This window comes from Veillonella sp. CHU110 (assembly GCF_003992255.1).
Taxonomy (GTDB): domain Bacteria; phylum Bacillota; class Negativicutes; order Veillonellales; family Veillonellaceae; genus F0422.
Genome location: NZ_RQVA01000001.1, coordinates 115343 through 171881, shown reverse-complemented (window position 1 = coordinate 171881; position 56539 = coordinate 115343). Strand labels below are relative to the sequence as shown.

Here is a 56539-nt window from a genome sequence, read left to right as displayed (position 1 = left end):
AGTAAAATTAGCATAATTGAATAATAATGCTAATGAATTATATCAATATAGAAAATACTTGAAAATAAAGTTAAAATTTGATTGACACCATACATTTATAGTGATAACATGAAAGCAAGATTTAGATAATCTAAATCGCTTGCAGTATTAAAGGTAGGAGGAATTATCATGCTTGGGAAAGTAAAATGGTTCAGTGCAGAAAAAGGTTATGGCTTTATTGAAAGAGAAGATGGTAGCGACGTATTCGTACATTTTTCTGCAATCCAAGAAGATGGCTTTAAGTCCTTATCTGAAGGACAACAAGTAGAATTTGAAATTGTAGATGGCAACCGTGGTCTTCAAGCGGCTAACGTATATAAAGCATAATATCAAGAAAAGGCTTAGGAATATTCCTAAGTCTTTTTTTGTTGCTAGTGTTACTATTAACAAAAATATATAACCTAAATTAAAGGAGTTTTTCATCTTACGGCGAATACTATAAATACAACCATAATATATGCAATATAAGAAAGGGTGAGTACTATGAAATTATCGGTACGAGGAAAAAATCTTGAAGTAACAGTAGCGTTACGTGAATATATTGAAAAACGGTTGGAAAAGTTATCTCGTTATTTCGAAACACCAGTAACAGTTCAAGTGTTATTGTCCTTAGAAAAAGAAGAGCGCAAAGTAGAAGTAACTTGTTTTGTAGAAAGTGTAGTGTTGCGAGGCGTTGAAAGCAATCTTGATATGTATGCAGCCATCGACCTAGTAGTAGATAAAATTATTCGTCAAATACATAAACACAAAACTCGATTGGCAAAACGATTCCGCAAGGAAACTGGATTCCATATTGATATAGCACCTGTAGAACCTGTACAAGAAGAAAAAGAATTAGAAGTGGTAAAACGGAAACATTTTACAGTACGTCCTATGAGTGTGGAAGAGGCTATTTTACAAATGAATTTATTAGGACATGATTTCTTTATGTTCTTCAATGATGATACTGAAACCATGAATGTAGTCTATCGACGTCATGATGGAAAATATGGTTTGCTAGAGCCAGAAGTGGGTTAACTGATTTCATATAGTTATAATTCCATAGGCATAGCAAAAAAAGGGCTGATATTATTGTTAATATCAGTTCTTTTTTTGACTATTACTCTCTAGTAGGCTATAATAATCTAGATACATAGTATTGAAAAGAAATTCGTTCCACTAATATAAGGAGTTGATATAGTTGTTTGGTTTTATACAAAAACTACTAGGAAATAAAAATGCTAAAGAAATTAAACGAATTCGATTGATCGTAGATGAAATTAACGAATTAGAACCGTCCATGTTAGCATTAAGTGATGCATCATTGAAAGCAAAAACAGAAGAGTTCAAAACAAGATTGGCAGAAGGTGAAACATTAGATGATATTTTGCCAGAAGCTTTTGCAGTTGTTCGCGAAGCTTCTAAACGTGTTTTGGGGATGCGTCATTTTGATGTGCAAATGATTGGTGGTGTAGTGTTGCATCGCGGTAATATTGCTGAAATGCGTACAGGTGAAGGTAAAACATTAGTAGCTACATTACCAGTGTACTTAAATGCATTATCAGGAAAAGGTGCTCATGTTGTTACTGTCAATGATTATTTAGCGCGTCGTGATAGCGAATGGATGGGTCGACTGTATAATTTCTTGGGCTTATCAACGGGTCTTATTGTGGCTGGTTTAGATTATGACCAACGTAAACAAGCTTATGCTTCTGATATTACATATGGTACAAATAATGAATTTGGCTTTGACTATTTACGTGACAACATGGTAGTGCATGCTGATCAAATGGTGCAACGACCTTTAAACTATGCAATTGTGGATGAAGTGGACTCTATTTTGATTGATGAAGCCCGTACACCGTTGATTATTTCTGGTCCAGGTGAACGCTCTACAGAACGTTATTATGAGTTAGCTAAAATTGTGCCGCATCTTGTAAAAGATGAAGACTATACAATTGATGAAAAACAAAAAACAATAGCTCCTACAGAAGAGGGGATTACTAAAGTTGAGAAAATGCTACACATTGAAAACTTATATGATTCCTCTAACTTGGAGTTGAATCATTTGCTGAGCGCATCTCTTCGTGCCTATGCTATGATGGAGCGAGATAAAGATTATGTGGTGAAAGATGGCGAAGTTGTTATCGTCGATGAGTTCACTGGACGTCTTATGTTTGGTCGTCGTTATTCTGACGGATTGCATCAAGCTATTGAAGCAAAAGAAGGTTTAAAAGTAGAACGTGAAAGCCAAACATTGGCATCTATTACGTTCCAAAACTATTTCCGTATGTATGAAAAATTATCTGGCATGACTGGTACAGCGAAGACGGAAGAACAAGAGTTCAATAATATTTATGGATTGGAAGTATATGAAATTCCACCAAATAAAGTATTGGCTCGTATTGATATGCCAGATCTTATTTTCAAAACTAAAGCAGCAAAATATCGTGCTGTTGTACGCGATGTAGTAGAACGCCATAAAACAGGTCAGCCTATCTTGGTGGGGACTACGTCGATTACACAATCTGAAATGCTGAGTGATATGCTGACAAAAGCGGGCATTCCACATAACGTATTGAATGCGAAACATCATGAACAAGAAGCCGAAATCGTTGCCAATGCTGGTCAGTATGGCATGGTAACCATTGCTACCAATATGGCGGGTCGTGGTACAGATATTTCCTTAGGAGAAGGAGTGGCTGAACTAGGTGGCTTGCACATTTTAGGTACAGAACGACATGAAAGTCGTCGTATCGATAATCAGCTTCGAGGCCGTTCCGGTCGTCAAGGAGATAACGGATCTTCTCAATTCTTCTTGTCCTTGGAAGATGATTTAATGCGTATTTTCGGAGCCGATAACATTGCTGGTATGATGGATAAATTAGGAATGGAAGAAGATGAACCAATCGAACATTCCTTGATTACGAAATCTATTGAACGAGCACAGAAAAAAGTAGAAAATCATAACTTTAATATTCGTAAGTATATCTTGGAATATGATGATGTTATGAATCAACAACGGGAAGTATTATACGAACAACGTCGCTTGATTTTGAATAATCAATCCTTGCGAGACACAATTTTGCATATGGTAGATAACCTCATTATCAGTTCTATGAACCAGTATGCAGACGAAAAACTATATCCAGAAGAATGGAATTACGAAGGCTTATTGAAACACCTAGAAATTTATTTCTTAGAGCCAGGTATGTTAACAGTAGAACAAATGGAAGAATTTGGTCGCGCTGAATTACAAGAACATCTAATTGATATTGCACATCGTGAGTATGAACAACGAGAAGCCATGATTGGTGAAGCGAATATGCGAGAACTAGAAAAAGCAATTATGCTAAAAGTTGTGGATAGCAAATGGATGGAACATTTAGATTCTATGGATATGTTAAAAGAAGGCATTGGATTGCGTGCTTATGGACAAAAAAATCCATTAGTAGAGTATAAATTTGAAGCCTTTGACATGTTTGAACGTATGAAAGAAGCTATTACGGATGATACGATTATGTATTTATACCGAATCCAAATTAATGTGGAAACAATAGCAGAAGAAGAACCGGTTGATCATCTAGCTGATGCTAAGACCCACCATGAAGACGTGTTGGAACCACAAAACGTAGACTAGACTTTCATGGCCCACAGCGAGGTGATACCATCTCCTGTGTGGCCATTTTTATTGTACTATAGAAAGAGGTGAAAGAATTGTTAGAAGACTTAAAAGGTCCTATTGACAATTTAGAGGAGCGTATTTTTGGAATGAGGGATTCACTTTAACATCGCTCAAAAAGAAGAACGTATCCTCACACTAGATATAAAAATGAGCGATCCAGAATTTTGGAATGATCCAGATTCTGCTCGTGATATTTCGCAAGAAGCAACACAGTTGAAAGATGCCGTAGAAGGCTATAAAAAGCTAGTCACGGACATTGAAGATGCGAAATTGATGTTAGAGATGGCTATAGAAGAGGAAGATACTTCTATGGAGAGTGAACTGGAAACCATCGTAAAGCAATTGACCGAAGAAGTAGAGCATCGCGAAGTTTTGTTGTTACTAAGTGGTGAATATGATAAAAATAATGCCATTTTAACATTTCATGCTGGTGCAGGTGGTACAGAAGCGCAAGACTGGTGCTCTATGTTGATTCGCATGTATTTGCGGTGGGCAGAGAAACAAGGATATAGTATTTCCCTTATGGATGAACAAGTAGGTGATGAAGCAGGCATTAAAAGTGCTACATTCCTGATCAAGGGTGAAAATGCTTTTGGCTACATGAAATCAGAAAAAGGGGTACATCGATTGGTTCGTATCTCTCCATTTGATTCAGCAGCGCGCCGACATACATCATTCTGTGCTGTAGATGTGATGCCTGAAATTGATGAAACTGTGGAGATTAATTTGGACATGAAGGATGTACAGGTAGATACGTACCGTGCCAGTGGTGCAGGTGGACAGCACATTAATAAAACGGACTCCGCTGTTCGTATGACTCATATTCCTACAGGTATCGTTGTGCAGTGTCAAAGTGAGCGGTCTCAAATTCAGAATCGTGAGCAATGTTTAAAATTATTGCGAGCTAAGTTGTTTGAATTAGAGCTTGAAAAACAAGCAGAACTAAAGGAACAATTAGGTGGTACATACCAAGCGATTGAGTGGGGCAGTCAAATTCGTTCCTATGTATTCCACCCATATAATATGGTAAAAGACCATCGTACAAGCGTGGAAACAGGTAATGTACAAGCTGTCATGGATGGTAATTTAGATCAATTTATGGAAGGCTTTTTAAAGAAAGAAGCGAATTTATCAATATAATGGAGTGACAGTGAGAAATTTCTTTTTTAAAACAATTGTTGTATGTTTGGCTATTATTGGTATCGTGATAGGCGGATCTTCATTGTTGTTACCAAGATTGGCTAGTGAACAGTTAGAATCACATTTGCAAGACAGATTACATCCGGAAGGACAATCATTGCGAGTGGAATCATCTCCAGGAATCAAACTTGCCTTTGGTGACATTGACACGTTTAGAGGTGATTTAGATGGTGTTGCTTTAGGTCAACTACGTGTACAGCGATTGCATTTTGATTTACGCCAAATGAAAGTATCGCCTACCGACTTGTATATGAACCAAAGGTTACAGTTTACAAATCTAGGAAAAGGTCATATAGAAGCTGTGATTCATCAGGATGATTTAAAGCAGGTTATTGAACAACGTTTGTCTGATAAAAATGCTAACGCATTAACAATTGAAACAGTAGAAGTTACAAATCGAGGCGTGATTATGGAAGGTCACATCAATGTAGGTGGGTTTTTAAGTGGTAAATTGATCTTACAAGGTCAACTGGAGATTGAAGGGAATACCTTACAATTTGCTACAGAAAAGCTTTCAATCGGAGGCTCTAGTTTACATGGATTATCTAATGGAGCTGTAAAATCGATTCCGGTGTATAACTTTAATGATTTTCCAATTCCAGTCGTTTTGGATCGGGTAGAAACGGGGCGTGAAGAAATTCATGTGTATGTACATCCTGTCGAACCATAGGAGGAATAATGAAACCACATAAAAAACTATCCATATATACATGGATTCTCCTTGCCTTCCTAGCGATTGGTATAGTGAGTGGACTTATATTAGTGCGTGAACGGCACCTAATAGAGGTAGAACAAGAACGAGTTGAGAACATCATTGATTATGATGGGTTGATTCGATCTAATTCGTATGAAAAACGGTCTTTCACGGATGCTGTGAAAGCTGCTAAAGAGTCTGGAATCACCGCATTGGCTATTTATGATAGAACGCTGCAGAAAGAAAAAGATGCAGGCCATATTCGTATCTATGATGTGAATGATTTAGAGCAAATGCAGGTTGTAGGTGGACAGCCAGGGATGACCTATATAGGAGCTATCACTGGAAAAGAAGCATACTTTAAAGAAGTACAAGAAGACTTGGTGCGTCGTTTAGGGGCGGATAAAGTTAATGTCATAGAAACATCTATAGGACCTATGATAGGATTAGCTGTACCAAGTGATTCTTTGAAAGATATGAATTTGGGAATTTCGCGATTGCAGGCACAAGAAGTATCTGATTTAGGTTTCCATGTAATCGTACGTCCTACTAATTACAAAGGTGTGACTGTGGAAGATGTGGATCATGTATTCCGACGTATTGATGGGATACAAGGTGTGACGGGAATGGTCTTTGTAGGTAAGGAAGCCTTAGGATACCCCCTTCATGCAGATCGTACATTAGAACAACTGGAACAACGTAATATTCCACTTGTGGGGATAGAAGCGATAAATCAGTTGCAATACTTTCCACAAGCAGGCTTTTTAGAGATGGCAAATGCTAACCATTATAAGGTGGGAAGGCTATATTCTGTATCTAAAGAAGAAGTTAGGAAATTAACTCCAGGTGAGCTTATACAATGGTTTTATATTAGCGATATTGAACGCAACATTCGATATAATCTTTTCCCACTTTATGAACAAGGTGTTGATAATCGAACAGCTTTGGAAACTACTTTATTTGTCGCAAAGAGTGTGACGGAACGATTAGAGGAACGGGGCTTTACTATTGGAGAAGCTTCTATATATCCAGTATATACACCAAATACACTACTACGAGTGTTGACTATGACGGGAGTTATTAGTTTAGGCATGTTAACATTAGGGCAATTTATACGTTTGCGTAGATCCTACCTATTCGGTATATTCGTAGTAGGTGTATTGCTATCAGTAGGAATCTACTTGATGACAACGGGAACGAAAATTGTTACGGCTTGGGCATTGGTTGCGGCTATTGCAGCACCTGTATTGGCGATGACGCTAGTGTTGGACTGTTGGTCAAAACGTAGTCATGAAGGATTATCTCCCTGGAGAAGTACTATAGAAGCTATTGTGTACCTACTCGTAGCAGCTGCTATTGCTGCCATTGGAGGCATAAGTATTGCTGCATTATTGGGAAGTACACAGTTCTTTATGGAGTTTGCTTTATTCCATGGTGTAAAACTAACGTTTGTGGCACCTGTGATATTAACGGCTATTGCCTATTTACAGCGTTTTCCAATTTGGAAAGGAAGAACGATTTCTTCCGTTAGGGATGTAAAAACATTCATTACAGAGTTTGTTCAAATTGATATTAAAGTCTATAGTTTATTAATTGTTGGTGCTTTGGCTGTGGTAGCCTATGTCTTTGTAGGTCGTAGTGGTCATACAGCGGGTGTACCAGTGCCATCTTGGGAACTTGCATTGCGACGTTTCTTAGAAAATACTATGTATGCTCGACCGCGTGAAAAAGAGTTTTTAATTGGACATCCAGCATTTATGTTGGCAGCCTATGCTGTAGGAAAACGCATTCCTATGGTCTTGCATTTTGTCTTATCTGTGGCGGCAGTGATTGGTATTGCTTCCATGGTAGAAACATTCTGCCATTTACGAACTCCTGTCTATATGTCAATTGCACGTGGATATGATGGAATCTTATTAGGTATTGCTATAGGTGTGTTAGCCATTATTGCATTCCGCTTTTTAGGATATGGTATTCGATGGTACCAGTCCAGAGGTGATCATCATGTGTAAGATACTCATTTCCGGCTATTATGGATTCGGTAATGCCGGAGATGAAGCGTTATTAAGTGCTATCTTACAAGCATTATTGGAACTAGAACCACAAGCTGATATTACCGTAATCTCTGGAAACCCAGTAGAAACTATGAATACTCACAAAGTGAAAGCCATTGGCCGCTTCGATATGTGGAAGATATACCAAGCTGTGTATTCTTGCGATATGCTCATCAGTGGTGGGGGGAGCTTGTTACAAGATGTAACGAGCACTCGGAGCCTTTACTACTATTTAAGTATTATTAGCTTAGCCAATATGTTGGGAAAGCGAGTGATGATTTATGCACAAGGTATTGGACCTCTGCGAAAATCGTTAGCTCGTACTACAGTTGGACGTGTACTGAATCAAGTGTCTATGATTACTGTACGTGACTATGCATCGAAAGAAGAGTTGATTTCACTAGGTCTTCATAATGTACCGATTACTGTAACGGCTGATGCGGTGCTAGGAATGCATCCAGTGGATACCACGTCAGGTCGTGAAATATTAGCGGCCTATGGTGTCGACTTTGACCGACCTATTGTGGGGGTGTCTGTACGTGCTTGGAAAGATTGTACAGAGTATCAAACTATATTGGCTGAAGCTCTCGATAAAATTCAGATAGCCAAGGATGCCCAAATTGTATTCATTCCGATGCAACATAGAGAGGATACGATAGAGGCTGAAGCCATTGCCAAACGTATGACAGTTACTTCGACGGTTTTGGCTGATTCCTATACTACGACAGAGTTATTGTCGTTGAGTAGTTGTGCGGATGTCATGATAGGCGTACGACTCCATGCATTAGTATTTAGTGCGTTAATGGAAACACCTTGTTTAGGGATCTCTTATGACCCTAAAATTTTAAACTTTCTTCATATGATTGGTGAAGATCCAATAGGTGATTTACATACATTAGAAGTAGAACCTATTGTGGCGCGTACAGTGGAAGCGTTGGACCGAAAAACTTTCACAGAAACTGTATTAGAAAATATCCATGAATTACGAAGAACTGCCTTAGAGAATGCTCGCATTGCAATTGGCATGCTGCATGATAAATAATTTACCTTAAAATTGTGTATAACACGGGAGGGTATAGTATGTTAACACTTGAACAAAAACAATTGATACAAGAAAAAGCAAAAGCGATTCGTGTAAACATCGTGAAAGCTGTAACAGCAGCAAAATCTGGTCATCCAGGTGGGTCCTTATCCATTGCTGATGTGATGAGTCTGTTATACTTTCAAGAGATGAATGTGAATCCTAATGAGCCAAAAGATCCAAATCGTGATCGTTTTGTTTTATCGAAAGGACATGCTGCACCAGCTTTGTATGCAACATTGGCGGAAAAAGGATTTTTTCCAACAGAAGAATTATTAAACTTGCGTAAAATTGACCATATTTTACAAGGTCATCCAGATATGAAATATATTCCAGGTGTAGATATGTCTACAGGTTCTTTGGGACAAGGGATTTCTGCAGCTTGTGGTATGGCATTAGCAGGGAAAATTGATGGTGCATCGTACCGTGTATATTCCGTTTTAGGAGATGGAGAAATAGAAGAAGGGCAAGTATGGGAAGCAGCTATGTTTGCAGCTCATTACAAATTGTCTAACTTAACGGCGTTCGTAGATTTTAATGGATTGCAAATCGATGGAGACATTACGAAAGTTATGAGTCCATTGCCAATTGATGAAAAGTTCAAAGCCTTCGGTTGGCATGTCATTGTTGTAGATGGACATGATGTAGAGGCATTGCATGCGGCTATTACAGAAGCAAAAGCAACGACAGATAAACCAACTATGGTGATTATGAATACTATAAAAGGCAAAGGTGTACAAGCTATGGAAGGCCAAGCAGGTTGGCATGGTAAAGCACCATCACAAGAAGAATGTGATCAATTTGTTGCTGAATTGTTGGAGGTGTAATCATGGGAAAAGCGACTCGTGAAGCATATGGTACAGCGTTAGTTAAAGTAGGCGCTACGAACAAAGATGTTGTTGTATTAGATGCAGATTTATCAAAATCTACAAAAACTGATGAATTTAAAAAAGTATACCCTGAGCGATTCTTTAATGTAGGGATTGCAGAGCAAAATTTAATTTCTGTGGGTGCTGGTTTAGCCGCAGCAGGAAAAGTGCCTTTCGTATCTTCCTTTGCTATGTTTGCTACAGGGCGTGCTTTTGAACAAGTGCGTAATGCTGTATGCTACCCTAAATTAAATGTAAAGGTATGTGCAACTCATGCTGGTATTACAGTGGGTGAAGACGGTGCGACCCATCAAAGTTTAGAAGATATTTCTTGTATGCGTACAGTGCCTAATATGACGGTAGTAGTACCGGCTGATGCAGCAGAAACAGAAGCAGTTATTACATGGGCAGCTGAGTATAAAGGTCCTGTATATGTACGATTAGGCCGTGCGAGTGTAGAAGATGTAACGCCAGAGGGATACACATTTGTACCAGGTAAATCACAGAAATTACGGGACGGTAAGGAAGCTACCATTATTGCATGTGGTGCCTTAGTAGGTCCAGCTGTAGAAGCAGCGCAGCAACTAGAAGCAGAAGGTATTTCTGCACGAGTTATCAACATGGCTTCTATTAAGCCAGTTGATACAAATGCAATTGTAGCAGCAGCGAAAGAAACGGGATTAATTATTACAGCTGAAGAACATAATATTATCGGTGGCTTAGGCAGTGCTGTGGCAGAAGTGGTAGTAAAAGAAGCTCCAGTACCTATGGAATTTGTAGGTGTAAAAGATACCTTTGGTGAATCTGGTACGCCAAAAGAGTTGATGGCTAAATATGGATTAACGGCTGCGGACATTGTGGCTGCTACCAAACGCGGTATAGGGAGAAAATAGAAGGGAAGGATAGAATGATTGAATTTAGAAATGTTCATAAGGTGTATGATAATGGTTCAGTCGCTTTAGAGGACGTATCCATTCATATTGAAAAAGGGGAATTTGTACTAGTTTGTGGACACTCTGGTGCGGGTAAATCCACATTTATTAAACTTCTTTCACATGAGGTAAAACCTGATTCGGGAACGGTTTTTGTAAATGATGTAGATGTAACGCGTATCAAGTCGAGCAAAGTACCATACTTGCGTAGAAAACTAGGTATTGTTTTCCAAGATTTCCGCTTATTGCCATCTAAAACAGTATTTGAAAATGTTGCATTTGCCTTGGAAGTTATTGAAGAAAAACCAAAAGTTATTAAAGATAAAGTGTTGAATGTTCTTGATTTAGTTGGACTTAGTGATAAAGCTAACGATTTACCACAAGATCTAAGTGGTGGTGAGCAACAACGTGTAGCTATTGCTAGAGCTATTGTCAACAAACCATTAGTACTCATTGCGGATGAGCCTACAGGAAACTTAGATCCTCAAACGAGTCGTGATATTTCTGACTTATTCAAAGCGATTAATAATTCTGGCACAACGGTTGTCATGGTGACTCATGATATGGATATGGTGTCATATTTGAATAAACGCGTAATTGCCTTAGAAAATGGCCGTGTAGTGAGTGATCAAATGAGAGGTGCCGAATTCCATGAAAATTAGAACATTTATCTATTTTATAAAAGAAGCCATTAAGTCTATGCGACGTAATGGATTGATGTCATTGGCATCTATTTCCACAGTGGCATTGTCATTGTTTATTTTAGGTGTATTTGCTTGTGGGGTAGTGAATTTAAATAATTTAGCATCCCATTTAGAAAGCCAAGTACAAATTAGTATCTATTTGAAAGATAATTTAACAACACCACAAGTGATGGAATTAGGCAAAAAACTAAAAGCTTTGCCAGACTTAAAGGAGATTGAATTTGTTACCAAAGATGAAGCTATGAAGCGCTTTAAAGAACGTTTGGGAGAACAACAACAATTAGTGGACTCTCTAGATGGACATAATCCACTACCTACATCATATGTGTTGACGTTCAATACTCCAGATCAAGTTAAATCTACAGCAGAATTAGTTTCTAAATATCCTGAAGTAGAGAGTGCTCATTATGGACAAGATGTAATTGAGCAAATTTTTGAAGTGACAAAGATTATTCGTATCGGTGGAATTATCTTGATTGGATTCTTAGCGGGTGCAACATTATTTATTATTTCCAATACAATTCGTTTGACTGTGTTTGCGCGTCGTAAAGAAATTGGAATCATGAAATATGTGGGTGCTACGAATGGATTTATCCGTTGGCCATTCTTATTAGAAGGTATGTTCTTAGGTGCTATTGGTGGTATCATTGCAGGTCTTGCTACATGGCAGTTCTATCAATATGTGACGGCTCAAGTAGTTGCTAACTTTGCATTTATGCCATTGGTACCATTAATGCCATTTATTTATCAGCTATCTGGTGGATTAGTAGGTGTTGGTATTATTGTGGGTGCTATCGGTAGTACTATTTCGTTAAAACAATATATGAAAGTGTAGGAACTCATGGATAGAAAAACAGTTAAACTAGTGGCTGGTTTACTATGCGGTTCTCTTATGATGGCTACACCGTATTGGTATCATGCAGAAGACGAAGACTTGACGAATCAATTGTCAAATATTCAACAACAGATGACAGATGAAGCGAATAAAAAGTCGGAAGCAGAAAAAACCATTGGTACCGTATATGAACAGTTACATGCTATACAAATTGAATTAGATACAGCCACAGCTGAATTAAAACAAGTTCAAGCTGACCGTATTAAATTGGACCAAGAGATCACAAAAACGGAAGCAGAATTAAAAGCGGCGCAAGATAAACTTCAAGCTCGAGAAAAAGTATTCTATAAACGAGTGCGTGACATTTATATTAATGGTCGACTTAGTTATCTAGATGTGGTGATTGGTTCTAAAGACTTTAGTGATTTTGCAAATCGTATGGAGATGTTAAAACGCATTCTTCATTCCGATACAGAATTAATTAATACAATTAAGGTAGAGCGAGAAGAAATTGCTAGTAAAAAAGCAAAGCTTGAAGAAGATCGTGCCAAAGTATTGGAACTTGAAAAAGTAAAACAAGAAAAAGAAGATCTTATCAATAAGAAAAAAGCAGAACGTCAAGCTGTATTAGAAAAAGCTATGAATGACCGCGACACAGCAGAACGGGCGTATAATGAATTGATGGCTTCTTCTGCAAGTATTACAGCGATGTTACAACAACGTGCGGCAGAACGTGCGGCAGCGGCTAATGCAGCAGGCAGTTCTGGCGGTGGTGGCAGCTCATCAGAAGCTACCACGTGGGTACAAGGTACTGGTCAATTGGCTGCACCAGTTAACGCTCCAATTACCTCTGATTTTGGTTGGCGTATTCATCCAATCTATGGTACAAGTCGTTTACATGCGGGCACTGATTTTGGTGTTGACGAAGGTACGCCAGTACATGCTGCTGATGGTGGTGTTGTAGTAGAAGCAGGTTGGATTAGTGGGTATGGTTACACAGTTATCATTGACCATGGTAATGGTATGTCTACTTTATATGCTCATAATAGTGAAGTCGCAGTCAGTGCAGGTCAAACCGTTTCTAAAGGTCAAGTAGTATCATACTCCGGTAATACTGGTGGTTCTACAGGTCCACATCTTCATTTTGAAGTGCGTATCAATGGTGAACCTCATGATCCAATGGGATACTTATAGAGGCTGCCATGAAAGAACAAGAGACAAATTCATCTTGGAACGATGTAAATGAATATACGGGGGCACCTATGCCTCCGTATCCTCATACTAATGAGGGAATGGGACTAGCAAACAAGGTATCACAATGGAGTAAGGTAAAGCTTATTGCACTTGGTATTGTTATAGCAATTGCGTCTTCATTCATGGTTCTAACAGCTTTTTTCTGGTATATTTCAGGATCTCCCTTAGGATTTGCAAAATTTTCCTATACATACTTTTTAACTACACGAATGGCTATGGATGAGCCACCAAAGGAAGAGCTCTTTTTAGGCATGTTAAAAGGGTTAGTAAAAGGTACGAATGATAAGCATACCTCCTATTTGGATCAAGAAGAAATGAAAGAATTGGAGATGCATACTTCTTCTACCTATAGTGGAATTGGTCTACTTCTAGATGTATCGGAAGAGAACAAGCTCAAAGTTGGCGCTACGATGGAAGGCCAACCAGCGGAGGCTGCTGGGTTGCAAAAGGGTGATGAAATCATTGCCATCGACGGAGTGCCAGTCTCAGAAATTAAACGAGAAGAGGCAGCAACGCATATTCGAGGTGAGGCTGGTACATTTGTGGTGCTTCGTATTGTACGTGACGGTGAAACTCAAGATGTTAAGATTGAGCGAAAAACGATTGTTATGCCTACTGTTAAAAGTCGTATGGTAGAACCAGGTGTTGGGTATATTCGCATATCTCAGTTTGCAGAAAAAACAGTAGGAGAGTTTCAAACTGCCTACGAAGAGTTACTTTCACAAGGTATGGAACGGTTAATTCTTGATCTCAGAGATAACCCAGGTGGTTTATTAACAACGGCACAAGGGATCGGTCAATATGTGGTTCCGAAGGGGCCAATTGTGACAGTAAAAACACGACATAGTACGCCAAAAATGTATATGTCTGATGGAGAGCACAAGCAGTTACCATTAGTTGTGCTGATTAATGGCAATTCTGCGAGCGCTTCTGAAATTATTGCTGGTGCTGTACAAGATACGAAATCAGGTACTATTGTTGGTACTAAGAGTTATGGAAAAGGTACAGTACAAAGTGTTATACAAGGTTTAAATGGAGAAGGTTTAAAGATTACTATTGCTCGCTATCACACACCAAATGATAGAGTGATTGATGGTATTGGTATTGAACCAGACGAATTAGTAGAGCCGTCCAAAATAAATCCGAAACAAGATGTGCAATTGGATCGAGCTTTAGAAATTGTAAAAACTCTATGATATAGCGGCTTCGGCCGCTCTATCTATAGGGCTAGAGGATAAAAATATGTTTATAGATCGTGCCCGTATATTAGTGAAAGCGGGAGATGGCGGTAACGGCATGAGTAGTTTCCGTCGAGAAAAATATGTACCACAAGGGGGACCGAATGGTGGCGATGGCGGCAAAGGTGCTGACATCATTTTAAAAGCTGACAGAAATATCAATACACTTGTTGATTTTAGATACAAACGTCAATTCAAAGGCGATACTGGTGGTGCTGGACAAAGTGCCAACAAACATGGCCGTGGCGCTGAAAATTTAATTGTCTCTGTTCCTTTGGGAACAACGGTAACAGATGAAGAATCTGGTAAATTAATGGCGGATTTAGTGGAAGATGGACAAACTTACATGGTTGCCAAAGGTGGTCGAGGAGGTCGTGGCAATGCTCGGTTCCAAAACAGTTCCAATCGTGTACCAACTTTTGCTGAAAAAGGTGAACCAGGTGAAGAACGTTGGTTAAACCTTGAATTAAAAGTGTTAGCTGATGTGGGATTATTGGGATACCCAAGCGTGGGTAAATCTTCAATCATCCGTAAAGTGTCATCTGCAAAACCAGAAGTGGCTGCGTACCACTTTACTACCTTAACACCAGTATTAGGGGTAGTATCTGTAGCACCAGGTAAAAGCTTCGTTATGGCAGATATTCCAGGTTTGATTGAAGGGGCTAGTGAAGGCATTGGTTTAGGACATTCCTTCTTGCGCCATGTAGAACGTAGTAATATTCTGTTACACGTGTTGGATGTATCTGGATTAGAAGGTCGTGACCCTATCGAAGATTTCCATAAAATTAACGAAGAATTAGCCAAATATAGCGAAAAATTAAGCAAGAAAAAACAATTAATTGTATTGAACAAAACAGACTTGTTACAAGATGAAGAAACGTTGTCAAGAGTGACAAAATACTTTGTAGATCAAGACTACGAAGTATTTGCGGTGAATGCATTGACTGGAGAAAGATTGCCAGCTTTAGTAGAACGTGCGTGGTACTATGTGGAAAATTATGTACCAGAGCCAGAAGTAGTGGATGACACTGTATACTATGAAGCAAAACCTGACACAGACTTCGTTATCACTCGTGGCGATGATGCATCCTACATTATTAGTGGCTCCCGTATTGAAAAATTGGTGGCTATGACAAATCTTGATGATGAGCAAGCTCTACGAAGATTCCAAAAAATTTGGCGATACATGGATTTAGATGCGGAATTGAAAAAACGTGGCATCCAAGATGGTGATGAAGTAGTCATCGGGGAACAGCGATTTACATTCCATGATTAGGAGATAGAATGACAGGAAAGCAAAAACGATATTTGCGTGCTTTGGCCAGTACTATGCCAGCAGTGGTTATGATTGGTAAAGGAGGATTGGAAAATCCAGTTATCGATAGTGCAAGAGCAGCCATTACAAAGCGTGAATTAATTAAAGTAAAAGTATTAAATAACTGCTTAGAAGACCCAAAAGAAATTTTGCCAGACTTAGCAGATATGTTAGGCGCAGAATTAGTACAAATTATAGGACATAATGGTGTGTTGTACAAAAAAGCAAAAGATCCAAAAATTGAATTGCCAAGATAATCAATTTAGATGAGGTGAAGCGATGAGAGAAGAGTTACGACAGGCGAAACGTGTGATTGTTAAAGTAGGGACAAGTTCACTAACGCATGCAAATGGACGAATTAATATTGATAAAATGGAAGTGTTAGTCCGCCAAATTTGTAATTTAGCCAATGCAGGGAAAGAAATGATTTTAGTTTCTTCTGGGGCTACTGCCGCAGGTCTTCCCTCATTGGGGTTTACATCTAGGCCTGATGATATTGCCTTGAAACAAGCAGCTGCTTCTGTGGGACAAGGGATTTTACTACATATGTATGAAAAACTATTTGCTGAGTATGGACATACAGTAGGACAAATTTTGGTAACACGGGAAGATACGGTGAAACGCAGTCATTATCTAAATTTAAGGAATACATTGACGGCCCTCATTGGGTTAGGTGTGATTCCTATTATTAATGAAAATGATGTGGTGGCTATTGATGAATTTAAAATTGGTGATAATGATACATTATCTGCTAACATTGCCAGTATTATTGATGCAGATGCATTGATTATTTTATCTGATATCGAAGGGTTATATACGGCTAATCCATCTACAGATCCAAATGCTACATTAATCCACGAAGTAGAGGCATTAACACCCTATATTTATGAAATTTCAGGTGGAGCTGGTTCCTCTTTAGGTACAGGTGGTATGTATACAAAGATACAAGCTGCTCATATTGCGACAAATTCTGGTGTTCATATGGTTATTGCCTCTGGGGATCATTCAGATAGCATTAAAGCTATTATGAATGGAGAAGAACGAGGCACGCACTTCTGGCCTCATCGTGATGTACCGCAAATTAAAAAGCGGTGGATGGCATTTGGCACACGTTTGCAAGGTACCATTCATGTAGATAAGGGATGTCGTGATGCATTACTCACTAATGGATCTAGTATTTTACCAGTAGGTATTTTATCTGCTGAAGGACAATTTGAAGAAGGGGATACCATATCTATCGTTCACGATGGAGAAGAAATTGCCCGTGGTATTGTAAACTTTAATCTTTCTGATTTACTAAAGATTAAAGGACATAAGTCACAGGATATTCCTACTATACTAGGTGTTCGTGATACCTATCATGTAGTGGTACATCGAGATAACTTAGTTGTCTTGCGACAGGAGTAAATTATGAATCCATATACTGCATATTTTGAAAATTTAGGTAAAGCAGCACGGTCAGCTTCTATGGCAGGACAAGTGCTAAGTTCAGAGGATAAAAATCGTATCTTAGAACAGATTGCTCGTGATTTAGAAACGGCAATCCCAACTATTTTGGAAGCGAACACTATGGATTGTTCCCAAGCTAAAGAGAATGGAGTTCCATCTGTGATGATGGATCGTCTTCGTTTGACGAAGGAACGCATCGAAGGAATTTGTGAAGGAGTTCGTCAGGTAGCTACCTTACGAGATCCAATTGGTACTGTGTTAGAAACTCGAACTTTAGACAATGGATTGCGTATAGAAAAACGCCAAATCCCTATCGGTGTTATTGGCATGATTTATGAAGCACGCCCCAATGTGACAGTGGATGCAGCTGCCTTAGCCATTAAGACAGGCAATGCCATCATTCTTCGTGGTGGTAAAGAAGCATACCACACAAGTGAAGCGATGGTAGGCATTATGCAAGGTTCCTTAGAACGCTGTGGGGCGCCTAAAGAGCTGGTTCAATTAGTGTCTATTCTTGAGCGAGAAGCTGTAGGTGAATTCTTAGCACAACGTAAATGGATTGATGTAATGATTCCACGTGGTGGAGCAGGATTGATTCAATTTGTAGTGAACAACAGCAAAATTCCTGTTATAGAAACAGGTAGTGGTGTTGTTCATGGCTATGTAGATGCTTCTGCTGATGAATCAATGGCTCTAAAAGTGCTAGAAAATGCAAAATTATCAAGACCATCTGTATGTAATGCGATGGAAACAATTCTATTACATGAAGCGAGATTCCAAGATTTAGGACCTAAGATTGTATCTATGTTAGAAGAAAAAGGCGTTACCATATATGGAGATACAAAAGTGCAAAGTTTGTCTTCGCAAGTGAAGACAGCCACAGAAGATAACTGGTCTACAGAATATAATGACTATATTGTGAACTTCAAAGTAGTATCTTCCATTGATGATGCTATTGCTCATATTAATACATTTGGTACAAAACACTCTGAAATGATCATTACAGAAAAACCAATAGAGGCAGAGAGATTTATGAACTTAGTGGATGCTTCTACAGTCTATGTGAATGCATCTACGCGATTTACAGATGGATTTGAATTTGGCTTAGGAGCTGAAATTGGCATTAGTACACAAAAACTGCATGCTCGTGGACCCATGGGGTTAGATGCCTTAACAAGCTATAAATATTTTGTCTATGGCCATGGGCAGGTACGATGAAACTAGTGCATATAAAAGCATACTTTCAGTATATGAAATCGCCTAAAGGCGCTTATGAATGGAAGTACTATGGCCTTGTATTAGCTATAATTTTCATGGTATGTCTAGTGTGTGTAGGGGCGTGGTTATATGGTAGATAAGGAAAAGAGAATCGGCATTTTGGGGGGCACCTTTAACCCTATTCATTTAGGTCATCTGATGATTGCAGAAATGGCGTTAGAAGCATTTTATTTAAATAGAGTTATTTTTGTGCCAGCAAAAGAACCTCCGCATAAGGATACTGATGTAATTGATGCAAAGCATCGATTGGACATGGTACAAGTAGCAGTATTGGATAATCCTAACTTTGTGGTGTCTGATGTGGAGATGAAACGTGACGGTAAGTCCTATACTATTGATACGCTGCGTTATTTTCGTGAGGTATATGGAGCGAATACGAAATTTTTCTTTATTGCGGGTACTGATACAATACAGAGCTTACCCTCTTGGAAATATATTGAAGACCTATTGGATATATGCGAGTTTATTGGTGCTATTCGGCCTGGTGCTACTGATGATATAGGTGAGACTATTGAATGGTTTGGTCAACGTGGCAGTCGAATTCATATCTTAGAAGTACCTGAAATGAAATTATCGGCTACAGATCTTCGCTATCGTTTGCGACATGGATTATCCACAAGATATATGCTACCACGATTGGTATATCAATATATTAAGGACCATAAGATGTATGGTGTATAAATTTGATTCTCTGTAGTATATGCCCTAGTGGTAGTTAATAGTGGGGCATATGTATTTAGATCATGAAGTTAATGCAAAGCTTTAGGTAAATAGAAAGGTATAGATTTGTGATACAAACTATAACAATAGAAAAAGCAACAGAACATGTAAAAGGAAAATTGTCACCTAAACGTTTTACACATACATTAGGTGTAGTGGAAATGGCGAAAAAGTTAGCAAGAACGTATCATATCGATGAAACCCAAGCGCACATGGCTGCATTATTACATGATGTGATGAAAGAATCATCATTACAAGAGATGCAAGACATAGTGAAAGAGGGGCATATAGAAGTAGACCAGGAGATGTTGAACAATGGAGCGCTCTTACATGGTCCAGCAGGAGCTGCCTATGCAAAGTTACGTCTTCAGATCGTGGATGTAGATATTTGTGAAGCCATTCGCGTACATACATTAGGTAGCACGTCTATGAGCATCTTAGATAAGATTATATTTTTAGCTGACTACATTGAGCCTAACCGTAATTTTCCTGGTGTAGACGAATTGAGACAGTTGGCATTTATAAATTTAAATCGAGCAGTTGTATCAGCCTATGATGGGACAATTCGGCACTTGTTAGATCTTGGTCTTACTATACATGCAGATACAATTCAAGGTAGAAATAGTGTACTACTAGAAAGGTCGGAATTATAAATGAAAGAACAAAGACGACGTAAGGTGGGACCAAAGCGCAAATCAATGCGTTGGGGTCGTATACTTATTGCTCTAGTAGTAGCGATCGCTTTGGTAGGAGCGCTAATCATCGGTATACGAAGTTTACTAGGAGTTGCTAGTTCAACAGATACAAGTAGTAATGAAATACAAAATTTACCGGTTGTTAATGCTACGGCCTCTGTAGATTTGAACTCAATTAAAACTTCCTATATGCTTATTGTTGGTGTAGACTCCAGTCAACCGCAACAAGCAGATGCTATCTACTTGGTAGCTTTTAATATGGATGCAAAGACAATGCAGATTATTGGGATTCCTAGTAATAGCAAAATTATAAATCGTCATAATGATGAACCTCAACAGATTAACACTATGTATACGCAGGGAGGATTAGAGTTAACAAAAGCAGTGGTGGAGGATATGTTTCATATTACGATTCCCTACTATGCAGTAGTAGATCGTAATAGCTTTCATTCGATGCTAGATATATTTGGGACGCCTAGCTTGTATGTAGAAAAATCTATGGTTCATCGTGATGATACAACGGGGCAAATTGACATCAATATTCACCAAGGATATCAAGATTTGACCAGTGAAACAGCCTATGGGTATATGCGCTATTTAGATGATGGTACTAATACCTTAACTAGAACAATGCATCAGGAACGATTGCTAAAGGCTATTTTTGAGCGAGAAAGAAATCATGTTAGTCTAGGAACCGCTTTCCGTGTGTGGCGACAATGGAGCCATATGAGTACTAACGTAAGCACTTGGGATGGGATTCGATTGTTAACTAAAGTAGTAGATTTCCCAAAAGAAAAAGTTCGTTGGTATATTCTGCCAGGATCACCGGAGACTATTAAAGGGGTTGACTATTGGAATGTCGATCCTATCGAGTTACAACAATTGGTAGGAATCACAGTAGGAGATATCCCTATTGATGGAGAGGTGACACCTGTTATAGGAGAGTCACCGAAACATGATGATAAGAATGTACAAGATGATATACAACGGAAAAATGAAGATGGTGTGACTACAGAGCCAGGAAGTCCCACAAGTAGATAAGGAGTTAGAATGAAAAAGAAGCAAGAAATTTTAGAGGTAGTAAAAGTTTTAGCCCAAGCAGGATACGATAAAAAAGGTGAAGATATTTCCATTATGGATATGGAAGGACTAACCATGCTAGGAGATTACTTTTTAGTGGTATCCGCCAACAATATCAAACATTCCCAAAGTGTAGCAGATGCTATTGAAGATGCGGGAGCAGAACAGGGGATGACTGTATTACATCGCGAAGGGTATCGCGAGGGAGATTGGATTCTCCTTGATTTTGGGGATATTATCTGCCATGTGTTTTCTGGAGAATATCGTCACTTCTATGGATTAGAAGAATTATGGAAGGATGCACCGAGAGAATCCTTTGAAGGAGTCTAATATGGCAACAAGCTTATCAGAAAATACAATTGCAACCTTAAAAGTGCTTCGCCAAAGTGAGCAAGGATCTTTTTTAGATGGACAAACGGGAAATACGAATGATGATATTCTATTGCATAAAGATCAACAAACTAGTGAAGTAGTAATAGGTGAGGAAGTTACAGTATTTCTATACAAAGATCCAAAGGGGCGTTTAACTGCGAGTATGCGTTTGCCAGCTATGAAAGAAGGGCAAATTGGATATGTAGAGGTCATTAATACAACAAATTTTGGTTGCTTCGTAGAAGTAGGAACAGAACGTGGGATTTTTATGCCTCATGCAGAAATGCGTGGCCGGCCACAAAATGGTGAACGAGTTTGGGTACGACTATATAGTGATAAATCAGGACGCTTAGCGGTATCAATGGATGTAGATGATGCAATGCGTCGTGCTTCTAAACCGGCCACAGAGGCGAAAATTGGTAATTCTGTAAAAGGTGCCATTTATAATATGACATCAGAAGGGGCATTTTTAATTACACCAGAACGTTGGATTGCTTTTATGCATCGTAGTGAAATGACAAGAAGTTTGAAGGTGGGTGAAATGATAGAAGGACGGATTACTTTCAAACGTGACGATGGACGTATTAATATTTCGATGCGCCCTGTCAAAGAAGAAGCGTTGGCTACGGATGGAGCGTACATTATGACCTATTTAGGTGGCCGACATGGTCGTATGCCGTATGGTGATACTACGTCAGCTCCGATTATCAAAGATAAATTTAACATTAGTAAAGCTGCTTTTAAACGAGCCCTAGGACATCTGATGAAAGCGGGATTGATTGTGCAAGAAGATGGTTGGACTGTATTGACTGATAAAGGAAAAGCCATTGTAGCAGAGGCAGATCATATTACATCGGATGCAACTGAATAAGGAGGCTACACGATGAAAATTGTAGTAGTAGGAGCTGGTAAAGTAGGATATTCCTTGGCACAGCGGTTAGTACAAGATGAACATGACGTATATGTAATTGAAAAAAGCCCAGAGCGTATTAAAAATCTGGAAAATAATCTCGATGTGTATCTGGTGCAAGGAAATGGTAGTAGCATCTCTTTGTTGCAAGAAATCGGTGTTGAAGATATTGGGATGTTAATTGCAGTTACTGATTCAGACGAAGTCAATATATTAGCTTGTATGATAGGGAAGGCAGCAGGTATCCCTAAAACAATTGCTCGTGTACGGGATAATGAATATGAAAGTAATATCAATGCATCTATTAGAGAAAGACTTGGTATCGACTTATTTATCAATCCAGAAATGGTAACGGCCCGTGAGATATATAAAATCTTAAAGACACCGGCAGCTCTTGATGTGGAAGATTTTGCCAGCGGTGCTGTGCGACTAGCAGAGTTTAAAATCAGAAATAATCTGGATATTACAGGCATTCCCTTGCATTCTTTAACATTGCCTTCCAACGTTCTTGTTGTGGGGATCATGCGCGGTGGAGAGATGATCATTCCTCATGGGGGAAGTACTCTAGAATATATGGATAATGTATTCTTTTTAGGGGCTAAAGAGAGTATAGATGAGATTGAGGTTTGGCTACATGAGTCAACGAGTCCTACACAACGAGTTATTATTATAGGAGCAGGACTCATAGGTCGCAATCTAACCATATTGTTGGAAAAAGATGGATATGATGTTAAAGTCATCGAGAAAAACATAGATCGATGTGAGAAGTTAGCAGCGCAAGTAGATCGATCCATTGTGATTCATGGAGATGGTACAGATATTGATTTATTACAAGCCGAAGAAATCAGCGATAATGATGTGATTATTTGTTTGACAGATGATGATAAGTTAAACTTGTTAGTGGCTTTATTAGCAAAACATCTAGGCGTTCCTAAAGCCTTTGTACGAGTTGGTCGATTAGAATACATTACCTTGATGGAACAAGTTGGTATTGATGTAGCGTTTTCACCTCGTCTATTAACATCTGGTCAAATTCTAAGGTTGATTCGGGAAGGGGAAAATTTAATTAATATATCTACCTTTGAAGGCTCTAAGGCAGAGGCTGTGGAGATTGAAATTACTGCGACTTCCTCTTTGATGAATCAGTATTTAAAAGATCTAAGATTTCCAGGTAAAGCCTTGGTTGGTGCTGTTGTAAGGGATGAACATACAATAGTGCCTAAAGGCGATACGTTACTATTAGAAGGGGATCACATTGTTATTTTTACATTACCAGAACATGTAAATGCTTTACTTTCCTATGTAAGTGATTAAGGGATTAGGAAGAAGAAAGGAGACTGACTATGCGCATTCAAACTATTATGCGTGTTGTAGGCCAAGTTTTATTTGTTTTAGCTGCATTCATCTTAATTCCTTTTTTCTTTGGTCTTTTAGATGAAAGGGTTCCATATTATTCTTTCCCTGTCACTTCTTTGATGACTGGAGTATTAGGCTTAATATTATATCGATTTGGTACGAAATCGAATACCTATAGTTTGCGGGATGGATTTTTAGTAGTTAGTTCCACATGGATATTAGCATCAATTTTCGCGGCCTTGCCATACTATTTGAGTGGTATCTTTGATAGTTATATTGAAGCTTTATTTGAAGCAGTGTCAGGTATTACTACTACCGGTGGAACTATGATTGATGATGTAAGTGCATTACCAAGAGCGTTTATTCTTTGGCGCGGACTTACTAATTGGATCGGTGGTATGGGGATGATTGTATTAGTTCTCTCCTTCCTTCGTAACTTAGGAACTGGGATGGCATCATTAGTTGAGGCAGAAGCATCTGTTCCACGACCAGGCATTGTACTACCTAGAATACGTTCTGTAGCAGGAAACTTATTGCGTATTTATCTCGTTTTTACTACTGTATGCACTCTATTGTTATGGGTGGCAGGAGTAGGTATATTCGAAGCTATTAATTTAACTTTCTCCACGGTTGCTACTGGTGGATTTGCGCCTATGACTGGAAGTCTTTTCAGGTATGCAGACTCCTATGCGGTCTCTATTATACTTACGGTATTTATGATACTGGCAGGTGGTAATTTTGCGGTGTATCAATCTGTATGGCAACGTGGTATTAAAGAGATTTGGCGCGATTATGAATATCGCATATATTTGATAACTTTAAGTATTGGTTCTACATTGGTGCTAATTTCTTTGGCAGTAGATGAAGGTCGTATAGTGGGAACACATTTTTCAGATGCCATCTTTACCCTTGTTTCTATGCAGACGGGAACTGGATTTTCCATTGTTGACTATAACTTATGGCCAAGTTTAGGTCAGATGGTTTTATTTATGGGGATGTTTTTTGGCGGCTGCAGTGGCTCTACTGCAGGTGGTCTTAAGATTATACGCATCATTATTTTAGCTAAAAGTAGTATTTCTTATTTGCGAAAAGCGATTCATCCTGATATGGTTCAAATGGTACGACTCAACGGATATGTATTGCCTAATAAATGGCTACAGATTACTCAACAATTTTTCTTTTTATATATGCTTGTATTTGGTATTTCTTGCGTTATTATAGCAGCAACAGGTGTATCGGTGGGAGATACATTACCATTGGTAGCAGGTAGTTTAGGAAATGTAGGCCTTGCATTTGGCACATATGGACCTACAGAAACACTTACTATACTTTCTCCAGTGGCAAAATTAGTTTGTATCATAGATATGTTATTAGGTAGATTGGAACTATTTACTTTGCTAGTATTGTTACATCCAGGATTTTGGAGAGGGTATTTTGCCAAGACTGGGAAAGGATATCAACGATTTGATGGACATCGTAAGAACGCCACAAGGACTGTATAAAACGAATTGCTATATTGTAAAAGATAAAGGGCAAGCATTGATTATTGATCCTGGCTTTCATGGGGCGCATATTATGAAAGAAATGGGAGATGCAGAACCGGCAGGAATTATCATAACGCATGGACATGCGGACCATATTTGTGCTGTCGATGCGATTGTAAATGTCTACGATATTCCTGTATATATGCATCCAAAGGATGATGAACTGTTGCGTGTAAAGCGACGTATGCCTTCAGCTTATAAGGAACGATTTGTGACACCGTATCTGCCCCTCCGTGAAGGAAATTTATCAGTAGGCTCTTTTGAACTTATGATCTGGGAAACTCCAGGGCATAGTGCAGGCAGTGTTTGCATTGCCTATAAGAAGGCATTATTTACGGGAGATACACTGTTTAATGGAACTATAGGTAGAGTGAAGACATTCAATGGCAATGCAGAGGATATGCAGAGGACATTAAAGAAATTAGTAGAGTTAGATAGTTCGTATACTATATACCCAGGTCATGGACCGAGTTCCTCCTTAGGAATAGAGCGTATAACAAATCCATTTTTAAAAGACGTATAGTTAGTATACTTTATTATAGGGCTTTGAAGTGATGACGAAATGATTTTATGTATGTAGATAGGTTACAATCCTATTTATAAAGCTTTGTATAAATAGCGCCTTTCTATAGTATTTTAAAAACTTTATAAAAAACATGAAAAAAATATAAAAAAGTGTTGACGAGATATTGGAAATAGGGTATACTAACAAAGTAGTCAATTGGCCCCGTGGTGTAGCGGTTAACATGTCGCCCTGTCACGGCGAAGATCGTCGGTTCAAATCCGATCGGGGTCGCCACTACTTGCCTCGGTAGCTCAGTCGGTAGAGCAACGGACTGAAAATCCGTGTGTCGGCAGTTCGATTCTGCCCTGAGGCACCATTTGCGGAAATAGCTCAGCGGTAGAGCACCGCCTTGCCAAGGCGGGGGTCGCGAGTTCGAATCTCGTTTTCCGCTCCACTTTTTTGGCGGCATAGCCAAGCGGTAAGGCAGAGGTCTGCAAAACCTTTATTCCCCAGTTCGATTCTGGGTGCCGCCTCCACAAAATTCCACCCATGCCGGGGTGGCGGAACAGGCAGACGCAACGGACTTAAAATCCGTCGGTTAGAAATAACCGTACCGGTTCGATTCCGGTCCTCGGCACCACTTAGACCAACTTCGGTTGGTCTATTTTTTTGCAAAAGAGGTTAGTTGAGTGTATCAACTAACCTCTTTTTGGGTTATAGGACAAAATGAGTTGGTTTTAATAGCAATGAGCCTAGTTAAATACTAGGCTCATTGAATTTTAAAGTTGTTTTAAATGACTTTGAGGTAGGACAAAATGTACGGGTTTGAGATGCAGATTATTTCATAGGTTACCTACGTATTTGAATACTTAATCTGTAAAGTAAGAAACTCCAGATGCAAAAATAGGCATATATAGTGTTCCTTCTATATTTTTATAGATTCCAGCCCCAATACGCTCAATATGCGCCATTTTCCCAAAAATTCTACCATCAGGGCTCAGTAAGCCTTCGATACTTTCAATAGATTGATTGGGGTTCCATCGAGGATCATAGGTTGGTTGTCCATAAGGGTCTACATATTGGCTGGCAATTTGATCCTGTGTATATAGATGTGTCAGTTGCTCTTTATTGGCAATGAAACGACCTTCTCCGTGTGAAATAGGCACTGTGTAGATGTCTCCTATCTGACATTGAATTAGCCATGGAGAGGCGGTAGAGACAACTTTTGTATGGACCATACAAGAAATATGACGACCGATGGTATTGTATGTTAAAGTAGGGCTTGTTTCTGTTATAGGCTGAATATGTCCGCTTGGTAATAAGCCTAATTTTAGCAAGGCTTGAAATCCGTTGCAAATACCTAATACTAGTCCATCTCGTTTATAAAGTAAAGTTTCTAATGCTTCTTGTAAATAGGGATTTCTAAAACAAGTGGCAATAAATTTCCCAGAACCGGCTGGTTCATCACCGCCACTAAAGCCTCCTGGGAAACATAGGATTTGGGATTGATCGATAGCCCGTTTTATACGTTCAATAGAATCCTTTAATTCTTGAGAGGAGCGATTGCAAATTACAATCTCTGTTACTTTAGCGCCACAAGCAGTAAAAGCACGGGCTGTTTCATACTCGCAGTTGGTGCCTGGAAAGACAGGAATAACCACCCTAGGAGCTGTTAATTTAGTATGGGAACGATAGTGATGTCTTCGATTCCATATAGTGTTAGAGGGAACATACTTGGAATTTATGTGTTCATAGGAAGAGGAGAAGAGAGGATCTTTTCTTATATCGATAGCATTAGTTGCTTTTTGGTTATCTCTATCATCTGCGTAGATAGGAAATATTGGTTGTAAAGTGCTTTCATAGGAGTTTTCTAAGTTCTGTAAATTCATGATAGTATCCCTATATATAATATGTGGTGTTTGTATAGTGCGAGCTATGTTGTATATATGGGGATTAGAAGTGAGGGTATCGGCTACAGTTGGGGTTACTTCTATGAGTAAAGAACCTCGTAGTGGATAGAATAAGGTATCTTCTCCAGACATTGGTGTAATCAGGGATTGCCCTAGTGCTTCTATAACCTCTGCATCATATAGGCATCCTAAGCGATTACCTAAGCATGATTTTACAGTGGCAGGCCCAATCCCATCTTGCTCGACTACATAGGCACTGTAAATAGAGTGATTCAGATTTAATTGATATAGTTCATGACAGTGAGATTTGAACACATCCCAATTAGGTGTGCCATCTTTCTTCTCTGGTATATGCATTAAAACAATGGCATGATTAGCTTGGTGAAAGTGGGGCGACAAGATATGCTTAATATGTTCTGTTGTAACGGCGAAAGAAATCAGTGTAGGAGGTACAGATAGATCCATAAAAGAACCACTCATAGAATCCTTTCCACCAATAGCAGCTATTTGCAACTGATATTGTGCTTCATAGGCCCCTAATAGAGCAGATACTACCTTACCCCAAGCATTTGGAGTTTTGAGCTTTTCAAAATATTCTTGAAAGGATACATAGGCCTTACGAATATCGCCTCCTAGGGCAGCTAATTTCGCTATGCTCAGTAATACAGCATATTGGGCTCCATGATAAGGGCTCCATTCAGACAAGTAGGGGTCAAAACCATGCGTCATGATGCTAGTAGTAGACGTTGTACCCTGTAAGACAGGTAATTTGGCAACCATGCCTTGTACAGGCGTTTTTCTATAGGCTCCACTGAAAGGAAATAATACTGTATTGCCTCCAACGGTGGAGTCGAACTGTTCTTGAAGACCTTGTTGTGAAGTGGATAGCAAAGATTGGAGTGTTAGATGAAAGCGACTTGCTAAGGGTTGAGGATGAATACAATTCTGATGATGTAAACCGATTTTCTTTGAAATAGACAATCCCTCTATACTGGTAGGAGCCATAATGTGAACGACGGTATGTTGTGTAGCTCCATTAGTGTTTAAAAAATCACGATGGATATTGACGATCTTTGTCCCATTCCATACCATGACAAGCTTACCAGAGTTTGTTACATGTCCAACGATGGTAGCATCTATATTTTCTTGGTTACAGAGGTTTTGGAATGTAAGCCAATCTGTAGGAGATAGAACGCAAGCCATTCGCTCTTGTGATTCAGAAATTGCTAGTTCTGTACCATCCAATCCATGATATTTTGTAGGGATCGTATCTAGATTAATGTATATACTTGGTGCTAGTTCACCAATCGCAACAGCGACGCCACCAGCGCCGAAATCATTGCATCGTTTGATGCAAGCACATACTTGGGGATTCCGAAATAGTCGTTGTAATTTGCGCTCTGTCAGAGGGTTCCCTTTTTGCACTTCCGCACCACAGTGTGTGAGTGATTGAGCTGTATGTGATTTTGAAGAACCTGTAGCTCCGCCACATCCATCACGGCCTGTTTTGCCTCCTACAAGAATGATGATATCACCAGGAGAGGGAGTTTCACGGCGCACTGAATGGCGCGGCGCAGCCCCAATGACAGCGCCTACTTCCATGCGCTTGGCTGCGTAGCCGGGATGGTAATATTCTCGTACTTCACCAGTTGGAACTCCGATTTGATTGCCATAGGAAGAAAAACCACGGGCTGCTGTGGTAGTAATATAAGACTGCGGTAATTTACCAGGTAGCGTAGAGGAATGAGGTGTAAGCGGGTCGGCAGAGCCAGTGATGCGCATCGCTTGGTATACATAGGTACGACCGCTGAGGGGGTCTCGGATACAACCACCAAGGCAAGTAGCGGCGCCACCAAACGGTTCAATTTCGGTGGGATGGTTGTGTGTTTCATTTTTAAAGGACAGCAACCATTCCTCTTCATGTCCATCGACATCTACAGGAACGATAATTGTACAGGCATTGATTTCATCGGAACTATCGAGATTTTTCAGCAATCCTTTTGCGCGTAGCTCTTTCACGCCAATGGTTGCCATGTCCATTAGAGTAGGATCTGTTTGAGATAGGCCTAGTTGTTCTCGAGTGGCTATATACCTTTTATAGGTGTTTTGTATTGGTAAAGTGAAATCCGATGGTTCAAAAGTGATGTTCGTGAGCTTTGTTAGAAATGTGCTATGACGACAGTGATCTGACCAATACGTATCCAAGACTCGAATTTCGGTGATACTAGGAGGTCGTTGTTCCTTTTGAAAGTAAGCCTGTACGAACAGCATGTCATCTATAGTCATGGCTAGTTGTAACTGCTGCATCCAGTGATACAACTCATCTTTTGTCATGGTGAGGAAGGTATCTATATACTCGATATCTTTTGGCGACGGTGATGTGAGTGCTAGCATAGTTGGTAAGGTTAGACTAGCTTGTTGATAGTCAATAGAGGAGAGGAAGAGTTGGGTAATTCTGTTTTTTTCTTCTCTTGAGACTTGGCCTGATAGTACAAAGATACGAGCGGTGCGAACCGTTCCATGAGTATGAGATGTTAACATGGCTAAACATTGTTCTCCAGAATCAGCTCGTTGGTCATATTGACCAGGTACATACTCGATAGCAATAGGTGTATCATCTTTTTGTAATGGTAATGATGTGTAGCATTCTTCTGTTGGAGGATCTGAAAAAATAAGGTTTTGACTCGCTATATATTCTTCTTTGCTGATGCCATATATATCATAGCGTTCATAGATAGTAAGATTCGTAATGGGGATATGTAAATCTTCTTGGATTGTGCGAAGGAGTTGGCGAGACTCACTATGGAAAGGGTAACGTTTTTTGACAAATAGACGATGAACTGACATAGTACCTCCGATGCGATGTAATAGGAGCGATATGTACGCAAAAGCTTCGTATACTTTACAGTATACAAGGAAATAAAAGGTTGGTAAACGAAAATTAAGGGAATCCAAATGAGCTACTTCGAGATTGTAAATATAATTTTATAATTTGAGTAAGAGTTCGTATTGCTGATAGAGATATGTCAAGTTATAATAAAGTTAATAGTTAGAAACTTGCAATTCGTGAAATATTGTACATAGTTTCATGGGTTGTTATGTTGATAGAAGTTCTATATGTGTTCATCATGTATATGAGTATAGGAACTGTCAAACTGACACGGGGAGACACCATGGAAAATGATAGTGTGTTAGATAAGCTTCACGAGGAATGTGGAGTGTTTGGTATATTTGATACAACGTTGTCAATTGGAAAATGTGTATATGAAGGTCTTATAGCATTACAGCATCGTGGCCAAGAAAGTGCGGGGATTGCTGTTTCTAGTGGGGATCTTGTGACTGTCGAAAAAGGGATGGGACTGGTAGAAGATGCCTTGGCTGACTTAGATCATTTACGTGGTCATATAGGTATTGGACATGTGCGATATGCCACAACAGGAGCTAGTGAAGTACAGAATATACAACCATTGCTAGGCTCTTATAAATGTGGAAATATAGGGCTGGCTCACAATGGGAATTTAACCAATACATTAGATCTTCGTAAGGACTTAGAAGATCAAGGTGCTGTGTTTGAAACAACAACAGATTCAGAAATCATACTACATGTGTTGGGCCGATCGAAAGAGAAGAATCTAGAAGAGCGAATTAGAAAGACTTGTCGATGTTTAGAGGGAGCATACTCTTTGGTTATATTCACTGGAGGAACTCTGATCGGGGTGCGAGATCCACAAGGCTATCGGCCCCTTTGCATCGGTAAAAGTAAGCATGGATATATCTTAGCCTCTGAGAGCTGTGCTATTGATGCTGTACATGGTACATTTCTTCGAGATGTAAAGGCGGGAGAAATAGTCATCATTGATAAAAAGGGAATTCATAGCAGTTATATTTCGGAGACAGTAAATAATCAACATACTTGTGTGTTTGAGTATATTTATTTTGCTCGTCCTGATAGTGTCATCGATGGACAAGGAGTCTATGAGTCACGGTTTGAAATGGGCCGACAATTAGCGAGGGAAACACAATATGAAGCGGACATAGTCATGCCTATTCCCAGTTCAGGTACTGCAGCAGCTTTGGGATATGCACAGGAGTCAGGAATTCCTTATATGGAAGGATTAGTGAGACATCACAAAATAGGGAGAACGTTCATCAAGCCCAATCAAGAGGCGCGCGAATTGGCCGTTCGCCAAAAGATGGATGTATTGCCGCATATTGTACAAGGTAAACGTATTATTTTAGTAGATGATTCTATTGTGCGTGGTACAACTAGTAAAATTATCGTCGATATATTGCGCCAAGGAGGAGCGAAAGAAATTTATTTATGTATTAGTTCTGAGCCGATACAGTTTCCTTGTTACTATGGTATCGATACCTCTGTGCAGAGTGAATTGATTGCCTATGGACGCAGTCTAGAAGAGATACGAACATACATTGGTGTGGATAGGTTATATTATATATCCCATGATGGTTTGGCAGCATCTATGAAAGCAGTGCATCCTTCACAGCTCTGTTTGGCTTGTTTTAATGGTCACTATACAAGTAATCTTCCTAGGGGAGTAGAATCAGGAGATACCTATGACTTACAATGAAAAACCAGTAACCTATCTTGATGCAGGAGTCGATGTAGAATCTGGAAATCAACTCATCCAAAAAATAAAGCATCGTGTGGAAAGAACCTATACGCCTGGAGTACTGGGCTCATTAGGGGGCTTTAGTGGACTCTTTTCCTTGGCGAATCACTCCATGAAAGAACCCGTGCTAGTATCGAGTACTGATGGAGTAGGCACAAAGATTCGGTTCGCCGTTTTGATGAATGAACATCATCAGATTGGACAAGATTGTGTAGCAATGAGCGTAAATGATGTAGTGGCACAAGGGGCAAAACCTCTATTTTTTTTAGATTATATTGCTGTAGGCAAGCTCAATCACAATCATATTGAAAGCCTTATTTCGGGCATGAGTGCTGCTTGTGAGGACTGTGGTTGTGCCCTAATTGGTGGAGAAACATCAGAAATGTCAAGCTTTTATGGTGATGGTAATTATGATGTGGCTGGTTTTGCTGTAGGCATTGTGGATAAAGAACAATGCATTACGGGAGAGACTATCGAAGTAGGTGATATTGTATTAGGCTTACCATCATCAGGGTTACATTCTAATGGATTTTCTTTAGTGCGTCATATTATTTTAGAACGAAAACAATTACCATTAGATATGTATATCGATGAATTAGGTCGTACTATTGGTGAAGAAGTGTTAGAGCCGACAAAATTGTATGTAAAACAGATACTACCATTGGTTGAGGCAGGTTATGTGAAAGGCATGGCTCATATTACAGGGGGTTCCTTCTATGATAATATTCCTCGCATCTTACCTAAAGGTATGGCAGTAACGATTAACAGTAATGCGTGGCCAGTATTACCCATCTTTAAACTATTACAAAGATGGGGGAATGTAGAGCCAAAAGAAATGTATCATACTTTTAATATGGGGATTGGTATGGTATTAGTGGTTAAACCGGAAGTAGTAGAGTCTATTGTTGCCTTGCTTCATGAACAAGGAGAAGTAGTATACTCCATCGGTATCGTAACAGAAGGAGATGGTGAGGTTACCATCGTAGGTGAAACATTCCATGCGTAAACGATTAGCTTTGTTTGGGAGTGGAAGAGGCTCCAACGGAGAGGCTATTTATGAAGCCGTACAAAATGGAGAGATTCGAGGAGATATTGTAGTCGTCATTAGTGATATTCCTGAGTCAGGACTATTGCATAAGGCAAAACAGTGGGATATTCCTTGCTATCTTGTAGAAAGAAATAGTTATGAAAGTGCCATTGCTTTTGAAACACAGATACTTAAGCTACTTCAAGGATATGGGGTGGATGCTATTCTTTTGGCAGGATATATGCGTATCGTAGGATCGACGTTACTTGATGCATATCCCCATAAGATATTGAATATACATCCCTCAGTATTACCTGCTTTTAGAGGCCTACAGGCACAACAGCAAGCCTTAGAGGCGGGAGTATCACATACAGGCTGTACAGTTCACTTTGTGGATGAAGGGATCGATACAGGACCTGTGATTATGCAAGCCATAGTACCTGTATATCAAGGAGATACAGTGCATAGCTTGTCAGAACGGATTTTACATGAGGAACATCGTATATATCCGGAAGCGGTGCGTTTATTCTGTAATGATGCTTTGTATATAGAGAATGGAAAAGTGCTAGTGGTTGAAGATGTATAGTATCGAAATACTTAGAGTAATTTACTGTGTACAATAGTAAGGGATAGGGTATTGTAAAACGTTATAATCAATGAATTGCATAAGAGAGGTAACAATGAAAGTTTGTGTCATAGGTAGTGGTGGACGAGAGCATGCTCTCGTATGGAAGCTACATCAAAGTCCCAGTGTACAAACGGTGTATGCAGTCCCAGGTAGCGATGTGATGGCATCCATAGCGACAGTTGTAAAGATTGACTGGAAGGAAACCGCTAGTTTGGTAGAGTGGTTGTTACAACACCATATCAATCTTGTGGTGATAGGACCAGAGGCACCACTTGTAGCGGGACTATCAGATACCATTCGGTCCGCCGGCATACCTGTATTTGGGCCTTCCAGGAGGGCAGCTCAATTAGAAGGGTCAAAATCTTTTGCAAAGCAGTTAATGACACAATATGGGATACCTACTGCTAAGTATGGAATCTGTTCCACTATGAAAGAGGGACAAGTCATCATGAAGCAACTAGGGCTACCTATTGTCATTAAGGCAGATGGACTTTGTGCAGGCAAAGGGGTGACAATTTGTAAGACTTTCACAGAGGGAGAAACAATACTAGAAAAGCTATTAACAGAGACAAATGCGAGTGTATTGATTGAAGAATATATGACAGGGGAAGAGCTGTCATTCCTATCGTTTGTAGATGGCATACATGTGTTACCTATGATTGGAGCGCGAGATCATAAGCGTTTGTGCACTGGTGATATAGGACCTAATACAGGAGGTATGGGTGCCTATAGTCCTACACCTATCTTGACAGAAGATCTACAAAAGGAAATCGTAGAGTCTATTTTGCAGCCCATTGTGCGAGCGATAGCTCAAGAAGGCTATCCCTATGTGGGGTGCTTATACGTCGGTTTGATGATTACCTCGGAAGGACCGAAGGTAGTAGAGTTCAATGTTCGATTTGGAGATCCAGAAACACAAGTAATTCTACCGCTTATGGAAAGCGATTTAGGGGCTATTCTGTATGCCACAGCGACAGGTAATTTAGAAGGTATGTCAGTGTCGTGGAAACCAGAATATGCAGCTACCGTCATGTTAGCTTCAGAGGGATATCCAGTATCACCTATGGTGGGAAGACGTATTAAGGGTGATCTAAGAAGAATGGACGATGATATATTAGTGTTTCATAGTGGGACAAAAGAAGATCACAGGGGCAACTTTGTAACGCAAGGCGGGCGAGTTGTAGGAGTTACGGCTATAGCAACTACATTAGAAGAAGCAACGAGTAAGGCCTATAATATGATAGAGACCATCGATTTTACAGGAAAACAATATCGTACAGATATTGGACGACCAAAGAACGTATGGGAAGGTCAGGAATAGATATAGTATTAGACACTAGTTATAGACGTGTATGTATACAAAGGAAATTTGTAGTGAATTTTGTATACATAGATGATATAGAATATTTTCGATAGATATAGATAGTAATAAGTGCTATAATAGATATCGACATATTTTTAACATGTTTATGTACAATTACATAGTAGAGGGGTAATTTTATGAATCGAATTGTATCTTTTTTTACCTCCCCATCGGCAGGTGGCGTGCTTTTGTTCGTAGCTGCTGTGGTGGGAGTACTATTGGCAAACTCTCCAGTAGAAAGCTTGTATCATTCACTTCTTCATGCTAAATTAGGTCCATTATCTGTTGAACTATGGATCAATGATGTGGCTATGGCCGTGTTTTTTTTATTTGTAGGTTTAGAAGTAAAACGTGAAATGATTGATGGCGAATTGAATACTAACGCAAAACGATTTTTGCCTGGTATTGCAGCCTTTTTTGGATTATTAATGCCTGCATTAATTTATTATTTCATCGTAGGATATCATCCTGAATTTATTCATGGTTGGGGGATTCCAACGGCTACAGATATCGCGTTTGCTATCGGTATCGTATCTTTATTAGGCAGTCGTGTTCCTATTGCGATGAAAGTATTCTTAACAACCTTAGCTGTTATGGATGATTTGATGGCGATCGTGATCATTGCCTTCTTCTATACCACAGAGTTACATACTATGTATCTCTTTGCGGCGGCGGTAATCGTCCTTATCTTGTTCTACATTAATCGCATGAATTACACGCGACCTGTACCATACTTAGTATTAGGTGTGGCGCTATGGTTCTGTGTGTTCCAATCGGGTATACATGCCACATTAGCAGGAGTAACACTTGCAGCATTTATTCCATTTAGTGGTACACGTGATGGACGTCAAGTATCTCCATTATCAGACTGGGAACATGCATTAGGTAATTGGGTTACCTATTTGATCATTCCTGTGTTTGGCTTTGCTAACGCAGGCGTATCTTTCCATGGATTTACAATGGATAGTTTTGCACATCCAGTAGTTCTTGGTGTGGCAGTAGGTCTTGTAGTAGGTAAACAAGTTGGTGTATTTGGTACTTTGTTTGTACTAGTGAAAACAAAACTAGTAGAAATGCCAGCTAAAACTAACTGGTTACAAGTATATGGTATTGCTCTTTGTTGCGGTATCGGCTTTACTATGAGTCTATTTGTCTCCTTATTAGCATTTCCACCTGGAGAAGCACAAGAAATGGCTAAAGTAGGTATCTTTTTGGGATCTATTGTAGCAGGTATCTTAGGATATATTGTGCTTAGCTTAGCAGGGCGTAATCATCAAGAGGAAGCCTCCGAAGATGATATGGTTCGTGGGCAAAATATTTAAATACATAGAGTGTTATCTCTTAGATAGAAAGCTGTAGTGAAAAAAATTTCATTACAGCTTTTTGTTTGCTTATCAGGTTGCTGTGGTATTCAAAATAATGTAAATCGGTGTGATATTACATTTGAGGATATACGCTATATTTGAGTATATATACTACATTTATAGGGTGAATTATATAACATTTTAGAATTATAGATGCCTAAATTTATGCTAATTTGGCATAATAGGCTAAACTCAATGAGTTAAAATCATAATGCTACAAAAATATAGGAAATTAAAGGGGTATATATGGTAGTTAACAATTTCTGTGAAAGTATATTTCTACTATATGTGGGAAAAAAAGTGTAAAAATAGGCAATAAGTGGTAAATAAGTGTTGAAAAAAGCCTAAAATTTTGACGTATCTCCCAAAAAATGGTAAAATAGGTAAGCATTTAGATATGAGGTGAACATCGTGAAAAAAATAACTCTCATAGCGATACTCCTCTTGGTGTGTTCCATGGCGACAGCTTTGGCAACATCGGGACGTGGGGATCGCGGTAAAGAGGTAGAAGAGTTACAAGCGTTGTTAGTATCCCAAGGCTATTTGCTTGACACAGCAGATGGAGTGTTTGGGAATAATACTGAATACGCAGTACTCGTCTTTCAGAAAGAGCACGGGTTAACTCCAGATGGTAGAGTAGGTAAGGAAACAATGCGTGCTCTGCTAGAAAATCAAAAAAAATTCGGGACGCAGCCTGCGACTCGTAATACCCGTAGTGAAGCGACGTCACAATTTGGTGAACGTGGCAGTCACATAGAAGAAATACAATTAAAATTATTGAATAGCGGTTTCTCTCCTGGTGGCATTGATGGTGTATTTGGGAGTGGAACCAAAGACGCTTTACTTCACTTTCAGCGCCATTATGGGCTAGCGGAAACAGGCGTTGCAGATAGTGCCACTATGGCAAAATTATCTGTACAAAGAGGAACACCATCCTCGTACAGCAGAGTCATAGAAATGGATGCAAGTGCATACTCTAGCTATGAGTCTGGATCGTATACAGCTCGTGGACATGCGTTGCGTAGAGGTTATGTATCTGTCGACCCGAGTGTCATTCCACTGGGTACAGAAGTATATGTAGAAGGTTACGGCTATGCAGTAGCTGATGATACAGGTGGAGCGATTATTGGTCATAAAATTGACTTAGCTATGGATAGTTATGATGAAGCTATTCAATTCGGTCGTCGTAATGTAAAAGTATATGTTTTGAATTAGAGAAGTACATTGTTTTATAAACAGAAAGAACATCTAATTGCACAAGTGTTGTACACTACATAAGAAACGTATCTGATGGATACGTTCAGTATAAAGGAGAGGATAGATGATATAATCACTATCCTCTCTTTTACTATCACTAGATAAGTCGCTGTGATATAATAGAGGTATTCTAAGTAGTATATATAGGAGGATATGGTGGATATTACATCAACACAAGGATTATTAGCAATTCTTCAAATTATTATAATTGATATATTATTGGCAGGTGACAATGCCATTGTGATTGGAATGGCAGCGAAAAATTTGCCAGAGCAGTTACGGAAACGAGCCATTTTCTGGGGGACCGCAGGGGCTATTGTATTACGACTCGTGATGGCGATTCTATTTATTGAAGCTCTAGATAATATTCCGTCCCTACGCATCATTGGGGGTATTATGTTGCTATGGATTGGCTACTCCTTATTGAAAGAGGGGGATAATGACCATAACATTGAAGCGAAAGATAATATTTGGGGTGCTATTGCCACTATCATTATTGCCGATGGTGTCATGGGTATTGATAATGTATTAGGGGTTGTGGCAGCTGCAGAAGGTCATTTTGGCCTTGTGGTGGCAGGTATGTTAGTTGCTGTACCTATCATTGTTTGGGGAAGCACAATCTTTGTTAAGCTGATCGATAAATTCCCTATTATTTTATATGTGGGTGGTGGTATCCTTGGTTGGGTGTCGGCTAGTATGATTCAACATGATCCTATGGCAGCACCGTATATTGAGCCTTATAGCTTGCCATTCCATATTGGTTGCGTAGTGTTGGTATTAGGGGCAGCGATCATTCGTAATCGCTTAGCGAAATAAACGAATACAGTGGAATGTGTTTGCTTAATCTTCTAGGGGATATAGGCACTAGGCAATAACAAAAGAAATATAATACATAAGCATATAGCACCTATGATGAGGTATATCAACGGGGCTATGTGCTTTTTTTGTTTGCGTAGAGAAGCTAACTATAGGGGTTACAAATTTTTAGTAATTGCTAAGAAGATTGTATAAAAAATGATATAATAAAGAAATAAACAATGATAGAAAATTACGTTAGTTAAAGGATATATAGAATATACATGAGCAACAAGAAACAACAAATAGCACCGGTGTGCGTTGGAAAGACTTATGTCATAGACATTCATGGTACGGGTAGTAGTGGTGAAGGCGTAGGCAGATACGAAGGGTTTACTGTGTTTGTACCGTATGCACTGCCCAATGAAACGGTACAAGTGAAAATTAACTTAGTAAAGAAAAGCTATGCAGTAGGTGATATTGTATCAGTGATAACACCTTCTGCAGAGCGTGTGGCACCTCAATGTGAAGTATACGGGGATTGTGGAGGATGCCAGTTACAACACGCTTCCTATACAGAACAATTACGACTAAAAACGGAATCTGTAAAATCTGTTATTGAACGTATTGCAAAATGCGATCCAGAGTTAGTATTACCTTGCATAGGTCCAAAAGAACCATGGAGATATCGGAATAAGATGCAAATGCCTGTTGGTGGCACATTGGGAAAACTACGAATGGGCTTTTATCAAAAAGGATCCCATAGCATTATTAACCACGAACATTGTCCCATCCAAGATGAGGGGAATGATGAAATTCGCAAGGTCTGCTATGATGCTATGTATGAACTAGGTATCGAGCCTTATGATGAGTATCAAGGAAGAGGTGTGATTCGGCATGTCATAGGCCGTATTGGTAAAGAGGAATGGATGGTTATCCTTGTGAGCAGAATAGCAACGATTCCAGGAGAACAAGAATTGGTAAATCGTATCGTTGAGGCTTTGCCACAGGTCACCTCTATTGTTGTAAATCATAATCCAAAACAAACAAATGTGATCTTAGGTCCTAGGAATCGCACCATTTATGGGAAAGACCAAATTACAGATTACATAAAAGATTTGGCGTTTCAGCTATCACCACATTCCTTTTTCCAAGTCAATCCAGAGCAGACTACGGTGCTCTACGATACAGCCTTAGAATTTGCAGATTTAAAAGGTCATGAAACAGTGATTGATGCCTATTGTGGAACGGGAACCATATCTCTATTCTTAGCGCATAAAGCAAAGCACGTCATTGGTATTGAAATCGTGGCGCCTGCCATTGCAGATGCGAAAAAGAATGCAGAACGAAATGGTTATGATAATACAGAATTTATCGTAGGCGATGCGGCGGTGGAAATGCCTAAGTTGTATAAACAAGGTATTGAGCCAGATGTGATTGTCTTTGACCCTATTCGTGCAGGGTGTAAAGAGGATGTGTTGCAGGCAGCTGTTGGTATGGCACCACAACGTATCGTTTACGTGTCATGTAATCCATCCTCCATGGCGCGAGATATAGAAATATTAACAAAACATGGGTATGAACTGGTGAAAGTTCAACCAGTAGATATGTTTCCGCAGACCTACCATGTTGAGGCCGTATCTTTGCTTACTAGGAGCGAAGCGACGCAGTAAGCATTAGATCGGACATGTCAGGGGTGTCCAAGAGTTTTAGAAATGTATTTTATTATTACAATAATTAGGAGAAGGTATGAAATTAAAATTAAATTTAGTTATGGCAATGGCAACTCTTTCGTTAATGAACATGTCTATTAGTAGTGTCGTTCTCGCTGTAGGAGGACAGAATGATAACGGGGAGATTGATCCTACACATAATGTAATTGGTAAGAACAATAATATAATGTATTCTAATTTTTATAATATATCTGGAAATAACAATTTAGTGTATGGCGATCATCTAAATATTGTAGGGAATAAAAATCGAGTAACTGGAGATCATTTAGTTGTTGTTGGAAATTATAGTGTTGCAGCTCCACAGATATATCCTGAAGATTTTAATCATTGGACAATTTCATTAGGTAAAGCGCCTGGAGAAGGAGCAACAGTAGTAGGTGATTACGCGACGGTAGAATTTGAACATGGCACAGCCCTTGGCTATGGTGCTAAGGCATATGGTAAAAGTTCAGTTGCCTTAGGTGCATTTAGTAAAGCTGTCACATTACATCCTGTAGAGGGAAAATATGCTGGCGTCGATAATGCTAGAGGCATAGTAAGTATTGGTGCAGTTGATGATGGTTCAGGATATTACTATTCTAATGATAATGGCTTTGTAAAACCTAAAAAATACAATACGTTTACTCGTCAACTGCAAGGTGTAGCAGCTGGAGAGCTTTCTGAAATATCTACTGACGCTGTGAATGGTAGTCAATTACATGCCACTAATCAAACTATTATTAGAGTGGAAGAGGAGTCTAAAGCAAGAGATACGATGAATGCAGCCTTATCAGCATTAAAGCCACTTACCTATGACCCTAGAGAACCACATCAATTTATGGCCGGTCTAGGTTTATATAAAAATAAGCGAGCCGTGGCTTTAGGATATGCCCGCTATTACAATGAGTCTAAATTGGCTCATATTGGAATGGCTCATGCAAATGGGAATGGTATGATAGTTAATGCAGGGATAAGCTTTAAGTTTGGATTAGGCAATCAATCTACGGTATTACCACAATATGCAAAGGGACCTATTGCTTCCATCTACGTCCTTCAAGAAGAAAACCAAGTACTTCGTAAAAAAATAGATGAACAAGAACAAAGAATTGTGCGTTTAGAAGCATTGATTTTGGATAAAAAATAAGGATCTATTGATGAAAAACTTTATAGAATTTGCCAAAAGGAGATAAAAACTATGTCGAATTTGGTTGCATATGGTACTGAAGTAAATAGCATATTTCAGTTATTTAGTAACCACGAAAATGATATAACAAAATATGTTCCTGCAGACGTATCATGTTGAGGATGTGACGTTGCTTACAAGGAATGAAGTAGATTAGTAAGCATTAGAATAGCCCATATAAGGGTGGACAAAGAATCATAAAGTGAGGTAAAGGAAATGAAAGATCTTTCTGATTGTATAGAAGTTAAGTCCTACGGTGATGTGTTTCCTAAAAAGGGGACAAATGAAAGAACGCCATACGAGCACCAAAAAGAGGCTATGCGGTGTCTCGATAAGATTAATCAAGAGCCGTCCTACAGTACGTTGGTAGTACTGCCTACTGGAGGCGGGAAAACATATACAGCCTCCATGTGGCTTTTGAAGAACGCCATTGACAAGAAAAAGAAGATACTTTGGATTGGACACCGTCAAATGTTGCTGAATCAGGCAGCAGAATCATTTCAAAAATTTGCTTATACAGAAGTGATACCGCATATTTCATCCTTTTGTTTCCGTATTATTTCTGGCGCGTCTAGTCATGACCGTACTAGCGACATCCGTCCCGAGGATAATCTTTTGATTGTCAGCAAAGACAGTATTGGAAGAAATATGGATCGTCTGGACATATGGCTGAAAGATGAAAACGATCTGTATCTTGTCGTAGATGAAGCCCATCATTCAACGGCTAAAACGTATCGAAAAATCATTGAGTATGTAAAAAGGAAAGTGCCTAATTTGAAGCTCATTGGGCTGACTGCAACACCATTTAGGACAGCAGAAAGCGAACAGGGGTTGTTAGCGCGTATATACAGCGATGGTGTTAGAAATGGACAAGCTGTACATGACGATGTGGGTATTACATATCAAATCGGCTTAAAGGAATTGATTAACCGACAGATACTTGCAAAGCCGATTTTTGAAAGCTTTTATACTGATGAAGAGTACGGAGAGCTCCTTGGCGTGGATGCGTGGGAGAGTATCCAGCATTTGGATATTTTGCCGGATGAAATTGCACAGCAGATGGCAGATAGTGCCGTCCGAAATAAGCTGATTGTAGAGACGTATACAGCGAAGCAATCCGAGTATGGACAAACCATCCTTTTTGCGGTCAATGTAGTCCATGCCATTCAGTTGACTGCCTTGTTCAAGAAAGCAGGCGTTTCAGCTGACTTTATCGTTTCTTCTGTGAAAGATGCTATTACTGGCGTAACAATCAGTCGTGAAGATAACGAGAGAAAGCTAAATGAATATCGAGATGGAAAGCTACAAGTTTTAATCAATGTGAACATACTTACAGAAGGTGTTGATTTACCACAAACAAAGACAGTTTTCCTTGCTAGACCTACGGTGTCATCTATCTTGATGACCCAAATGGTTGGCCGCGCATTGCGGGGAACAGCAGCAGGCGGCACATCCAGTGCCTATATTGTTTCTTTCATTGACCATTGGAATGAAAATATCGCTTGGGTAAATCCTGAGAGCCTCTTTGAAGGAAGTAACGATTTCCGCGATACTAAAACTGAACGGACAAAGCATGATCTTCGCATGATTGCTATTTCCAAAATAGAAGAATTTGCTTCCATATTAGATGATTCAGTAGATACTTCGGCATTAGAAAAAGTACCTTTTGAACAGCGCATTCCGATTGGAATGTATGCGTTTTCTTATTTGGAGGAAAATGGTATGGATCACGCCTATCAGGTCATGGTCTACAATAGTACACAAGAGGCGTACAAGCAGCTTATGGATTCCCTTCCATCCCTGTTCGCCAGCTTTGAGGCAACAGAAGAATATCTGCATGATGAAGAGCTTGAGGAAATGGAACGTCAGTGTAGAGACTCCTTCTTCTGCGGAGACCTTGTACCACCTTATGAGCCAAGGGATGTATTAAATATTCTGAAATACTATGCACAGTATGAAGCAATCCCTCAGTTTTATACCTTTGCTGAGTTAGACAGGAGCAAGCTGGATGTGACTGCTATTGCACAACATATCTGGGATGAAGATATGGGACAGCGCAAGAAGTCGGAATATATTGACTCTATCTGGGACTCCGGTGATGATACTATGCTCAAATTATTCTTTGGAAGGAAACTATATTTTCTCCGTCAACTCGATATTGAGCTGATGAAACTATCTCACTCTTCTGATCTGTATGAAGACCGTGAAAGTAATGTGAAATACGGCACACGAGCATTGGAGAACCTGCCGCTTCATGAGATAGGGAAGATTGACCCTATGCTGGAAAAACAACTAAGAGATCAGGCTTTTGAAAAGGCAAGGAACAATCAGGGACTTTATGAGTGCGCTCGCTGTGGCAAAACGGATCAATCTCGGATTTACTTTCAGGTAGATCACATCGTTCCAATGAACGGTGGTGGCAAAAGTGTTGCGGAAAATCTTCAAATCCTGTGCCGCCAGTGCAACGGCATGAAGGGTGACAACTAGTGAGGGCGCTTTTATATTCAGCCCTTGACCTTGCTGCCATCATCAGTAGTATGGAGCTTACCTGTAGAGAGGAAAGTCATATCATTGATTTGATATGGGAAGGTGAGAAGGCCTTTTTTGCTGACAAGTATCGCGGCGACAAAAGAAAGTTCATTTTGGACATTCGTTATTGGATGCATTATTTTTATGAAAAATCCATCCTTAACCAGGAATTTCCCGCCATACAAAAGGACCTTGCATACGGCAAGCACACTGTAAATATGGAAGAGTATATAAGAGACTATTCTGATTTGGATTTGTTCTTTAAAAGTGTGCGTATCCGTATCCTCTATGGCAAGAGCAATGGGTATGTGAGAATCAAACTACGATCCTTGCTTACGCAATATGGCTATCAGCGGCGTTCTCCTTTTCTTCTTCAACATATTAACCGGTGCATGCTGTTTTATCATTTGGAAGCAACACTGCGTGGTGGTGCCCTTTGCGACATTGAAACATGTGGGCTGGATAAGATGTTGACATTTCGAGTTGTGTGAAAAGTTGAGTGGGGTCCTTGATTGGCCTTAGCTATTACGAAGTGCAAGTGAAGCGAATGGAACAGGGTAAACAAGCAAAATATGATAACAATGCATGAGTGTATTTACTTGATGCAATTAAGACTCATGGTCTAGTGGCCTTACGTCCAAGACGGAGATAAAAAATACTTTTTTCTAAATAATCTTGTTTTAATGACTTCTAAATACTATAATTTAATAGTAGAAATATCTAATATAGATTACTTGATAAAGTATTATGAATGTAGATAGGAAATAAATTATGAATATATGTGTAACAGGTGGAGCTGGTTTTATCGGGTCCCATCTTGTAGATCGATTGATCAAGGAAGGTCATCGAGTTCAAGTGATAGATAACTTAAGCAGTGGATTGCGCGAATTTGTGAATCCAAAAGCAGACTTTGTAGAATTAGATATACGTGATGCGAAGATACTAGATGTATTTCAAGACTTTCAGCCAGATTATGTGTTTCACGAGGCAGCACAAACGGTGGTAGGAGAATCTATGGTGAATCCTACAGAAGATTGTGATATTAATTTGATGGGATTGTTAAATCTATTACAAGCTTCAGTAAAAGTAGGAGTTAAAAAATTTTTGATGCCTTCTTCTGCAGCGGTGTACGGAGATTTAGAGACCTTACCTCTTACCGAAGAGTTACAAGGAATCCCTCGCTCTTGCTATGGTTTGACAAAATTGACTACAGAAGGATATTTGCGAATTTATGAAGAATCCTTTGGACTTCCGTATATATGCTATCGCTATGCAAATGTGTACGGTCCACGTCAAGGCAATGGTGGTGAAGGTGGCGTTATTAGTATCTTTTGTGAACAGGTCGCAAAAGGTGAGACATTGGTAGTTTATGGTGATGGTACACAAACGAGAGACTTCGTGTATGTAGATGATGTGGTGGAAGCCAATTTATTAGGTTTGCGTGATGATGTAACAGGTATTATCAATGTAAGTACGGGCACAGGTATTTCTTTAAATGATTTGATGAATACCCTTGAAGAAATTACGAATACGACTATTAACCGAGAGTACCAAGAGCCACGCATCGGTGATATTAAACATTCGTTATTGAGTACAAAGAAAGCAAGCCAAGTATTAGGGTACGCCCCAACGTGGTCTTTGCGCGATGGATTAGAAAAAACATATCACTATGTGAAAGACAACATGTAACAACAGTAGAGCTTTGTCACTGGCAAAGCTCTTTGTTATTGAGGAGGAACTATGCAAATTAATGCAGCAGTATTAGAAGTGTTTGATTTTACATCTTCTATGGCAGCCTATTCGGATCATACGATGGACATTGAAGAGCCAGAAATACAAAGTTATTTAGAAATGCATGTCATGAAAGCTTTACAAGATCCAAGTGCTAGAACAGGATATATTTCTTCACATACTCCATGGGGCCGAAAGGTGCAACAATTCCATGATAAAGAGATCAAACTTGTTGACTTTGGTAAAGAGCTAGGGGAAACGTTATTTACCTATATGGCACAAGCCATGGACCCTTGTGTACTAGATATGATTGTTTGCGAAGCACAAGGAGAGCAGCCTTACCTTTGTATATTATTATGTAAAGCTCATGATGGATATACACACCATTTATATTCAGAGGAAGATGGTTCCTTAGCTACAAAACTAGTAGAACATCGAGTTGTGTTACCTACAGTCACACAAAAACTGTACGCCTTTGTAAGTATTAAACTGTCGGATATGTCGATTCGTTTGTTTGAACCTAAAGGTGAATATGATGGAGAAAAAATGCACTTTTTGGAAGAGAGAATCTTTCAGGTCACGATGAATCCATCGTCTAAAGATACAGTAAAAAAAGTGCGAACTGTAGTAGACCGCATTTCTAAAGCTCATGAGCAAGATGGTGTAGCAGCTATGGCGAAAACGAAGGAACTACTCGCCAAAAATGCAGAAGTATCAGATACCTTAGAAGCTCGCCATATTATTGAACACGTATTTGGATCCAATCCTATACAACGCGAAGCAGCTATGAAAGAGCTAGCAGAAGAAGATTTATTAGAACCATTACCAGTGAGCCGTACCTATGCTACTAAAATGGGGAAACAACACAAGATTAAAACAGATACAGGTATTGAAATTTCTTTCCCAGTTGAATACATGAATGATCGAGAGTTTATTGAAATCTCCACCAATGAAAATGGCACATTAAAGATCGAGTTAAAAAATATCTCGAAGATCACCAATAAATAGGAGGCAGTATGAGTAAAAAAGGACATAAAAAAACAAATGCCTTGCGTATTTTAGACACACATCATATTCCTTATGAAGTGTTTACGTATGAATGGTCTGAGGAACAGGCAGCAGGTGTTCATGTGGTGGAATCCTTGCAGATACCAGCCGAACAAGTATTTAAAACATTGGTAGGTAAAGGAAATGTGACGGGTCATGTAGTATTTTGCATCCCTGTAGAGGGTGAGCTGGATATGAAACAGGCTGCTCGTGTGAGTGGCAATAAATCGGTGGAACTGATAGCCGTGAAAGAATTGTTGCCATTAACAGGATACTTGCGAGGGGGGTGTTCACCATTAGGTATGAAGAAAGCATTTCCTACTTTCTTTGATGCCAGTATTGAACATATCTCTTCTGTATATGTAAGTGCTGGATTGCGTGGAATGCAGGTACAGGTAGAACCTAGATCATTGATAACAGTCGTTGAGGGGACAGTAGCTCCTCTTACAATGGGGTAACTATGGCAAAGAAATATTACGCAGTTCGGGTGGGACGAAATGTGGGGATTTATACTACTTGGGCAGATTGCGAAGCGCAGGTAAAAGGCTATTCAGGAGCGCAATATAAGTCATTTTCTACAAAAGAGGAAGCAGAGAATTTTGTGGGACGTCAAGTTGCATCTACCAAACAATCCAGTCATGTGTGTCGTGATGAAAAACAAGTAAAAGAGGGTATATCCTTGCAAGACTATTTTTCTGATAATCGCCCTTCGCAAAATAAACAAAGAAACATAGAGGATGTACAATCTATGTTAGACTATGATACGTGTGATCTACGTGCGTTTATCGATGGTAGTTTCGACAAGAAGTTGGGCATGGTAGGCAGTGGCGGTGTTATGTTGGTAGGAGAGAAAGAGATTGAATTTTCTCTGGCTACAACGGACCCTAAGTACGTGGAATATTGGAATGTATCTGGAGAATTATTGGCTGCCTTGCATGTGGTAAAGTATGCTATTGATCACCAATATACGTCATGCTCCTTGTATTACGATTATATGGGGATTGAAATGTGGGCTACCGGTCGATGGAAAACAAATAATCCTTTAACGAAAAGTTATGCAACGATGATGAAAGAGTGGGCTTCTCAGATTCGTATCGACTTTCACAAGGTAAAAGCCCATTCTGGCATACACTATAATGATCGAGCAGATGCACTGGCTAGAAAAGCGATCCTGAAAAAGTAACACTGTTAGGAAATTTATGGATATTTCCTTTTATCTATCCTAGTTTTGATGTACAATAAAGATACAAATTAAATCATACCCTGTATAGGAGGAATTTATGAAACAAGTTCAATTAGAATCCGGTTTTGTCTATGATTATACGAATATGATGTTACCAGGTGGTATCACTGAAACAGATGTACAACAATTAGGTCCTGCTATTTCCGAAGCGCTAGAGGCGGCCAAAGAAACTCGTCATAATGGTGTAGTGAAAGGTCATTTATCTAAAGATGGAGAACCTGAGTTAGTATTATTTCCGCAGTTGCCATATGTAGTAGAAGGTCATATCAATAATCCAGATGTGATGGCTCGTTTAGAGGTGTTAGCTTCTAAGCAAGTGAGCACGGTAGTTAGTTTTGGCATCGGAGGCTCCTTCTTAGGGGGCAAGGTGTTATTTGATGTACATTGTGGAGAGTTTTGGAACTCTATGACAGATGAAGAACGAAACCATCGTCCTCGTATGTACTTCAGTGGCAATAATGTAGATCCTGTTCGTACACAAGAGTTGATTAAGCAATTACAACGAGAATGGAAAGAACAACAATTTCTAGAAGACCATGCTCATGTACCTAATAATTATAAAGTACTATTGGTGTTGATTTCTAAATCTGGATCTACGATTGAACCAATGACAAACTTTATGATTGTGAAGGAAGCGTTAGAAGTAGCTATGATCGATTATGAAGTTGTAGTTGTCACAGATCCTCGATCTGATGAAAAAGAAACCTTACTTCATAAATTAGCTGTTGCAGAAGGCTGGGGTGATTCCATCTTTGCTGTTTCTGATGGAATTGGCGGTCGCTTCTCTGTATTCTCTGAAGTGGGTCTTGTGATTGGAGCGTTATTAGGCTTTGATATTCGCGCTTATTTAGACGGCGCTAAAGCTGCTGATAAGGCTGCTCAAAGCGAAGATGTGTGGAAGAATCCAGCTTTATTAAGTGCCGTATTAAAATATATTGGTTCTGAACGATATGGTCGTCATATTGAAGTGTTTATGCCATATGCAGATCGATTGAAATCCTTATCTGAGTGGTATGTACAATTACTGGCAGAATCCTTGGGTAAAGAAAAAGCTGACAAATCTGGTCATTATGGACGTACTCCGGTAGTGGCTGTAGGAACTACGGATATGCATGCTCAAACGCAAGAACATCAAGAAGGTCGCTATGATAAAGTAGTTTCCTTTGTAGACGTAGAAGATTGGCATGTATCGTTAACAGTGCCTCACATGTACGATCAATATAGTAAATTAGAAGCCTTGGCTGGTCTTGATTTAGGATTTATTAATCGTGCGGCGCTAGCATCCAATGCGGAATCATTGGCTAGTGACGGTCGATTCAATGGAAGATATCAAGTGCCAACAATGAATGCGTTCCACCTTGGTGAATTGATGTTCACTATGTGCTGGGCTATCTATTTTGAAGGTCAGTTGGCAGGAGTAGATGCTTTCAATCAACCAGGTGTAGAAGTGTATAAAAAACTATTGGGTCCAAAACTTTCAAAAGCATAGGAGAAGTAAGAATGAATATTTTAGTGACAGGTGGCGCAGGTTATATTGGCAGCCATACAGTGCGTGCTTTATTGGGAGCAGGGCATCAAGTGGTGATTGTGGATAATTTATCTAGAGGTCATGTAGAATCCATTCCTCAAGGAGTCCCTTTCTACGAAATGGATATTGTAAATCCTAAATTAGGAGAGGTTCTTGAAAAGCATCATATCGATGGTATTATGCACTTTGCAGCCCATTCCCAAGTAGGGGAATCTATGGCGAATCCATCCATTTATTATGAAAATAATGTAGTAGGTTCTTACCGCTTGGTAGAAACAGCTCGTAAACATGGTGTGAATCGGTTAGTGTTCTCCTCTACAGCGGCTGTGTATGGTGAACCAGAAGTAGTTCCTATCACAGAGGATGCGAAATGGAATCCTACCAATGTGTATGGTCGGACAAAATTGATGATTGAAGATATGCTTCGTGATTACAGTAAGATTTATGGGTTTAAATTTGTAGCCTTGCGGTATTTCAATGCAGCAGGAGCAGATCCATCAGGTGAAATTGGGGAGGATCATACGCCAGAAACGCATTTGATTCCTCTGATTATCGATGCGGCATTAGGAAAACGTGAATCTATCACTGTATTTGGTACAGACTATGATACGGCAGATGGCACTTGCGTGCGTGATTATGTGCATGTCAATGATTTAGCATCGGCTCACATTCTAGCTATGGAATACTTGTACAATGGTGGCGAGTCGGATGTGTTCAATTTAGGCTCCGGTAATGGATTCAGTGTAAATGAAATTGTAGCAGCTACGAAAGAAGTAACAGGCGTTGATTTCCGTGTTGATTATGGAGATCGTCGTGCAGGGGATCCTGGCACTTTAATTGCATCCTCAGAAAAAATTCATTCAAAACTTGGTTGGAAACCAGTTCATAGTACAGTAAAAGAAGTTATTCGTGATGCTTGGAATTGGCATCAATTACATCCAAAAGGATATTGATCATATCTAGGAGGGCATGATGAAAGTATCATCTGTGAAAGACCTCTACAATCGAATAGTAACTTATGTACGTATACACGGTCGTCTCGTTCTAGGGACGACCGTTTTATTATGCCTCATTTGCTATCTAGGTTGGAGAGAGTCAGCGTGGTCAGAAGTAGAAAGTTTGCGTAGTCCTGTACAACAAGCAAAGGAAGAAGAGTTAGATGCAATGCAGACAAATAAAAAAAGTGAGAAGAATCATGATACACATAAAAAAGAGAGTAAAAAGCATAGAAATAAGGATACTACAAATGAGACAGAAAGTCAGGCATCTTTGGTATACCCCGTTCGTAATGTGATTCGAGCGTATCCTTTAGTAGATAGTTTTGCTTCTAACATGCCAATGCGAGATAAGGAAGAGGAGGAAAGAGATAAGGACAATGAGGAGGTACATAATGTAGATCATAAAGAGAGAAGAAAGTTTCATGGGACTCATCGGAGTCGATTATCCGAGGGGGATACTGGTATGTCGGATGCTCATTCTGAAAGGGCTATACAACCATCTAAGCAAGTATCTCATACAGTTCAGTTGTTAGGTATTGTACAAGGGAATATCCCTTTGGCAGTGTTGTCGATTGATGGGATAACACATATAGTAGGGGTACAAGAAGTGATTGATGGTGTTCAAGTTGTTGCTATTGAATCGATGCGAGTATCTATAAAAGATAGGGGGGAAGTACGATGGTTAGAATAGTAATTATGTATGTTATGACCTTTGTATTTTGTATGTTCTGTACTGTGCAGGGAAAAGAAATTCAACTGGTGGCGAAAGATATGCCCCTAAAAACCTTAGTGCAGACTATAGCGAGAACAGAAGGGCTTTCAGTAGTGGGCTTAGAAGGGTTAGAAGGGAATGTATCCTTACAAGTGAAAGAGAAAAATGGAACTGTGGCCATACAAAAGCTAGGGCAACGATTAGGATTTTTAGTGCATGATGATCAAGGAACGCTTGTTGTGGAAGGAATGAAGCAAGATCAAAGGCATATTCGCAGGGTTGTGGCCGACACATCGACGCCAGAAGAGCTGCAGCAATTAATACAAACTGTTGTCCCCAAAGAGCATATACAAGTCATGAGCGCCACGAATGAGGTCATATATTATGGAACAGTACATGAGATTTTAGAAGTAGAGAAGTTGCTGTCTAATTGGCAAAGTACACCGAAACAGGTACAATTGGATGTGGCTGTGTTAGCGATGGAAAAAGGATATGCAAAAGAACTAGGGGTACAATGGTCATTCCCTGGATTACAAGATGGTAGTTCCTCTAGTACTCATTCTAAAAAGGCCAGTCTCCAGCAGGGCAATCTTCATATTGGCTATATGCCTAGTGGCACGCAGTATTCTTTCTTAGCCCATCCAGATGTGATGGCGAAGGAAGGGAACAGTCGTATGGCCTTAATAGCAAGACCTAGTATCGTAACGATGAATGGTGAAGAAGCTCGTATATTAATTGGAGAACGAGTACCAGTGACAGTGGAGTCTATACAAAATGGAGTTTCTCGCATTAGTACGCAGTATGAAGAGGCAGGCATACGATTGCAATGTAAACCATTCATAGTGAAAGACAATCGAATTGATACCGTGATTGAGGCAGAAGTCAGTAATCCCACATTAGTGCCAGAAATGAAAGCCTATCGAATCACCACACGACAGGCTAAAACTAGGGTACAGATACCCAATGGACAAACGCTAGTGATTGGGGGATTGATGGATAGGAGAACTATGCATCAGTGGCAGAAAGTTCCTATTTTGGGCGATATCCCGTTACTGGGAAAACTATTTCAGCACAGTCGAAAAACGAAGGATGAAGTTGAATTATATATTTTGGTAACAGCCAAGGTTATTCCCTAAATTACCTTGCAAAAGACTGTGATTATTACTATAATAAAAGATAGATTAAAATGTTTCTTTCACAGGAGGTTACCATGAGCTATGTAAAACAGCAGGACCCAAAAGTTCAAGAAATGATTGAATTAGAGTTGGGTCGTCAACGCAACAAATTAGAAATGATTGCATCGGAAAACTTTGTGTCTCAAGCTGTGATGGAAGCACAAGGTAGCGTATTGACAAATAAATACGCAGAAGGATATCCACACAAACGCTATTATGGTGGATGTGAATATGTCGACATGGTAGAAGAGTTGGCTATTGAAAGAGCGAAGCAACTATTCGGGGCTGAACATGTAAATGTACAACCACATTCTGGTTCCCAAGCGAACTTTGGTGTGTACTTTGCATTATTGGAACCAGGCGACACGATTATGGGTATGAATTTAGCCCATGGTGGACATTTAACACATGGGTCTCCAGTGAATGTATCTGGTAAGTATTTTAATATTATTCCATATGGCGTAGATGCAGAAACAGGTCGCATTGATTATGATGAAATGCGAAAAATTGCTCAAGAGCATAAGCCTAAAATGATCATCGGTGGTGGCAGTGCTTACTCCCGTCAAATCGATTTTAAAACTATGGCAGATATCGCTCATGAAGTAGGCGCTATTTTTATGGTAGATATGGCACACTTTGCAGGATTAGTAGCGGCAGGGTTACATCCAAATCCAGTGGAATATGCTGATATTGTAACGACAACAACACATAAAACATTACGCGGACCACGTGGGGGTATGATTATGTGCAAAGAAGAATATGCTAAAGCGATTGATAAATCTATCTTCCCTGGTATTCAAGGTGGCCCTTTGATGCATGTCATTGCAGCTAAAGCAGTGGCATTTGGTGAAGCATTACAGCCAGAATTTAAAGAATATGCTAAACAGGTGATTGTGAATGCACAAACATTGGCTAATGCATTGCAACAAGAAGGGTTTACTATCGTTTCTGGTGGTACTGATACACATGTATTGTTAGTGGATTTGCGCACAGTTGGTTTAACTGGCAAAGTAGCAGAGCATATCTTAGATGAAGTAGGGATTACATGTAATAAAAATACAATTCCTTTCGATCCTGAAAGCCCATTTGTTACATCGGGTATCCGTCTAGGTACACCAGCATTAACAACACGTGGTCTAAATGCGGAGGATATGAAAGAAATTGCAAGTATTATTGCATTAGTTCTTAAACGTCCAGAGGATACAGAGGCTCAAGAAGAAGCTAAACAACGTGTAGCTAAGCTTTGCAAACAGTATCCAATGTATGCGTAATTAAGAAAAGGAAGTAACTATTATGAACGTAAATGTAATGACACATCCATTGATTCAACACAAAGTAACGTTGATTCGCTCCGTAGATACAGGTACAAAAGATTTTCGCGAATTATTAGAAGAAATTGCTTTGTTAATGGGCTATGAAATCACTCGTGATTTGCCACTAGAAGATGTAAAAGTACAAACTCCTCTTGTAGAAGCAATTGGCAAACAAATTGCAGGTAAAAAAGTAGGTATCGTTCCTATTCTTCGTGCAGGCCTTGGTATGGTCAATGGTTTGTTAGAATTAATGCCGATGGCAAAAGTGGGTCATGTGGGAATGTATCGTGATCCAGAAACGTTGCAACCAGTAGAATATTATTGCAAATTACCATCTGACTTATCGGAACGTCGCATTATTGTTACTGATCCTATGTTGGCTACAGGTGGTAGTGCAGCGGCAGCAATTTCTTTATTGAAAGAAAAAGGTGCTAAAGAAATTCAATTAATGTGTCTAGTCGCAGCGCCAGAAGGTGTAGAAGTTGTGAATAAAGCGCATCCTGACGTACGCATCTATGTGGCTGCATTAGATGAAAAATTAAATGACCATGGATATATCTTACCTGGTCTTGGTGATGCGGGAGATCGTATTTTCGGTACGAAATAAACGGTGTTGCCCAAAGAGTAGTGCGCGTTTCTTTTCAGTGACGCGCATTATTTTCATATAGAAAGGGTATATATGGCAAAAAAGAAAACAGTTTTTTTCTGCTCCGAATGTGGTAATGAGTCATCGAAATGGTTTGGTCGCTGTACGGCGTGTGGAGCTTGGAATACAGCTGTAGAAGAAGAACTACAACCAGAGGTAAAAACAAAACATGTAGCTTCCTATCGACCAGTACAAGATGAAGAGAATAAGCCTAAAGCATTGACGGACATTGAAGTAGGAGCGATTGCGAGAATCACCTCAGGCTATGGAGAGATTGACCGAGTATTAGGTGGAGGTATTGTACCAGGAGCATTGATTTTGCTTGGTGGTGACCCAGGAATTGGTAAGTCTACCTTATTATTACAAGTCTCTGGACGTATTGCAGAAGATTCTGGCAAAGTTTTATATGCTTCTGGAGAAGAATCGGATATGCAGTTGAAGCTTAGAGCTCATCGACTAGGTATTAACTCTTCTAACCTATTGGTACAAGCGGAAACTAATTTAGATACTATATTGAATGAGGCAAAACGAAGTCAACCTATGCTACTTGTCATAGATTCTATCCAAACTATGTATGTAGGTTCTGTAGAGTCTGCACCTGGTAGCGTTAGCCAAGTTCGTGAATGTACAGCTAGATTGTTACGCTTTGCAAAAGATCAAGATATTCCAGTCATCATCATTGGCCATGTTACAAAAGATGGTACCATAGCAGGACCTCGCATGCTGGAGCATATGGTGGATGTGGTATTGTATTTTGAAGGAGAACGATCCTATCAATTCCGTATTTTACGGGGGATTAAGAATCGATTTGGTTCTACTTCTGAATCTGGATTATTTACCATGGAAGAAGAAGGCTTGGGAGAGTTATTAAATCCATCAGCAACGCTATTAGCAGAACGATCGGAAGAGGAAACTGGATCTGCTATAATGGCCTATTTAGAAGGAGTTCGACCGATTCTAGTAGAGGTGCAAAGTTTAGTTGTGTCTACAGCATTTGGTATGCCTAGACGAACAGCCATCGGTTATGATTTAAATAAGCTTATTTTAATATTGGCTGTATTAGAAAAACGATGTGGGTTTACATTAGGGAATAAAGATGTGTATGTGACTATCATTGGTGGTTTGAAAGTGAACGAACCAGCCTGCGACTTAGCCATGGCAGTGGCCATTATTTCTAACTTAAAAAATAAACCAGTACCATCTGATATGGTCATTCTTGGAGAAGTTGGATTAACCGGCAATATCCGTAGTATTCCACGGATTGAGCAGCGTATTGCAGAGGCTAAGAAACTGGGATTCAAGCAGTTTATTATTCCAGCAGGTAATGTAAAACAACTAAAAGGAATACAAGAGGGAATCACAATACAAGGTGTTACCAGCATTCAAGAAGTGATGAAAAGCATCTTTTAAGCATCCGTGTAGTTTTTATAATTACGATTCATGAGAATTATACATGGGCATGGTATACTTTTATAGTAAAGAGGAGGTGACCCTATGATTTATAAATTATTACGTTATGCTATTGCTATTCTATTTGGTAGTATAGGCTATGTTGGCGCTGATGCACTATCTACGCTTATACTTTCCCTATGGGATGAAAAGATATTACAGATGGGTGCATTTGGTATATCGATCATCATGATTTTGTACTATACGATAGGAACATTAATAGCTGCCATGATTGGGTATTTAGTTTCTAAATATATACTACGTGTAGGGTTAACAATCGCAAAACAAATTGAACGTATTTTAAGTCGAGTTCCTAGTCAACAATTAGTGGCTGGCACAATAGGATTATTATTTGGACTCATAATTGCTAATTTAATTGGTATGGCTTTTGAGAGAGTACCAATTATTGGCTCATACTTACCTATTGCTCTCAGTGCTGTTCTAGGCTATATTGGGATTCGTTTAGGCATGGATAAAGGCCCAGATTTGTATAAAGCGATGGTATCTTAT

General features: G+C 39.4%; 49 protein-coding genes and 5 tRNA genes (1 of these 54 only partly in view). 53 read left to right on the top strand and 1 reads right to left on the bottom strand.

Features of this window, described 5'->3' with window-relative positions:
- The first annotated feature begins 168 nt into the window (after positions 1–168).
- The 30 genes from EO122_RS00835 (at position 169) to EO122_RS00690 (ending at position 26428) form a co-directional block, all read left to right on the top strand.
- Positions 169–366 (top strand): cold shock domain-containing protein, encoded by a 198-nt coding sequence (locus EO122_RS00835; RefSeq protein ID WP_009354004.1) that lies wholly within the window; start codon positions 169–171, stop codon positions 364–366.
- Positions 367–522: 156 nt separating this feature from the next.
- Positions 523–1056 carry a ribosome hibernation-promoting factor, HPF/YfiA family gene (gene hpf, locus EO122_RS00830; protein ID WP_127008945.1) on the top strand — a complete coding sequence of 178 codons (534 nt, stop codon included), beginning with the start codon at positions 523–525 and terminating at the stop codon, positions 1054–1056.
- Positions 1057–1219: 163 nt separating this feature from the next.
- Complete coding sequence (gene secA / locus EO122_RS00825; RefSeq protein WP_127008944.1) at positions 1220–3658, top strand: preprotein translocase subunit SecA; 2439 nt, start codon at positions 1220–1222, stop codon at positions 3656–3658.
- A gap of 77 nt (positions 3659–3735) precedes the next feature.
- Positions 3736–4843, top strand: a protein-coding gene (gene prfB / locus EO122_RS00820; RefSeq protein ID WP_206168495.1) for a peptide chain release factor 2 whose coding sequence is annotated in 2 segments (ribosomal slippage) — positions 3736–3792 and positions 3794–4843 — 1107 coding nt in all. Because the reading frame shifts where the segments join, the coding sequence is not laid out codon by codon here.
- Positions 4844–4853: 10 nt separating this feature from the next.
- On the top strand, positions 4854–5573 hold the full coding sequence (locus EO122_RS00815; RefSeq protein WP_164725918.1) for an LmeA family phospholipid-binding protein: 720 nt from the start codon (positions 4854–4856) through the stop codon (positions 5571–5573).
- Between the two features lie 8 nt (positions 5574–5581).
- The gene (locus EO122_RS00810; RefSeq protein ID WP_127008942.1) at positions 5582–7609 is read left to right on the top strand and encodes a DUF5693 family protein; all 2028 of its coding nucleotides are present in this window, start codon (positions 5582–5584) and stop codon (positions 7607–7609) included.
- Positions 7602–8693 carry a polysaccharide pyruvyl transferase CsaB gene (gene csaB / locus EO122_RS00805; RefSeq protein ID WP_127008941.1) on the top strand — a complete coding sequence of 364 codons (1092 nt, stop codon included), beginning with the start codon at positions 7602–7604 and terminating at the stop codon, positions 8691–8693. Before EO122_RS00810 ends, csaB begins: the two co-directional genes overlap by 8 nt.
- Before the next feature lie 38 nt (positions 8694–8731).
- Positions 8732–9559 (top strand): transketolase, encoded by an 828-nt coding sequence (locus EO122_RS00800; protein WP_127008940.1) that lies wholly within the window; start codon positions 8732–8734, stop codon positions 9557–9559.
- 2 nt (positions 9560–9561) lie between these two features.
- Complete coding sequence (locus tag EO122_RS00795; protein ID WP_127008939.1) at positions 9562–10494, top strand: transketolase family protein; 933 nt, start codon at positions 9562–9564, stop codon at positions 10492–10494.
- 14 nt (positions 10495–10508) lie between these two features.
- Positions 10509–11195 carry a cell division ATP-binding protein FtsE gene (gene ftsE / locus EO122_RS00790; RefSeq protein WP_127008938.1) on the top strand — a complete coding sequence of 229 codons (687 nt, stop codon included), beginning with the start codon at positions 10509–10511 and terminating at the stop codon, positions 11193–11195.
- Positions 11185–12072 (top strand): permease-like cell division protein FtsX, encoded by an 888-nt coding sequence (gene ftsX / locus EO122_RS00785; protein WP_126938176.1) that lies wholly within the window; start codon positions 11185–11187, stop codon positions 12070–12072. The genes ftsE and ftsX overlap by 11 nt, the downstream gene beginning before the upstream one ends.
- A gap of 6 nt (positions 12073–12078) precedes the next feature.
- Complete coding sequence (locus EO122_RS00780; RefSeq protein WP_127008937.1) at positions 12079–13266, top strand: murein hydrolase activator EnvC; 1188 nt, start codon at positions 12079–12081, stop codon at positions 13264–13266.
- Between the two features lie 8 nt (positions 13267–13274).
- Positions 13275–14522, top strand: a complete 1248-nt coding sequence (locus tag EO122_RS00775; RefSeq protein WP_240632621.1) for a S41 family peptidase — start codon at positions 13275–13277, stop codon at positions 14520–14522.
- Positions 14523–14568: 46 nt separating this feature from the next.
- Entirely contained in the window at positions 14569–15840 is a 1272-nt protein-coding gene (gene obgE, locus EO122_RS00770; protein WP_127008936.1) for a GTPase ObgE, read from the top strand.
- An 8-nt stretch (positions 15841–15848) separates the two neighbouring features.
- Positions 15849–16136, top strand: coding sequence for a ribosome assembly RNA-binding protein YhbY (yhbY, locus tag EO122_RS00765; protein ID WP_126938173.1), 288 nt, complete (start codon positions 15849–15851; stop codon positions 16134–16136).
- A 22-nt stretch (positions 16137–16158) separates the two neighbouring features.
- On the top strand, positions 16159–17286 hold the full coding sequence (gene proB, locus EO122_RS00760) for a glutamate 5-kinase (protein WP_127008935.1): 1128 nt from the start codon (positions 16159–16161) through the stop codon (positions 17284–17286).
- A 3-nt stretch (positions 17287–17289) separates the two neighbouring features.
- Complete coding sequence (locus tag EO122_RS00755) at positions 17290–18546, top strand: glutamate-5-semialdehyde dehydrogenase (protein WP_127008934.1); 1257 nt, start codon at positions 17290–17292, stop codon at positions 18544–18546.
- Positions 18547–18675: 129 nt separating this feature from the next.
- Positions 18676–19287 (top strand): nicotinate-nucleotide adenylyltransferase, encoded by a 612-nt coding sequence (gene nadD / locus EO122_RS00750; protein ID WP_127008933.1) that lies wholly within the window; start codon positions 18676–18678, stop codon positions 19285–19287.
- Between the two features lie 107 nt (positions 19288–19394).
- Entirely contained in the window at positions 19395–19979 is a 585-nt protein-coding gene (gene yqeK / locus EO122_RS00745; RefSeq protein ID WP_240632620.1) for a bis(5'-nucleosyl)-tetraphosphatase (symmetrical) YqeK, read from the top strand.
- Positions 19980–21062, top strand: coding sequence for an LCP family protein (locus EO122_RS00740; protein WP_127008932.1), 1083 nt, complete (start codon positions 19980–19982; stop codon positions 21060–21062). It abuts the gene before it with no gap.
- Between the two features lie 9 nt (positions 21063–21071).
- Positions 21072–21431, top strand: a complete 360-nt coding sequence (rsfS, locus tag EO122_RS00735; protein WP_126938168.1) for a ribosome silencing factor — start codon at positions 21072–21074, stop codon at positions 21429–21431.
- Position 21432: 1 nt separating this feature from the next.
- The gene (locus tag EO122_RS00730; RefSeq protein WP_127008931.1) at positions 21433–22344 is read left to right on the top strand and encodes a S1 RNA-binding domain-containing protein; all 912 of its coding nucleotides are present in this window, start codon (positions 21433–21435) and stop codon (positions 22342–22344) included.
- A 12-nt stretch (positions 22345–22356) separates the two neighbouring features.
- Entirely contained in the window at positions 22357–23697 is a 1341-nt protein-coding gene (gene trkA, locus EO122_RS00725) for a Trk system potassium transporter TrkA (RefSeq protein ID WP_127008930.1), read from the top strand.
- Positions 23698–23726: 29 nt separating this feature from the next.
- Positions 23727–25241, top strand: a complete 1515-nt coding sequence (locus EO122_RS00720; RefSeq protein WP_127008929.1) for a TrkH family potassium uptake protein — start codon at positions 23727–23729, stop codon at positions 25239–25241.
- On the top strand, positions 25207–25806 hold the full coding sequence (locus EO122_RS00715; protein ID WP_127008954.1) for an MBL fold metallo-hydrolase: 600 nt from the start codon (positions 25207–25209) through the stop codon (positions 25804–25806). Before EO122_RS00720 ends, EO122_RS00715 begins: the two co-directional genes overlap by 35 nt.
- A 200-nt stretch (positions 25807–26006) precedes the next feature.
- Positions 26007–26082: transfer RNA gene (locus tag EO122_RS00710), tRNA-Asp, on the top strand.
- Between the two features lie 6 nt (positions 26083–26088).
- Positions 26089–26164, top strand: a tRNA-Phe gene (locus EO122_RS00705).
- Positions 26165–26167: 3 nt separating this feature from the next.
- Positions 26168–26242: transfer RNA gene (locus tag EO122_RS00700), tRNA-Gly, on the top strand.
- A 7-nt stretch (positions 26243–26249) separates the two neighbouring features.
- Positions 26250–26324: transfer RNA gene (locus EO122_RS00695), tRNA-Cys, on the top strand.
- Between the two features lie 15 nt (positions 26325–26339).
- Positions 26340–26428: transfer RNA gene (locus EO122_RS00690), tRNA-Leu, on the top strand.
- A 229-nt stretch (positions 26429–26657) separates the two neighbouring features.
- On the opposite strand, the gene EO122_RS00685 is transcribed toward EO122_RS00690, so the two are convergent.
- Positions 26658–30545, bottom strand: a complete 3888-nt coding sequence (locus EO122_RS00685; protein ID WP_127008928.1) for a phosphoribosylformylglycinamidine synthase — start codon at positions 30543–30545, stop codon at positions 26658–26660.
- Positions 30546–30871: 326 nt separating this feature from the next.
- On the opposite strand from EO122_RS00685, the gene purF reads away from it, so the two are divergent.
- The 23 genes from purF to EO122_RS00570 form a co-directional block, all read left to right on the top strand.
- The gene (gene purF, locus EO122_RS00680) at positions 30872–32287 is read left to right on the top strand and encodes an amidophosphoribosyltransferase (RefSeq protein WP_127008927.1); all 1416 of its coding nucleotides are present in this window, start codon (positions 30872–30874) and stop codon (positions 32285–32287) included.
- Positions 32274–33335 (top strand): phosphoribosylformylglycinamidine cyclo-ligase, encoded by a 1062-nt coding sequence (gene purM, locus EO122_RS00675; protein ID WP_127008926.1) that lies wholly within the window; start codon positions 32274–32276, stop codon positions 33333–33335. The genes purF and purM overlap by 14 nt, the downstream gene beginning before the upstream one ends.
- A complete protein-coding gene (purN, locus tag EO122_RS00670) occupies positions 33328–33942 on the top strand; it encodes a phosphoribosylglycinamide formyltransferase (RefSeq protein ID WP_371413160.1) in 615 nt (204 codons plus the stop codon). The genes purM and purN overlap by 8 nt, the downstream gene beginning before the upstream one ends.
- A 94-nt stretch (positions 33943–34036) precedes the next feature.
- The gene (gene purD / locus EO122_RS00665) at positions 34037–35305 is read left to right on the top strand and encodes a phosphoribosylamine--glycine ligase (protein WP_127008953.1); all 1269 of its coding nucleotides are present in this window, start codon (positions 34037–34039) and stop codon (positions 35303–35305) included.
- A gap of 179 nt (positions 35306–35484) precedes the next feature.
- On the top strand, positions 35485–36669 hold the full coding sequence (gene nhaA, locus EO122_RS00660; RefSeq protein ID WP_127008924.1) for a Na+/H+ antiporter NhaA: 1185 nt from the start codon (positions 35485–35487) through the stop codon (positions 36667–36669).
- Positions 36670–37122: 453 nt separating this feature from the next.
- The gene (locus EO122_RS00655; RefSeq protein ID WP_240632619.1) at positions 37123–37926 is read left to right on the top strand and encodes a peptidoglycan-binding protein; all 804 of its coding nucleotides are present in this window, start codon (positions 37123–37125) and stop codon (positions 37924–37926) included.
- Positions 37927–38124: 198 nt separating this feature from the next.
- Positions 38125–38784 carry a TerC family protein gene (locus tag EO122_RS00650; RefSeq protein WP_127008951.1) on the top strand — a complete coding sequence of 220 codons (660 nt, stop codon included), beginning with the start codon at positions 38125–38127 and terminating at the stop codon, positions 38782–38784.
- Between the two features lie 263 nt (positions 38785–39047).
- A complete protein-coding gene (rlmD, locus tag EO122_RS00645) occupies positions 39048–40436 on the top strand; it encodes a 23S rRNA (uracil(1939)-C(5))-methyltransferase RlmD (protein ID WP_127008923.1) in 1389 nt (462 codons plus the stop codon).
- A gap of 76 nt (positions 40437–40512) precedes the next feature.
- Positions 40513–41619 (top strand): YadA-like family protein, encoded by a 1107-nt coding sequence (locus EO122_RS08405; protein WP_127008922.1) that lies wholly within the window; start codon positions 40513–40515, stop codon positions 41617–41619.
- A gap of 255 nt (positions 41620–41874) precedes the next feature.
- Positions 41875–44145: a DEAD/DEAH box helicase family protein gene (locus tag EO122_RS00635; RefSeq protein ID WP_127008921.1), complete on the top strand. Its 2271-nt coding sequence runs from the start codon at positions 41875–41877 to the stop codon at positions 44143–44145.
- Positions 44145–44678 (top strand): hypothetical protein, encoded by a 534-nt coding sequence (locus EO122_RS00630; RefSeq protein WP_127008920.1) that lies wholly within the window; start codon positions 44145–44147, stop codon positions 44676–44678. Before EO122_RS00635 ends, EO122_RS00630 begins: the two co-directional genes overlap by 1 nt.
- Positions 44679–44958: 280 nt before the next feature.
- Positions 44959–45876 (top strand): NAD-dependent epimerase/dehydratase family protein, encoded by a 918-nt coding sequence (locus EO122_RS00625; RefSeq protein WP_127008919.1) that lies wholly within the window; start codon positions 44959–44961, stop codon positions 45874–45876.
- 51 nt (positions 45877–45927) lie between these two features.
- Complete coding sequence (locus EO122_RS00620; RefSeq protein ID WP_127008918.1) at positions 45928–46926, top strand: nucleoid-associated protein; 999 nt, start codon at positions 45928–45930, stop codon at positions 46924–46926.
- Positions 46927–46934: 8 nt separating this feature from the next.
- Entirely contained in the window at positions 46935–47423 is a 489-nt protein-coding gene (gene ybaK, locus EO122_RS00615; protein ID WP_127008917.1) for a Cys-tRNA(Pro) deacylase, read from the top strand.
- 2 nt (positions 47424–47425) lie between these two features.
- Positions 47426–48148, top strand: coding sequence for a viroplasmin family protein (locus EO122_RS00610; protein ID WP_127008916.1), 723 nt, complete (start codon positions 47426–47428; stop codon positions 48146–48148).
- Between the two features lie 97 nt (positions 48149–48245).
- Positions 48246–49697, top strand: coding sequence for a glucose-6-phosphate isomerase (locus tag EO122_RS00605; protein WP_127008915.1), 1452 nt, complete (start codon positions 48246–48248; stop codon positions 49695–49697).
- Positions 49698–49708: 11 nt separating this feature from the next.
- A complete protein-coding gene (gene galE / locus EO122_RS00600; RefSeq protein ID WP_127008914.1) occupies positions 49709–50689 on the top strand; it encodes a UDP-glucose 4-epimerase GalE in 981 nt (326 codons plus the stop codon).
- A 16-nt stretch (positions 50690–50705) separates the two neighbouring features.
- On the top strand, positions 50706–51425 hold the full coding sequence (locus EO122_RS00595; RefSeq protein WP_127008913.1) for a hypothetical protein: 720 nt from the start codon (positions 50706–50708) through the stop codon (positions 51423–51425).
- Positions 51413–52582, top strand: coding sequence for a type II secretion system protein GspD (locus tag EO122_RS00590; protein ID WP_127008912.1), 1170 nt, complete (start codon positions 51413–51415; stop codon positions 52580–52582). Before EO122_RS00595 ends, EO122_RS00590 begins: the two co-directional genes overlap by 13 nt.
- Positions 52583–52656: 74 nt before the next feature.
- A complete protein-coding gene (gene glyA / locus EO122_RS00585) occupies positions 52657–53892 on the top strand; it encodes a serine hydroxymethyltransferase (protein ID WP_127008911.1) in 1236 nt (411 codons plus the stop codon).
- A 22-nt stretch (positions 53893–53914) separates the two neighbouring features.
- Positions 53915–54541 (top strand): uracil phosphoribosyltransferase, encoded by a 627-nt coding sequence (gene upp, locus EO122_RS00580; protein ID WP_126937399.1) that lies wholly within the window; start codon positions 53915–53917, stop codon positions 54539–54541.
- Between the two features lie 72 nt (positions 54542–54613).
- A complete protein-coding gene (radA, locus tag EO122_RS00575; RefSeq protein WP_127008910.1) occupies positions 54614–55990 on the top strand; it encodes a DNA repair protein RadA in 1377 nt (458 codons plus the stop codon).
- An 84-nt stretch (positions 55991–56074) separates the two neighbouring features.
- Positions 56075–56539: the 5' end (the start) of a PIN/TRAM domain-containing protein gene (locus tag EO122_RS00570; protein WP_127008909.1), read on the top strand. Its footprint extends 669 nt past the window's final position; 465 of the gene's 1134 nt are visible here — the first part of the coding sequence; its start codon is at positions 56075–56077; the stop codon falls past the right edge of the window.

Coding starts and splice junctions, on each gene's coding strand:
- EO122_RS00835 (WP_009354004.1), top strand. CDS start 169: ATGCTTGGGAAAGTAAAATGGTTCAGTGCAGAAAAAGGTTATGGCTTT.
- hpf (WP_127008945.1), top strand. CDS start 523: ATGAAATTATCGGTACGAGGAAAAAATCTTGAAGTAACAGTAGCGTTA.
- EO122_RS00810 (WP_127008942.1), top strand. CDS start 5,582: ATGAAACCACATAAAAAACTATCCATATATACATGGATTCTCCTTGCC.
- csaB (WP_127008941.1), top strand. CDS start 7,602: ATGTGTAAGATACTCATTTCCGGCTATTATGGATTCGGTAATGCCGGA.
- EO122_RS00800 (WP_127008940.1), top strand. CDS start 8,732: ATGTTAACACTTGAACAAAAACAATTGATACAAGAAAAAGCAAAAGCG.
- EO122_RS00795 (WP_127008939.1), top strand. CDS start 9,562: ATGGGAAAAGCGACTCGTGAAGCATATGGTACAGCGTTAGTTAAAGTA.
- ftsE (WP_127008938.1), top strand. CDS start 10,509: ATGATTGAATTTAGAAATGTTCATAAGGTGTATGATAATGGTTCAGTC.
- ftsX (WP_126938176.1), top strand. CDS start 11,185: ATGAAAATTAGAACATTTATCTATTTTATAAAAGAAGCCATTAAGTCT.
- EO122_RS00780 (WP_127008937.1), top strand. CDS start 12,079: ATGGATAGAAAAACAGTTAAACTAGTGGCTGGTTTACTATGCGGTTCT.
- EO122_RS00775 (WP_240632621.1), top strand. CDS start 13,275: ATGAAAGAACAAGAGACAAATTCATCTTGGAACGATGTAAATGAATAT.
- obgE (WP_127008936.1), top strand. CDS start 14,569: ATGTTTATAGATCGTGCCCGTATATTAGTGAAAGCGGGAGATGGCGGT.
- yhbY (WP_126938173.1), top strand. CDS start 15,849: ATGACAGGAAAGCAAAAACGATATTTGCGTGCTTTGGCCAGTACTATG.
- proB (WP_127008935.1), top strand. CDS start 16,159: ATGAGAGAAGAGTTACGACAGGCGAAACGTGTGATTGTTAAAGTAGGG.
- EO122_RS00755 (WP_127008934.1), top strand. CDS start 17,290: ATGAATCCATATACTGCATATTTTGAAAATTTAGGTAAAGCAGCACGG.
- nadD (WP_127008933.1), top strand. CDS start 18,676: ATGGTAGATAAGGAAAAGAGAATCGGCATTTTGGGGGGCACCTTTAAC.
- EO122_RS00740 (WP_127008932.1), top strand. CDS start 19,980: ATGAAAGAACAAAGACGACGTAAGGTGGGACCAAAGCGCAAATCAATG.
- rsfS (WP_126938168.1), top strand. CDS start 21,072: ATGAAAAAGAAGCAAGAAATTTTAGAGGTAGTAAAAGTTTTAGCCCAA.
- EO122_RS00730 (WP_127008931.1), top strand. CDS start 21,433: ATGGCAACAAGCTTATCAGAAAATACAATTGCAACCTTAAAAGTGCTT.
- trkA (WP_127008930.1), top strand. CDS start 22,357: ATGAAAATTGTAGTAGTAGGAGCTGGTAAAGTAGGATATTCCTTGGCA.
- EO122_RS00720 (WP_127008929.1), top strand. CDS start 23,727: ATGCGCATTCAAACTATTATGCGTGTTGTAGGCCAAGTTTTATTTGTT.
- EO122_RS00715 (WP_127008954.1), top strand. CDS start 25,207: ATGGACATCGTAAGAACGCCACAAGGACTGTATAAAACGAATTGCTAT.
- EO122_RS00685 (WP_127008928.1), bottom strand. CDS start 30,545: ATGTCAGTTCATCGTCTATTTGTCAAAAAACGTTACCCTTTCCATAGT.
- purF (WP_127008927.1), top strand. CDS start 30,872: ATGGAAAATGATAGTGTGTTAGATAAGCTTCACGAGGAATGTGGAGTG.
- purM (WP_127008926.1), top strand. CDS start 32,274: ATGACTTACAATGAAAAACCAGTAACCTATCTTGATGCAGGAGTCGAT.
- purN (WP_371413160.1), top strand. CDS start 33,328: ATGCGTAAACGATTAGCTTTGTTTGGGAGTGGAAGAGGCTCCAACGGA.
- purD (WP_127008953.1), top strand. CDS start 34,037: ATGAAAGTTTGTGTCATAGGTAGTGGTGGACGAGAGCATGCTCTCGTA.
- nhaA (WP_127008924.1), top strand. CDS start 35,485: ATGAATCGAATTGTATCTTTTTTTACCTCCCCATCGGCAGGTGGCGTG.
- rlmD (WP_127008923.1), top strand. CDS start 39,048: ATGAGCAACAAGAAACAACAAATAGCACCGGTGTGCGTTGGAAAGACT.
- EO122_RS08405 (WP_127008922.1), top strand. CDS start 40,513: ATGAAATTAAAATTAAATTTAGTTATGGCAATGGCAACTCTTTCGTTA.
- EO122_RS00635 (WP_127008921.1), top strand. CDS start 41,875: ATGAAAGATCTTTCTGATTGTATAGAAGTTAAGTCCTACGGTGATGTG.
- EO122_RS00625 (WP_127008919.1), top strand. CDS start 44,959: ATGAATATATGTGTAACAGGTGGAGCTGGTTTTATCGGGTCCCATCTT.
- EO122_RS00620 (WP_127008918.1), top strand. CDS start 45,928: ATGCAAATTAATGCAGCAGTATTAGAAGTGTTTGATTTTACATCTTCT.
- ybaK (WP_127008917.1), top strand. CDS start 46,935: ATGAGTAAAAAAGGACATAAAAAAACAAATGCCTTGCGTATTTTAGAC.
- EO122_RS00610 (WP_127008916.1), top strand. CDS start 47,426: ATGGCAAAGAAATATTACGCAGTTCGGGTGGGACGAAATGTGGGGATT.
- EO122_RS00605 (WP_127008915.1), top strand. CDS start 48,246: ATGAAACAAGTTCAATTAGAATCCGGTTTTGTCTATGATTATACGAAT.
- galE (WP_127008914.1), top strand. CDS start 49,709: ATGAATATTTTAGTGACAGGTGGCGCAGGTTATATTGGCAGCCATACA.
- EO122_RS00595 (WP_127008913.1), top strand. CDS start 50,706: ATGATGAAAGTATCATCTGTGAAAGACCTCTACAATCGAATAGTAACT.
- EO122_RS00590 (WP_127008912.1), top strand. CDS start 51,413: ATGGTTAGAATAGTAATTATGTATGTTATGACCTTTGTATTTTGTATG.
- glyA (WP_127008911.1), top strand. CDS start 52,657: ATGAGCTATGTAAAACAGCAGGACCCAAAAGTTCAAGAAATGATTGAA.
- upp (WP_126937399.1), top strand. CDS start 53,915: ATGAACGTAAATGTAATGACACATCCATTGATTCAACACAAAGTAACG.
- radA (WP_127008910.1), top strand. CDS start 54,614: ATGGCAAAAAAGAAAACAGTTTTTTTCTGCTCCGAATGTGGTAATGAG.